Below are 57,154 nucleotides of genomic sequence, written 5' to 3' on the forward strand. Positions count from 1 at the left end.
TGTCACCCAGTACCAGCAACGTATCTGCCGCTGCCGCGCGGAAGGTCAACAGAATCAAAAACAGGAAGGGCAAATGCCAGCGGAAAACATTGTTGAAGTTCATCGTCTTAAGAAGTCCGTCGGTCAGGGTGAACACGAGCTGTCCATCCTCACCGGAGTTGAACTTGTTGTCAAACGCGCCGAAACCCTGGCGCTGATCGGTGAGTCGGGTTCCGGGAAATCGACGCTACTGGCTATTTTAGCTGGGCTGGATGATGGCAGCAGTGGCGAGGTTAACCTGGTTGGCCAGCCGCTGCACGCGCTTGATGAAGAAGCCCGCGCCGCACTGCGTGCCAGACATGTCGGCTTTGTCTTTCAGTCCTTCATGTTAATTCCCACCCTGAATGCGCTGGAAAACGTAGAGCTTCCTGGCCTGTTACGCGGTGAAAATACCCGCGAGAGCCGTGACCATGCCAAAGCACTGCTGGAACAGCTGGGGCTTGGGAAACGCCTTGACCATCTCCCGGCTCAGCTTTCCGGCGGCGAGCAGCAGCGCGTGGCGCTGGCTCGCGCATTTAATGGCCGCCCGGAAGTGCTCTTTGCTGATGAACCAACCGGTAACCTCGACCGCCAGACCGGGGATAAAATTGCCGATCTGCTGTTTTCACTCAACCGCGAACATGGCACAACGCTGATTCTGGTCACGCACGATCCGCAGCTTGCCGCCCGTTGCGATCGCCGGTTGCGGTTGGTCAACGGCGAACTTCAGGAGGAAGCATGATATCCCGCTGGTTCTGGCGAGAATGGCGCTCGCCATCGCTGCTGATTGTCTGGCTGGCCTTAAGCCTGGCGGTGGCCTGCGTACTGGCGCTTGGCAGCGTCAGCGATCGCATGGAAAAAGGCTTAAGCCAGCAAAGCCGCGAATTTATGGCCGGCGATCGGGCATTACAAAGCTCACGAGACGTGCCGCCCGCCTGGATTGAAGAAGCCCGTAAGCTGGGGCTGAAAGTGAGCGAGCAGCTCAGCTTCCAGACCATGACGTTTGCCGGGGACACGCCGCAGCTGGCGAGCGTTAAAGCCGTCGATGATATTTATCCGATGTACGGTGAGCTGCAAACCAATCCGGCGGGGTTAAAACCTGCGCCTGGCACGGTATTGTTAGCCCCGCGACTGATGGCGTTGCTGAACCTGAAAACAGGCGACAGTATTGATGTCGGCGATGCCACCCTGAAAATTGCCGGGGAAGTGGTGCAGGAGCCTGATTCGGGGTTTAACCCGTTCCAGCTTGCCCCACGGTTATTAATGAACACCGCTGATGTGGCAAAAACCAACGCAGTTCAGCCGGGGAGCCGTGTCACCTGGCGCTACAAGTTTGGCGGCACGCCCGCCCAGCTGGACGCATACGAAAAATGGCTCTTGCCGCAGTTAAAACCGGAACACCGCTGGTACGGGCTGGAGCAGGACGAAGGCGCGCTTGGCAAATCGCTTGAGCGTTCACAGCAGTTCCTGTTGCTCTCTGCGCTGCTCACGCTGCTGCTGGCCGTGGCGGCAGTGGCGGTGGCGATGGGGCACTACTGCCGCAGCCGCTATGACCTGGTCGCTATCCTCAAAACTCTTGGGGCGGGAAGGGCGCAATTGCGTAAGCTGATTGTCGGCCAGTGGTTAATGGTACTTGCACTGTCAGCGGTTACCGGCGGCGTAATGGGAGTACTGTTTGAACACGTGCTGATGATGCTGCTTAAACCGGTGCTGCCTGCCGCACTGCCTCCTGCAAGCTTCTGGCCATGGCTCTGGGCCGTGGGTGCGATGGTGGTGATTTCCTTGCTGGTGGGGCTGCGCCCATACCGGCTGCTGCTGGCCACACAGCCACTGCGCGTGCTGCGTCGTGATGTCGTGGCCAACGTCTGGCCGTTGAAATATTACCTTCCTGCGATTGTGGTGGTCGTGGTGGGGCTGCTTGCCTGGCTGATGGGAGGCAGTACCTTGCTCTGGGCCGTGCTGGCGGGAGCAGTAGTGCTGGCGGTACTGTGTGGCGTGCTGGGCTGGATGCTGCTTAACGTACTGAAAGGGTTAACGATAAAATCGCTGTCCGTGCGTCTGGCGGTAAACCGTCTGCTGCGTCAGCCGTGGACAACGCTGAGCCAGCTCTCTGCATTTTCGCTGTCGTTTATGCTGCTGGCGCTCTTACTGGTGCTGCGCGGCGATCTGCTGGACAGATGGCAGCGGCAGCTCCCGCCTGAAAGCCCGAACTATTTCCTGATCAACATCGCACCTGAGCAGGTCACGCCGATGAAGGCGTTCCTCTCTGAGCATCATATTGTGCCTGAATCCTTCTACCCGATTGTTCGCGCGCGCCTGACGCAAATCAATGGCAAGGTGACGGAGGGCAATCAGGATGAGGCGCTTAACCGTGAACTGAACCTGACCTGGCAGGACAAACGCCCGGATCATAACCCGATCACCGCCGGAACCTGGCCGCCAAAAGCCGGGGAAGTGTCGATGGAAGAGGGGCTGGCGAAACGCCTGAACATCGGGCTGGGAGATAAGGTCACCTTTACCGGTGACACGCAGGACTTCAGCGCTACGGTCACCAGCCTGCGCAAGGTTGACTGGGAAAGCCTGCGGCCGAATTTCTTCTTTATCTTCCCCGCGGGCGCACTGGACGGGCAACCGCAGAGCTGGCTGACCAGTTTCCGCTGGGAGAACGGCAACGGTATGCTGACCCAGCTGAACCGTGAGTTCCCGACTGTGAGCCTGCTGGATATTGGCGCGATCCTGAAACAAGTGGGACAAGTGCTGGAGCAAGTGAGCCGCGCCCTTGAAGTGATGGTGGTGCTGGTGACGCTCTGCGGTGTGCTGTTGTTGCTGGCTCAGGTGCAGGTCGGGATGCGCCAGCGCCATCAGGAACTGGTGGTGTATCGTACGCTGGGGGCCGGGAAACGTCTGCTGCGCACTACCCTGTGGTGCGAGTTTGCCCTGCTGGGACTGGTGGCGGGCCTGGTGGCTGCTATTGGCGCTGAAACGGCGCTGGCGGTGCTCCAGACCCGGGTCTTTGACTTCCCGTGGGAGCCAGACTGGCGGTTGTGGATCACGCTGCCTGTTTGCGGTGCGGTGCTGTTGTCGCTGTGCGGCGGCTGGCTCGGTACGCGGCTGTTAAAAGGCAAAGCGCTGTTCCGTCAGTTTGTCAGTTAGTTGAGTTCCGTGATGATTACGTACCGGTTTATATGCTGGTACGTAATCATTTAGTAGCACAAATCGATAATACCCATCATTTTAGTAGCACAAATCATTAAAAACCCGCCCACACAGCCCTATATTTTCCAGTTAATATTCACCTGCTAAATATTTAGCAGCGTGTCTATCAAGGAAAAATAATGACTATAAAAAAAACAGCGCTGGCGGCAACGATCGGCGCGGCAGTGGCATTGACGTCTTTCGCAACTCAGGCGGAAATCACTGTTCTGAAACAAGATCCACAGGCGGGCGATCCGCTGAGCCGTCTTAACTTCACCGTTGGCGGCAGTATCCGTCCTCAGTTCAACATGATGACTGGCGACGGCGATAAAGGTTCCTACAAACGTAATGGCTTCGACGGCGGCACCCGTTTCCGTTTCGCAGCAGATTACTATCTGTTTGATGACATCAGCTGGGTAAGCTACTACGAGCTGGGTGTGAACATTCCTGCGCTGTTCGACTGGGACAACCACTACGCAGAAGGTGCAAACAACACCTCTCGCCGTATGCTGTACACCGGTCTGAAGAGCAACACCTGGGGTACGCTGACCTTCGGTCAACAGAACAGCGTTTACTATGATGTGGTTGGCGCGAAAACCGATATCTGGGACTACGACATGATCGGCCAGGCACCAGGTAACGGTATCAACGGCGACTACGACGGTTCTTATCGTTCACGCAAGATGCTGAAATATAAGAAAACCGTGGGCGATGCTGATATCTATGCATCTTACCTGTTCGAAGACGGTGAATACCTGCCAGGCAACGGCCTGCGTTACAAACGTAAAGGCGGCGGCTCACTGGGTCTGGATTATCACCTGACCAAAGATCTGAGCTGGGGTACGGCGTGGAACTACACTCGCGCGGAAATGCGTAACCCGGAAAACAGCGACAGCAAAACCTACGATCAGAACATCCTGGGTACGGCGCTGAGCTGGACGCCTGACAACTGGACCTTCTCCGCGGGCGGCGGCTGGTACCAGAACTTCATGACCACCAAAAAAGTATCAACCAACAATTACTTTGCCGGTGACGCATGGGGTATCGAGTACTTCGCGGGCTACAAATTCCCAATCGGTCAGTATGCGGTTAAATCCATCCAGCCTTACTTCATGGGCGATCGCATCGAATACGTGAATGGTCGTAACTACCAGCGTATCGACAACGGCGTGGGTATCAGCTTCCAGCTGGATTACGGTTTCCGTGTTGACTACGAACACGTGTTCACCTCCAGCACCGACGATCTGGGCGATATGAACCTGGTGCGTCTGCGTTACGACTTCTAAGTCGTCTGTTTCCCCGGTGGCGCTGCGCTTACCGGGGCTACAAAAGCACGCGTAGGCCGGGTAAGGCGTAGCCGCCACCCGGCTTGTTTTTCAGCACAAAAGCCACTCGGCAACGTCTTCAAACTTCCCGCGATACACAATCTTCTCTGCTTTTTTCTCCAGCTGATAGCTGTACATCGGGTCGTAATAATCGTTAAGCAGGGGCGCAAGCCAGCTAAAGTGCGCTTCGGTACTGCCGGAACGCTGCTGTTCCAGAAGTGCGCTGTCTAATAACGTGGTAAATTCAGCATAGCGCTGTAACCCAAGACGGCGGCGAATGGCAAACAGCCCGTGGTGCAGATACTCGCTGTACTCCTTCCAGCCTGCCTCTTCCCCATACGCGGCAGAGAAGTCCGCCCACATATGGTCGAAATACTCTTCGCGCAGGCGCTCAAGGCGAATGTCGAACGGGTCATCGACCACCACAATTGACGACTGAACCATGCGATCGCGCAGGCACTCCGGCAAGTGGTTGGAGCCAATCATGCGGCCTTCGTCTTCCAGTACCCAGCGTGCGGCATCTTTTTTTAACAGCTCAACCGCCAGCTGGTTTTCGAAACTCGCCTGTGAAAGCTGCGGCTGGAGCGTGCGGCCAAACGACGAGCCTCGATGATGCGCCAGTCCTTCCAGATCAACCCCCTGCGCGTGTTGCTTCACCAGCAGAGTTTTACCGCTGCCGGTACAGCCGCCAATCAACACCATCGGTTTTTGCACCTGCTCAACGGTGGCCTGAATGGCTGCCTGACGCAGCATCTTATAGCCGCCCTTAACCAGCGGATAATTTACGCCAGCCTCTTTCAGCCAGGCCTGGGCGATATGCGAGCGCTGTCCGCCACGCGCGCAGCAAAAATAGCCGTTGGGGTTTGCCATACTTGCTTCACGCCAGGCCTGGATTCGCGCCTCGCGTGTGTCGCCTTTCACCAGGCTATGACCGAGCGCCAGCGCGGCCTCTGGCCCCTGGCGTTTATAGCAGGTGCCGACGGCTGCGCGTTCGTCGTCGTTCATTAATGGCAGGTTGATCGCAGCGGGCATCGTGCCCTGTGCGAATTCGATCGGCGCGCGAACGTCGATTAAAGGGGTATCAGACGCGAGGATCGCGCGATAGTCCGTTCCATCGTTCATGGTGATTCCAGAAGAAAACTAAGCAGTAATGATGGGCGGGATTTTACGCCGGGGACGTTGAAGATCAACTCCCCGGCGGAGGAGACTTACGCGAGCTTCGACTGTGCCCAGACAATCCCGCTGGCGTACTCTGGCGGCAGCAGCGGAATAATGGCTTCAAGCGTCGCGCTCAGACGGCCTTCATCAGTGTCGTTCAGGTTAAGGTGTCCCACCTTACGCCCCGGACGCACCTCTTTGTCGTACCAGTGTAGATGCACCAGCGGTAGCTTCAGCCAGTCGTAGTTCAGATCGGTGCCGATCAGGTTGATCATTACCGACGGACTGTTCACAACCGGCTGCGGCAGCGGCAGGTCAGTAATGGCACGCAGGTGCAGCTCAAACTGGCTGATGGATGCGCCGTTTTGCGTCCAGTGCCCGCTGTTGTGCACGCGCGGTGCCAGTTCGTTGATCAGCAGCCCGGCAGGGGTGACAAAGCACTCCATCGCCATCACGCCCACATAACCCAGCTCATGCATGATGGCCGAGAGCATATCTTCTGCCTGTTCCTGCTGCGCGGCATTCGCCTGCGGGAAGGCAACGCTGGTGCGCAGAATGCCATCCTGATGCAGGTTGTGGGTCAGCGGATAAAACACGGTGCTGCCATCGTGCGCACGCGCGCCAACCAGCGAGACTTCGCCGCTAAAGTTGATGCCCTGCTCAACAATGCACTCGCCGTAGCAATCGTCCGGCAGTTCGGCGGTTTCGCTGGCACGTAAGCGCCACTGCCCGCGACCGTCGTAGCCGCCCACGCGACGCTTCACAATCGCCAGTTCGCCAAGCATGGCAAACACATCGTTCCATTCGCTTTTATCGGACAGCAGCTGCCACGGTGCGGTCGCCAGACCAAGCTTGTCGAACAGCTGTTTTTGGGTCAGTCGGTCTGCAATGACTGGAAACACGTCGCGGTTAACAAAAGCGTTATGACGTGCCAGCTCACGGGTCAGGGCCGTTTCCGGCCAGCGTTCGATCTCGGCGGTGATCACGCTCTGATGAAAAGGCACCGCTTCCGGTTCGGCATCCAGCCCGACGGGCCAGACGGAAATCCCCAGCGGTTCACCGGCCTGGCGCAGCATCCGGCCTAGCTGACCGTTACCGAGAACGCAAACCTGTTTCATGCCGCACCCCGCGGATCCGGGTTATCCAGCACTTCGTCGGTCTGGGCTTTACGCCACTCAGCCAGGCGCTGATGCAGGGCTTTATCGTGAGTCGCCAGAATCTGTGCAGCCAGCAGCGCAGCGTTTGCCGCACCAGCTTTGCCAATCGCCAGCGTACCCACCGGAATACCGCGTGGCATCTGAACAATAGAGTAAAGGCTGTCAACACCGCTTAATGCTGCGCTTTGTACCGGAACACCTAATACTGGCACCAGCGTTTTTGCGGCAATCATGCCTGGCAGATGTGCTGCGCCGCCCGCACCGGCAATGATCACCTCGTAACCGTTCTCTTCAGCGCTTTCGGCAAAGCTGAACAGTTTATCGGGGGTACGGTGTGCGGAAACCACTTCAACGTGGTGCGGAACATTCAGGATTTCGAAGATTTCGGCGGTGAACTGCATGGTAGCCCAGTCGCTTTTGGACCCCATCACGATGGCGACACGCGCCGGATTATTGCGGGAAGACATGCGTCTTAAAACTCCTGTGGTGCGAAACACACTGCTTTCGAGGGCACAGAGAATAGCATGTAATATGGGCAAGGAAAACGGTTGCGCGGCTAAAACTTGAGCCGTTGTGGCCACTCGCGCATAACAAAACAGACCGCATCTGGCGGTCTGTTTAGCGAAAATTTCTGGCGATTTTTACAGGAGATTTCCTGCTGTCAGGTTTTCTTTATCGAATGCATGGCCGACATCAATATGATTTTCCATGCTGGTGTCGACATTCGAACCTGCTTCTGGGGTGGAGAAGCGATTCTCCGCCGCCATCGCGCCAGTGGACAGGACAGCGGCCAGCAGCAGGGTGCTCATGATGCTGATTGTTTTCATTCTTCGTTCCTTGCTCATCGTATTGTCGCTGTCGCTTGTCTGTTTACTGGCGGCACGGCAATCAGGGGTCTTATTTAGTCAGTTCCGCAGTCATGTGAACACGGTTGTTGAACTGTGCGCTGGTGATTTTGTATGACGCACCCTGTTCAGCAGCCTGTGCGGCAATTTTGGCTTCTGCACGGTCAATGGTAGAGGCGGTAGCACTGACGCTCTGAGCGAAAGAACCGAAAGAGATCAGAGAAAGAGCAGCAACTGCAACGAAAGTTTTGATGGATTTCATGGTCGTATTCCTTAAGTGTTTTGTCTGTAGTAGGGCGTGTTGCCCTGATGTGATAAATAATAGACCGACCATGGATTGATTAAAATCGAAACAATTTGCCGATATCATTCAAAAAAACTGAATGCATTTGATCATTTAGTGCGGTGGGGTATCAGAAAGGAAATGCGATCAGTTCCACGCTCTCGGGCGTGACTTTAACCATTGAGCCTTCGCTGTGCCAGGCACCCAGCACGACGCGATGCGCGGGTTCGCCGTTGGTAGTAAGCGAATGGACGTCCGGGCGATGGGTATGACCGTGGATCAGCCATTGCACTCGGTGTTTTTCCATCACATCGATAACTGCATGTGGGTTAACGTCCATGATGGTCATTGATTTGCTGCTGTTGGCGGCTTTACTGCCTGCGCGCATTTTCGCGGCAATGCGATTGCGGATAAACAGCGGCAGTGCCAGGAACAGCGTCTGGATCCACGGGGTGTGGACTTTGGCGCGAAACGCCTGGTAGCCGGTATCGTCGGTGCAGAGCGTATCGCCGTGCATGATCAACACTTTGCGGCCATACAGGTCGAGTACCTGTTCTTCCGGCAGTAATGTCATACCGCTTTCACGGGCATAACGTTTGCCGAGCAGGAAATCCCGATTGCCGTGGATGAAGTAGCAGGGGACCCCGGAATCAACCAGCGCCTTAATGGCGGCGGCAATGTCGTGGTGCAGCGGGTTGGGATCGTCGTCGCCAATCCAGGCTTCAAACAGGTCGCCCAGAATGTAAAGCGCATCGGCGCTTTTGGCTTCACCGCGTAAAAAACGCAGAAAACCGGCGGTGATCGCCGGTTCTTCTGTTTGCAGGTGTAAATCTGCAATAAAGAGTGTCGCCACGAATTACTCGCTGACGGTCACGCTTGTAATCACAACGTCTTCTTTAGGAACGTCCTGGTGCATACCGCTGCGGCCAGTAGAAACGCCTTTGATCTTGTCAACAACGTCCATACCTTCAACCACTTCTGCGAATACGCAGTAGCCCCAGCCTTGCAGGCTTTCGCCAGAGAAGTTCAGGAAGTCGTTGTCAGCTACGTTGATGAAGAACTGCGCGGTTGCTGAGTGTGGAGCCTGAGTACGGGCCATTGCCAGCGTACCACGGGTGTTTTTCAGACCGTTGTTTGCTTCGTTTTTGATCGCTTCTTTAGTTTCTTTCTGGTTCATACCAGGTTCGAAACCGCCGCCCTGGATCATAAAGCCGTTGATCACACGGTGGAAGATGGTGTTGTTGTAGAAACCTTCGCGGCAGTAGTCCAGGAAGTTTTTAACTGTTTCAGGCGCTTTGTCATCAAAAGTCTTGATTACGATATCGCCATGATTAGTGTGGAAAGTAACCATTTTTGCATCCTGTTCCGTTATTGTGGTGCGTCAACCCGTGTTCGGGTCACATATAGGGGCTTGTTATAGCATAACCACAGGATGCGATCACCTTGCATTGTGTGCTGCTTCGGGTTTGAATTACGGGTAGAATACCCGGTTTTCGTCCACACACGTGTTTACATGGAATCTTCGATGTTAAAAATCTTTAATACAATGACGCGCCAAAAAGAGGAATTTAAACCTATCCATGCCGGGGAAGTCGGCATGTACGTGTGTGGTATTACGGTTTACGATCTCTGTCACATCGGCCATGGCCGCACCTTTGTTGCTTTTGACGTGGTTTCTCGTTACCTGCGCTTCCTGGGCTATAACCTGAAGTATGTGCGTAACATCACCGACATCGACGACAAAATCATTAAACGCGCTAATGAAAATGGCGAGAGCTTTGTCGCGCTGGTGGATCGTATGATCGTTGAAATGCACAAAGACTTTGATGCATTAAATATTCAGCGCCCGGACAGCGAGCCGCGTGCGACCCACCATATTCATGAAATTATCGATATCACTGAGAAGCTGATCGAACGGGGTCACGCCTATGTGGCGGATAACGGCGACGTGATGTTCTCTGTGCCAACCGATCCGGCTTACGGCAAATTGTCCCGTCAGGATCTGGATCAGTTGCAGGCCGGTGCGCGCGTTGACGTCGTCGACGTGAAGCGTAACCCGATGGACTTTGTCCTGTGGAAGATGTCCAAAGAGGGTGAACCAAGCTGGCCATCCCCGTGGGGTGAAGGTCGTCCGGGCTGGCACATTGAGTGTTCAGCGATGAACTGCAAACAGCTGGGCAACCATTTCGATATCCACGGCGGCGGCTCTGACCTGATGTTCCCGCACCACGAAAACGAAATTGCGCAGTCTACCTGTGCGCACGGCGGTGAGTACGTTAACTACTGGATGCACTCCGGGATGGTGATGGTTGACCGCGAGAAGATGTCGAAATCGCTCGGCAACTTCTTCACCGTGCGTGACGTACTGAAATATTACGATGCAGAAACCGTGCGTTACTTCCTGATGTCCGGCCACTATCGCAGCCAGCTGAACTACAGCGAAGAGAACCTGAAACAGGCCCGCTCTGCGCTGGAGCGCCTGTATACTGCACTGCGCGGTACCGACAAATCGGTAGCTGCCGCCGGTGGCGATGCCTTTGAAGCGCGTTTTGTTGAAGTGATGAACGACGACTTCAACACCCCGGAAGCCTACTCCGTGCTGTTCGATATGGCGCGTGAAGTGAACCGCCTGAAATCAGAAGATATGGCAGCGGCCAATGCGCTGGCGTCCCATCTGCGTAAGCTCTCTTCGGTACTCGGTCTGCTGGAGCAGGAGCCTGACGTATTCCTGCAAAGCGGTGCACAGGCAGACGATGGCGAAGTGGCTGAGATTGAAGCGTTGATCAAAGCACGTCTGGAAGCGCGTCAGGCGAAAGACTGGGCGGCGGCAGATGCGGCGCGTAACCGTCTGACCGAGATGGGTATCATTCTTGAAGATGGCGCGCAGGGTACCACGTGGCGTCGTAAGTAAGTCTGTACGCCCGGTGGCGCTGACGCTTACCGGGCCTACAACATCATGACCATAGGCCGGGTAAGGCGTAGCCGCCACCCGGCTTTTTTACGCCGATTCCCTCGCAATAAGCTGCCCGGAGAGGGTGATCCGCTGGGTTTGCAGTTCCGGCTCTTTCAGCTTGCGAATAATCAGCCCGGCGGTCTGACGCCCGGTTTCCTCGCTGGCTGACGACACGTAGGTGAAGGACGGCGAGGTGAGATTGACGTGCAGCATATCCTCAAAACCCACCAGCGCGACCTGCTGGGTTAAAAACACATCTTTCCCGACGGTGCGGCCAACATGATGAATGCCAGAAATCGAGCCGATCATGGCATCGGGAGAGTGGCAGAGCAGGGCGGTAATGGTGTTGTTCTTCTCAAGAAGCTGGCGGGTGACAAAACTGGCTGCCTGGGTGTCGTCGCTACAGGCAGGGGCTGACTCCTCACGATTCACCAGGCCGTACTGGGCCATTGCGCTGCGAAATCCCAGCAAACGCTGCTCCCGGATAAGGCAACCTTCACGCCCGCCAATATAGGCAATATTGCGATGCCCACGCTCGATAAGATAGCGTGTGGCGAGGTTAGCCGCCTGGCGGTTATCACGCATCACCAGATTGCAGGGCTCATTTAACAGCGACTGGGACACCACAACCAGCGGTAACGGGCAGTCGCGGATCTGAGGGGGTAAGGTCGACGTGCGGGTATCCGACGCCAGATAAATAACACCGGCAACGCCCTGTTGTTTAAACGAAAGCAGGCTGCGTTCCAGATGTTCATGATCGTTGAGCGGCTGGCCAAGAAAAACCATGTATCCCTGTTTTTCCAGCTCCTGAACAATGCTCGCCATCACTTTGATGGAAAAACTGTCGCTGAAATCACGCAGGATCAGGCCAATAAGGTTGGAGGTGTTGGCGCGAAGATTGGCTGCGGCCGTGTTGTGCACATAGCCAAGCGTATTGATGGCAGCATGGACTTTCTCAATGGTGGCTTCTGAGATTTTCCCTTTCTGGCGCAATACCAGAGAGACGGTTGAAACCGAGACACCCGCCTGTTTTGCGACATCAATGATGCTGACTTTCTTCAAAACCGCTCCCTGAAATTTACCGATTATCAGCCAGATACAACAATGCGTCTCCCAGACTACAGGAGACGCGTCGTGCAGGCATCTTATTATTTGCCGATCATCGTGGACATGGTCTGGGCGATAAACTGTGCTCTGGCACCGAAAATCACCTGAATACCGTTGTCGCCCACGAAGACGACGCCGCGAGCCCCCAGTCCGTTAAGACCGTCTTTATCCACGTCATCACTTTTTGACACTTCCAGACGCAGGCGGGTAATGCAGGAACCGACAGAATCGATGTTCTGTGCGCCGCCCAGCAGGCTGATGATTTCTGTTGCCAGTTCGGTGTCGGTTTTATCATTCGCGTTGGCGGTTACTTCAGTACGACCCGGTGTTTTCACGTCGAAACGACGGATAACAAAGCGGAACGTGAAGTAGTAAATCAGCGCCATCGGAATGCCAATGATGATGGCGTTCAGGAAGTTGGTCTGATAGCCGTTAAACGATGGCAGGATCCCAAAGGACAGGTAATCGATAAAGCCTGCAGAGAAGGACTTGGCGATATGCGCATGTAACAGGTACATCGTCATATAGGCCAGGCCCGCCATGATGGCGTTAAAGACATACAGAATCGGTGCCACAAAGATAAAGGTGAATTCAACCGGCTCGGTGATCCCTGTCAGGAAGCAGGTCAGAGCCGCAGAGAACAAAATACCGGCAGCAATTTTTTTATTTTTGGTGTGAGCTTCGTGATACATCGCCAGACATGCCGCAGGCAGTGCGAACAGCATCAGCGGGAACTCACCCTGCATGAATTTACCGGCGTTCTGGTAGGTATCGCTGCTGAAGGATTTCACCCCTTCTTCCAGCATCTTGAACCAGATGGTCTGGTCGCCGTGGATAACCTGGCCCGCCTGGGTGGTGTAATCCCCGAACGAGTACCAGAAAGACGGATACCAGATGTGGTGCAGGCCAAGCGGGATCAGTGCGCGTTCCACCAGACCAAAGATAAAGGTCGAGGCCGCCTGATTATCGCCGTTCACAACAACAGAGAGCGCATCAATACCGGACTGAATATGCTGCCAGACATACGGCAGCAGCAGGCCGAGTACAAACGACAGGAATGCCGTCGCAATTGCCACGAAACGTTTACCGGAGAAGAAGCCGAGGAATTCCGGCAGCTGCATGGTATGGAAACGGTTGTAACACCACGCGGCGAGAATACCGCAGATAAGCCCGCCGAATACGCCCATTTGCAGCGTCGGAATACCCACAACCATGGCGTATTTCCCGCCCTGGGAGGCCATTTCCGGCGTGATACTCAGCACCGTGCTGATGGTGATGTTGGTGACAAACACCGACACCGCCGCCGACAGCGCCGCAATACCGGATTCCGATGCCAGACCCACGGCGGAGCCAATGGCGAACAGCATCGGCAGGTTATCAAAAATAACGCCGCCTGCGTTCATCATCAACGGCAGGTGGAATTTATCCCCGAAGGCCAGTAACAGACCTGCGGCAGGAAGCAGTGAAATTGGCAGCATTAATGCGCGACCAATCATCGATAACTTTGACAGCGATTTAACAAACCCTGATATCAGACTCATGCTGATCTTCCCCCGAGTAGCGCCTTTTTTGGCGCTGTTATTGTAAGTAGAACGTTTTAGTAGAACGTTCTACTTATCGTGATGAAAGCATGAATTTCGTGCAACTTAAATTTCACATTCCGACAGAGGAAATAGTGATTTTTTGAAGTTGATCGATAATTAACCGCGATAGATGTGGGGGGATTTTTATCCCCTCTCCCTGTGGGAGAGGATTCCCCAGTAATGTTTGTCTTTATTCAGCGATGACATTACGCCATTGAAATGCAAGACTTACCGCGGCGCCATCGTCCGGCCGAAAATCGCCGAAGCGTTTCCTGTAGGCCGGGGCGAGGCGCATGGATGCGCCGAGAGGGCGCGACTTGCATGGACGCTGCATCGCGCCCGGCCCGAAAGCCGGAAGGAATAAGCTGAGGGTACCGCGAAGCGGCGATTTTCTTGCCGGGAGCCCGGGTCGCCAGGGTAGCGGCGGTGAGCTACCCTGGCACGTTCACGGGTATTGTGGTGACAGAGTAGCAAGGAACATAAAGTGAACGGAATGACCACCACAGCCGTATGTTCCCCCTCACCCCAACCCTCTCCCCAAAAAGGAGAGGGAGCCGTCCGTGCTCGTATTTTTTGTGGGGATCCCTCAACCCTGTGGGTGAGGGCATCAAGCAGCTCAGGCCGTAACGGTAACGCTCTGACCTTCAAAACTCACGGTCTGACCCGCGACAATCTTGCAGCGCTTGCGGGTTTCCACCGCGCCGTCGACTTTTACCAGCCCGTCGGCAATGGCGATTTTGGCCTGTGCGCCGCTTTCGCTCCAGCCTTCCAGCTTCAGCAGATCGCACAGCTCAACGTGCGGGTGTTTACCTAATGAAAATGTGGCCATCTTACGCTTCCTTTACGTCGTGATACTCAACGCACGCCTGCAATGTATTCTGAATCAGTGTGGCAACGGTCATCGGGCCGACGCCGCCCGGCACCGGAGTAATGTAAGACGCGCGTGCAGCGGCATCTTCATAAACCACATCGCCCACCACTTTGCCGCTTTCCAGACGGTTAATGCCCACGTCCACGACAATCGCACCTTCTTTGATCCACTCGCCAGGAATAAAGCCCGGCTTACCGACTGCCACGATCAGCAGGTCAGCGTTCTCTACGTGGTGACGCAGGTTTTTGGTGAAGCGGTGAGTGACCGTGGTGGTGCAACCCGCCAGCAGCAGTTCCATGCTCATCGGACGCCCAACGATGTTGGATGCGCCAATCACCACGGCATTCAGGCCGTAGGTGTCGATATTGTAACGCTCAAGCAGCGTAACGATACCGCGAGGCGTACACGGACGCAGACGCGGCGCACGCTGGCACAGGCGGCCGACGTTATACGGATGGAAACCGTCGACGTCTTTGTCTGGCGCGATACGCTCAAGTACTTTCACGTTGTCGATGCCCGCAGGCAGCGGCAGCTGGACCAGAATGCCGTCAATTTCTTTATCGGCGTTCAGGGTGTCAATCAGCTCAAGCAGTTCTGCTTCGCTGGTGGTTTCTGGCAGATCGTAAGAGCGGGAAACAAAGCCCACTTCTTCACACGCTTTGCGTTTGCTGCCGACATAAATCTGCGATGCCGGGTTGCTGCCAACCAGCACAACAGCCAGCCCAGGGGCGCGAAGTCCGGCCGCTTTACGCGCCTTCACTTTTTCCGCAACCTCAGAGCGCACCTGCTGCGCAATCGTTTTACCGTCAATAATCTTTGCTGCCATCAGAGAGAAGATTCCGTCTGTAACGTTTGAAAGGGGGATTGCCTATATTTTGTCAGAAGCGAGCGCCGCTGTCAGTCACCCTTTGCGAGATTTCCTTCACTGGCCTCAAAACCCATGATAAGCGCATGGTCAATTTCTTAGGGTGGATTAGGATGTGGCCTGGTTAAATCGCAGCGTTTTGACATATTTTAAAATACTTTCCTGAGCTACTTTGTCTCCTCCGAAATAAGCTTTCAATTTATCAATTGAACGTATTTCTTATTCCCGATTATCCGCGGGAAGGGTTATTTACATTTTAAAGGAATAGACATGAAACTCAGCAACATTGCTTCGACCGTTATTGCAACTCTGGCCCTGGTCGCGGGTGCCGCTCACGCTGAAGATCCAACGCCGGTTTCCGTTAATGGCGGTACCGTGCATTTTAAAGGTGAATTAGTGAATGCTGCGTGCTCAGTTAATACGGATTCTTCAGAACAGACCGTTAATCTTGGTCAGTACCGTACCGCGAAATTCACCAAAGTCGGTGATACCACCTCTAATATTCCATTCACTATTGAACTGAACGATTGCGATCCGCTGGTTGCAAGCACGGCTGCAGTCGCCTTTACCGGTCAGATCGATGCGACCGATAAAACCCTGCTGGCCGTAACCTCCGGTAACAACGACAACACTGCGCAAGGTGTAGGTATCGAGATCCTCGACAGCAAATCCAGCACGCTAACCCCAGACGGAGCCACTTTCTCTGCTGCACAGACGCTGATCGAAGGGACCAACACCCTGAACTTCACCGCGCGTTATAAAGCGACCGCTGCGACCACCACGCCTGGTCAGGCGAATGCGGACGCAACCTTCGTCATGAAATACGAGTAATGCCTGAATACAGGGATGTGGTCGACCTCAGGGAGGAGGTCTCTTAATCGCTAACGCCGGGAACGAAGGATGACAAGGACTGGGATACTGCTTTTTGCCCTTGCGATTACCTCAACGGTAAATGCTCATACCGTGGTGATCGACGGCGGTAAAGTTCACCTGAGAGGGGAACTGGTCAACGGCGGCTGCGCCGTGGCGCCTGACAGCCAGAATATGCGCGTGGATATGGGGCAGTACCGCACCAACGCCTTTTCGGGCGTTGGCAGTTTTTCCACGGTAAACGTGCCTTTCACCGTACGGCTGCTTGACTGCAGCGTGGATGTCTCCCGTACCGTGGGGATCCAGTTTCAGGGCGCCACGCCTGAAGAGGATCCGCAGGTCTTCCTGGCGACATCGCGGCCAGGGGAAACCCCTGTCAGCAGCGGGGTTGGACTGGCACTTTTCGACGAACAACAGCGTCAGATAATCCCAAATGCCGCGGCGGTCAGTTGGTTGCCCATTAATACCAGTGAGCTGGCGTTTCATTTCAGTGCCCGCTACCGGGCAATTTCCGAACACCTCGTGCCAGGCAATATTCAGTCAGACGTCTGGTTTACGTTGATTTATCCCTAACGCCTGCGAACACATTATTAAAGGTACGGTTGTGATGAACACCCTAATTAAACCTGGACTGATTTTATCTTTTATTTTGATGATGGTTTCTTCCTGCGCAAATGCGTCCGGTGGTATTGCGCTGGGCGCGACGCGCGTTATTTATCCGGCGAATGCGAAACAGACCTCGCTGGCGATCACCAACAGCAACAAACAAGAACGCTATTTAATTAACGCGTGGATCGAAAATGCGAACGGGCAAAAGGAAAAAACCTTTGCCGTTACACCGCCCCTGTTCGTGAGCGAGCCGGACAGTGAAAATACGCTGCGTATTATTTATGCAGGACCGGCATTACCCACCGATCGCGAATCGCTGTTTTACATGAATGTGAAAGCGATCCCGTCGGTCAGCAAGGCGAAAACAGAGAACAATAACGTGCTGCAACTGGCCATTCTGTCGCGAATCAAGCTGTTTGTGCGCCCGGTTAACCTGTCGATGCCGCCGGAAGAGGCGCTCTCCCAATTGCGCTTTGAGCGCGTCGGAAACCACCTGAAGGTGAGCAATGCCTCGCCCTATTACGTCACGCTGGTCAATCTTAAGCTTGGCGGTCAGACGCTGGATAACCTGATGGTCGCGCCTAAAAACTCAGCGCAGCAGGTGTTACCAACCGCCGCGAGCGGCACGCTCTCCTGGCAGAGCGTCAATGATTACGGTGCCATTACACCGGCACGTAGCGTCAATCTGTGAGCAGAGTCAGGGCGATGAACACTCAATGGCGTTACTGCCCGGTTGCACTGGCATTGATGGCAACGCTCTGGCCGCAAACCGGCTGGAGCGAAAGCTACTTCAACCCGGCCTTTTTATCCGACGACACCGCAAGCGTGGCGGATTTGTCGCGTTTTGAGCAAGGGCATCAGCAGGCTCCGGGCGTCTATCGCGTGGATATCTGGCGTAACGATGAATTTATCGGCACGCAGGACGTGCGCTTTGAACAAGCCGAAAACACCCCACCTGTCGCGGGCGGGCTCTCACCATGCATTACGCGCGCGATGCTTGATCGATTTGGCGTTAATATCGCGGCGTTTCCGGAACTGGCAAACGTGCAGGGCGAGACCTGTGTTCCGCTGACCACGGCCATTCCTGGCAGCGAAACGGCATTCAACTTTGCGTCGCTGCGCCTGAACGTCAGCCTGCCGCAGGTGGCGATGCAAAATAGCGCTCGGGGCTACATTCCCCCTGAACAGTGGGATGACGGGATCCCCGCCGCGTTGCTCAACTACAGTTTTACCGGCAACCGGGGCAGCGACGACGACAGCTATTATCTGAACCTGCAAAGCGGGCTGAACTACGGCGCCTGGCGTCTGCGTAACAACGGCGCGTGGCGTTATTCGCAAAACAACGGCGAGCGGCACAGCAACTGGGAAAATATTGGCACCTGGGCCCAGCGCAGCATTATTCCCCTTAAAAGCGAGCTGGTGCTGGGTGACAGCAATACCGGTAACGACGTGTTTGATAGCATCGGTTTTCGCGGCGGGCGGCTCTACTCTTCTGACAGCATGTATCCGGACAGCCTCCAGGGCTACGCGCCCACCGTGCGCGGTATCGCCCGGACGCCTGCCAAAGTGGTCATTCGCCAGAACGGGTACGTGATTTACCAGAGCTATGTCCAGCCCGGCGCTTTTGCAATAAACGATCTGAACCCCACTTCATCCAGCGGTGACCTTGAGGTCACGGTAGAAGAAAAAGACGGTAGCCAGCAGCGCTACACCGTACCGTATTCCACCGTGCCGCAGCTTCAGCGTGAAGGGCGCTGGAAGTATGACCTGGTGGCGGGTGACTACCGTAGCGGGAACAGCGAACAGGATACGCCGTTCTTCACTCAGGGAACGTTAATTGCCGGTCTTGCCGATGGCTACACGCTTTACGGCGGTACGCAGCTGGCATCACGTTACACGGCGCTGGCCATCGGTGCGGGGAAAAACCTCGGTGACTGGGGGGCAATATCGCTCGATCTGACTCATGCCCGCAGCCAGCTTGCCGATGACAGCCGCCACGAAGGACAGTCGCTGCGCTTCCTCTATGCCAAATCCCTGAACGGATTTGGCACTAACTTTCAGTTGCTCGGTTACCGCTACTCCACGAAAGGGTTTTACACCCTGGATGATGTGTCCTGGCGCTCGATGGAAGGCTATCAATACGGCGACAGCCAGGACAACGACGGTGTGCCGGACGTGCAGAGCTATCACAATCTGACGTGGAATAAAAAAGGGCGCTTCCAGCTCAATATCTCCCAGTCGCTGGGGGATTACGGATCGCTGTATGTCTCTGGCAGCCAGCAAAGCTACTGGGGAACCAGCGAATCAAACGTCTGGTATCAGCTTGGCTACGCGGGCGGCATTCAGGGCATCAGCTATTCCGTCTCCTGGTCGTGGAATAAAGCCGTGGGGATCGACGGCACAGACCGGATCGCCTCGTTTAACGTCTCCATTCCTTTCAGCCTGTTCACGCGCCACGGTTATCGACGTGATAACGCCATTGACCGGGCTTATGCCACGGCCTCAGCCAGCCGGAATAACGACGGTGACAGCAGCTGGCAAACCGGGATCAGCGGCACATTACTTGAAGACCGTAACCTGAACTACAGCGTGACCCAGGGGCATACCAGCAATAACGGCGCCAGCGGAAGTGCCAGCGCCAACTGGCAGGCGACCTACGGCACGCTGGGAGTGGGCTACAACTACGCGCGCGATCAACATGATCTCAACTGGCAGCTTTCTGGCGGCATCGTGGGCCACGAAAATGGCGTGACCTTCAGCCAGCCGCTGGGGGATACCAACGTTCTGATCAAAGCCCCAGGAGCATCCGGAGTGAGCGTGGAAAACCAGACCGGAGTGAAAACCGACTGGCGCGGCTACGCGGTGATGCCGTATGCCACGGTCTACCGTTACAACCGTGTGGCGCTGGATACCAACACCATGAGCAACAACACCGATATCGAAAATAACGTGAGCAGCGTGGTGCCGACACGAGGCGCGCTGGTGCGTGCCAGCTTTGATGCCCGGATCGGCGTGCGCGCGTTACTGACCGTCAGACGCGGCGATCAACCCGTGCCGTTCGGCGCCATAGTGCGTGAAACCCAAAGCGGCGTCACCAGCATGGTGGGCGATGACGGACAGATTTACCTCAGCGGATTACCGCTGGAAGGGGAGCTGTTGATCCAGTGGGGCGACGGGATGCAGTCCCGGTGTCGCGCGCACTACCGCTTACCCGCAGATAGCCAGAACCAGGCCATTACCATGGCGGGGGCGAGCTGTGATCGATAACAGGAACTCAATGATGAAATTTCCCCACACGCTATTGGGTGCGGTACTGCTGTGCGGCGCGCTGCCTGCGTGGGCAACCGTGTGTCAGAATGCCGACGGCGTCGCGAAGGATATCTCTTACGATCTCTCAAACGTCTTTGACAGCTCTAACAACAAGCCCGGGCAGATTGTCACCCTGGCACAAAAATCCGGGCTGGTCGGGGTGAACGCTATCTGCCCGAAGGGCACTTCCGGCAAATCGACCATGCGAAGCTACGTCACGGACCTGCCCATCACCACCGAGATAGACAGCTACAAGTATGTGAAGCTGAACGACTATCTGGATGGCGCGATGCAGATCCACGATGATTATGCCGGGACGTTTTATCCGCCAGCGAACTATATCCAGATGGGCCAGCACCCCAACGTGCCGAACAACAAAGCCTTTCCGGTGACGGATTCGAAGCTGGTGTTTCGCCTTCGGGTGACGCGCCGGTTTATCAATATGGTGGTGATCCCGCAGCAGACCATGTTCAGGGTCTACGTCACCACCACGTCGTCCGACCCGCTCAGCACGCCGGTTTACACCATCAGCTACAGCGGGACGATCCAGGTGCCGCAAAGCTGTGAAATTAATGCCGGAAAAGTCGTGGAATTTGATTTTGGCGAAATCGGCGCATCGCTGTTTAGCCAGGCCGGAGCCGGAAATCGCCCGGACAAGGTTTCGCCACAGACAAAAACGATTGCCATCAAATGCACCAATGTGGAAGCCAATGCTTACCTGTCCATGCGTATTGAAGCTGAGCAAACCTCTGGCAATGCGCTGGTTTCCGATAACCCCGATTTGGGGTTTGTGATCGCAACAGAAAGCGGCACCCCGCTGACGCCCAACAACCTGACCAGCAAAATTCCGTTCCGTCTGGATGACAGCGCGCAGGCGCAGGTGGGGATCCGGGCCTGGCCGGTCAGTATAACGGGCAATAAACCCGCCGAAGGGCGTTTTACCTCTCGCGGGTATCTGCGTGTGGATTATGAATAAAGGAGGAGCAATGCGACGCTTAAGTAAAGCACTGCTGCTGGTAGCGCTGGTTCACGCGCACGCCCATGCCACCACGGCACTGGGGGAAATCAACATTGAGCTGTACGGTAATATTGTGGATTTCACCTGTGTCGCGGAAGGCAGCGATAGCGACAAAATCGTGACGCTGGGTACCTGGCCGACAAAACAACTCAGCACCACCGGCAGCAGGACGCAGCCGGTGCCGTTTACGCTGAAGCTGACCGGATGCCCGCCCGGCGCGGCATCAATAACCTTTTCAGGAAAAGAGGACGGGAGCGATAGCGGTTTACTGGCTCTGAATGATTCAAGCCAGGCCAGCAATGTTGCGGTGGAAATTCGCGATCGGGATAAAACACGTCTGGCGTTGCAGCAGGCCAGTCAGACGGTGGCTGTAGACGCCCAGGGAAACGCAGAGCTGTCGTTTTATGCCAATTATATTGCCACGGCTGATAACCCGCAGCCGGGCAGGGCAGATGCCGATGCAACCTTTATGATTAATTATAATTGAAACTGACCGCACTCCCTGCAACTCGTATAAGTTGCGGGGAGTGAATTCAGGTTAAAGTAATTCGTGGGCTTTCGCGTAATCAATTAATTCAACAATGCTTTGCACACCCAGCTTAGAATAAATATTGGATTTGTGAGCGCTTATTGTTTTGTTGCTAAGCAACAACTGCTCGGCGATTTCTTTATTCGATAACCCATTGGCCAGATACCGCAGTACCGTCACTTCCCGGTTTGATAACGGCATGTCTATAACCATTCCTTTGTGTGTTCCCAGGTGATTTATAAAATTTAGTGTTTCGGATGGAAAAAATGAATATCCCGTCAGTAACATTTCAACCGCATTATAGATCTCACCTAAGTCTTTTCGCTTACTGACAAAGCCGTTTGCTCCGGCACGAATGGCGCGTCCGGCGTAAAACGCCTCTGATTTTGAAGACAGGAAAAGAACTTTGATGTCCTTATTTAAGTTTTTGATTCTTTTGAGTAATGCAAATCCGTCAGTCCCGGGGAGTTCGATGTCCAGGATCACCAGATCAATCGCATGGTTGCGTATACAATCAAGAACTTCATGGCTGTCACCAGACTTGAGCTTAACCACGATATTTTTATTTTTCTGTAGCAGGACTTCTATCGACATTCTGACAATAGGGTGTTCGTCCATAATGATAACGGATGCCGGTTTCATTTTTTATGCCTCAGATTGTTAAAAGCGTTGTGCCGAGTTTTGCTAAAACTCTCGGAAAGCCGGAAGGATAATTATGCAGATCCTTATACGGTGGTAATTCCCTGGAAGAGCGAAAGCATCCTTGTTAACGTAGCGATAAAATCATTGCCTCAGCGCGGATTGTTAAATTGGCTGGTGGTGGCAAAAGTGATTTCTTATTCATGTTTGAAACACGTCTTATTATACCGCTTAAGCTTTCTCCGAAAAGCCTGTAAATTATATTTTCCGTGTTTCGCTATATTATCTTCTGGAAGCTAATAGCTATTAATTTAAATTTAGCTGAAATCACCTGTTATTTCTTATACGGCAATTCATCATCTTCATGTAATAACAAAAAATGACATATCTCTCTATATGTTGATCGGTTGTTAAAAATATAAACCCGAAACCCTGAGTCATTTTTCCTGGTGTTAGCGAAGCGATCGCTGACACAGGCCGTGGTGCCGCCAACGGCAAGCGCTAACGCTCTTAAAGAAAATCTTGTGACTGAACAGCAGGATATGCTGGACATTCGCGTGTCGTGTTGATGCCGTTATGACTAATCTGCTTGTTTTTACATCATTATCATCTCATTAACGGAATCATTATTATTTTAACGCATGGTGGAATGAACTGCCTGTTCAGGTTTTTGTGGTGTTTCGCGTTGTTAAAGTGGATAAATTAGGAATAGTTGTAATTTCGCAAATTATGTTAATAAATCACATTTAATTGACAATTATCTTAAGTAATTTCCTAAAGTCCTTTGGGAATTAATGGGTTAGTGAGTAAGTTAAAACGTGAAGTCGGACAGGTTATTGAGCAGGTGCAGGAGTTCCTGGCGCTGATTTAATCCGAGTTTTTTCAGGATGCAGTTCAGGCGATAAATGATCCGGCTGTAAGGACGGTTTTGTCGGTTGGCTATTTCCCGCAATGACAGACCCTGGGACAAATACTGAAGCACGGGCCATTCGTTGCGGGAGAACCACTCTTTTTTCATACTCACCAGCGCAGTGGTGTGCAGCAGGGATTGTTGCATGGCCTTCGCGGTGAGCTGGCGCTCCAGAACGTGAAACGGCCCGGAGGCACGGCAAAAAAGCCGGGTGTCGTAATCATCCGCCCTGATCAGTAAATGAGGTATCAGAAAAGGGGAGTAAAGGCTCTGCCTTCTTAGCCTGTCCAGCATGTCGATAAGCGTAATGGCACGGCTTTCGATATCCACAAGCAGCCTGGCCGACGGCCAGTGGCCGAGCGTGCTGAACGCCTCTTCCAGCGTTTCGCAATCACAGCAGTTACTGAGCGGGGAGAGCCCGTTCATAATACCTGTACGAAGGAAGTTATCCTGGGTGACCAGAATAATAAAAGGCGCGTGCGTCTTGCGAGTCTGATTAATCGACTGGCTCAAAAACTCTAGACGGTCAAAAAAGGGGGGAGGATAGGGCGAGTGTGTAAATCCCGGTGAATCACTTCCTGTCCGACGCCGTCTGTAGCGGCGTACTGTCATTCGCATAGCTTCCCTCCTGGCGATGACTGGCTAGTCCTCCGACCAATACCAGCATGGCCAGTGATAGCCCTGGCCTAATCCTGCTCCTGCCTGTAACGCATATGCACGATCCTGGTCGTTCTCGATACCTTCGATCAGCACATGCCCGGCAAGTTGCGAACAGAGAGTGACCAGCCTGGAAAGCGCAGGTGTGGCGCGTAATCGCCAGAACGCGACCTTATCAATTTTGATGCCGTATAAAGGTAACCGACAGGATAAAAACGGTTTAATAACGGTTTCATCAACGTCATCCAGCCAGATGCGGTGGCCTTGCATACTTAATTGCTGCAAGCGTTGGGTTACACATTCACGTAGCCCGGCCGAAAGACTGAAAAAAGACGCTGGCTCGACAATCTCAATATTGAGTTGCGAGCTTTTAAGCTGCATTAACTGATGAAATGTTTTGCCCATAGTTAATACGGTTATCGGCAGATTGATAAAAAGGTTTTTGCACATCAGGGCGTTTTTTAACGTGCAGAGTTGGGCTTCAAGTAACATAAATGACTGAACCGCTGACTGGTTGTGGAAAAAACGCTCGTTATGCAGGTTGGGTGACAACACGCTGAGCACTTCAGCACCCACGGTACGTGAAGTTGAGAGGGCAACGATCGGTTCAAGTTTGATACCGGTGATATCGCGAGAGATGTGTTGAAAGCGGGAGGATTGCACTGCTACTCCGTCGTCCTGTTGTCTGCCAGTCATCGTCATAGAGTGACGGAGACCGATACAGGAAAACAGCAGGCGTTACTTAAATGCAGCTAAGCCTTTTCGCAGCGAGAAGAACGAGGACGGAAGGGGGACAAATGTTGAAAAAACAGACGTATTTACAATCGTGTAGCGCATATTGGCAGAGAAGACCGACAATCATGCCAAAAGGCATTGACTCACCTGCCATTGACCGTATAATTCCACGCGTTTCACCACCGCGAAGTTTACGCTTCTCCGTGCGCCCTTAGCTCAGTTGGATAGAGCAACGGCCTTCTAAGCCGTAGGTCGTAGGTTCGAATCCTACAGGGCGTGCCATTCAGGTGACCTGTTTATCAAAACCTCCGTTTCGCCAGCATAAAACCTTCTTTCGCTCCTTCGCGTCATTTTTGAATAATGCTGTATATTTCACCTCGGAAAGGTGTAAATTCATTTGCCAGAAATAAATAGAACGCTAATCATATAATATATTTTTGCATCTTAAGGTTTTCCTAATATTTAATACGGTCGTATTTTTTTATTGGATTTTTATCATTTCAAATTCGGTCAAATTAATATTTTAGACTTTTACGAAAAAACATGACTGATAGTAATTATCATTAGCGTTTTTATATGCTTTAATCCGTATCCGCAAAGCCATTCGTTGTTATTTACTTTGGTCTATTAAGGATATGTTCATGAATTCTCGCGTATTGTCATGCTTCTCGCTTGCATTATTGTCTTCATCGATTTTCCTTTCAACTCAGTCGGTTGCGGCAGAAAATAACGAAGGTATCGTTGTTTATAACGCCCAGCATGAAAATCTGGTGAAGTCGTGGGTTGATGGTTTTACTAAAGAAACAGGGATTAAAGTCACACTGCGTAATGGCGATGACAGCGAGCTGGGCAACCAGCTGGTTCAGGAAGGAAGTGCGTCACCAGCGGATGTCTTCCTGACCGAAAACTCCCCATCAATGGTACTGGTTGATAATGCAAAACTGTTTGCGCCATTAGATGCGGCCACATTAAAACAGGTCCCTGCGGAATTTCGTCCTGCGCACGGTCGCTGGATTGGTATTGCTGCACGTAGCACCGTCTTCGTCTATAACCCAGCTAAACTGAGCGAACAGCAGCTGCCTAAATCGCTGATGGATCTGGCAAAACCTGAGTGGAAAGGCCGCTGGGCTGCTTCCCCGTCTGGTGCTGATTTCCAGGCGATTGTCAGTGCGATGCTGGCACTGAAAGGCGAGCAGGCTACCCTGGACTGGCTGAAAGCGATGAAAGCCAACTTTGTTGCCTACAAAGGCAACAGCACCGTGATGAAAGCGGTCAATGCCGGCCAGATTGATGGCGGCGTGATTTATCATTACTACCGTTTTGTTGATCAGTCCAAAACCGGTGAAAACAGCAAAAATACTCAACTCTACTACTTCAAACACCAGGATCCGGGCGCGTTCGTGAGCCTCTCTGGTGGTGGTGTTCTGGCGTCCAGCAAGCATAAAGAGCAGGCTCAGGCGTTCATTAAGTGGATCACTGGTAAAGAAGGTCAGGAGCAGCTGCGCACCAACAATGCGTTCGAATATGCCGTGGGCGTTAACGCCGCGTCTAACCCGAAACTGGTTCCGCTGAAAGATCTTGATGCACCTAAAGTTGAGCCTTCTACACTCAACAGTAAGAAAGTCATTGAGCTGATGACACAAGCGGGCCTGCTGTGATCCTAAGAGTTAAGTGAAAGCCTTATGTCTGGTTTGAGTCTCGACCTCGGTAAAAGGCCATCTCATCAGCCGGCCCGAAAGCGGCCGGCGTTGCCGATGGTTGCGTTAGCGGTACTGTTTTCATTAATGGCGCTTCTGCCTTTAGGTTTTATTATTGCCATTGGCGTTGAGACCGGCTGGGAAACCATTAAGGCTCTCGTGTTTCGCCCGCGTGTTGCTGAGCTGCTCAGCAACACGCTGTGGCTGACTGCGTTAGCGGTGCCGCTGTGCATTGTTCTGGGTGTTTCCATCGCCTGGCTGACCGAGCGCACTACGCTTGCGGGCCGTCGTGTTTGGTCAGCGCTTGCCGTTGCGCCGTTGGCGATCCCGGCATTTGTCCAAAGCTATGCCTGGGTGAGTGTCGTGCCTTCTATGCACGGGCTCTCTGCGGGCGTGTTTCTCTCCGTCCTGGCCTACTATCCGTTTATCTACATGCCTGTTGCTGCTGTCCTGCGCCGCCTTGACCCAACGCTTGAGGATGTTGCCTCTTCGCTCGGCACTCCGCCGTGGCGGGTGTTTTTCCGCGTGGTGTTGCCGCAGCTAAAACTGGCGATTTGTGGCGGGGCGCTGCTGGTTGCGCTGCATTTACTGGCGGAATATGGCCTGTACGTCATGATCCGCTTCGACACCTTTACGACCGCGATTTACGACCAGTTCCAGTCGACGTTTAGCGGCCCGGCGGCCAATATGCTGGCGGGCGTACTGGCTTTGTGCTGCCTGGCGATTCTGCTGCTTGAAGGCGCAACGCGCGGTAAAGCCCGCTACGCCCGTATCGGCTCCGGCGCGGCGCGCGAGCAAAAACGCTGGCTGTTAAAACCGGCAACGGCTCTGATGGGGCAAGCGCTGTTTATCGTGCTGGTTATTCTGGCCCTGGGTGTCCCGCTGGTGGTGCTCTGTCGCTGGATCTGGCTCGGTGGCGTGCAAAACTGGATGAGCGCCGATCTCTGGCTCTCGCTTCGCCAGACGCTGATACTCGGTGTGGGTGGCGCGCTGCTGACCACCGTCTGCGTTATTCCCATTGCCTGGCTCGGTATTCGCTATCCGCATCGCGTGTTCAGGATGCTGGAAGGGTGCATTTACATCACCAGTTCATTGCCGGGGATCGTAACGGCGCTGGCGCTGGTGACGGTGACTATCCATTACGCGCGGCCGATTTATCAAACAGAAGTCACGCTGTTCCTCGCCTATCTGCTGATGTTCATGCCCCGTGCGCTGATCAACCTGCGGGCCGGGATCGCGCAGGCTCCGGTGGAGCTGGAAAACGTTGCCCGCAGCCTGGGCTCCTCTCCGGTGAAAGCACTCTGGAGCGTCACCATGCGGCTTGCCGCACCGGGTGCTGCGGCAGGTGCGGCACTGGTTTTCCTCGGCGTCAGTAACGAACTCACCGCGACGCTGCTGCTCTCGCCGCTGGGGACGCGCACGCTTTCAACCGGCTTCTGGGCGTTGACCAGTGAGATTGACTACGTTGCCGCGGCACCTTACGCCATGCTGATGATCCTTATCTCACTGCCGCTGACCGGTATCCTTTACATGCAGTCTAAAAAAATCGCAGGGCTTTGACATGCTTGAACTTACGTCGATTTCTAAATCATTTGCCGATGCGCTGGTGCTCGATAACCTGAACCTGACCGTTGCGCCAGGAAGCAGAACGGCGATTGTCGGGCCGTCAGGTTCAGGAAAGACAACGCTGCTGCGTATTCTTGCCGGTTTTGAAACGCCGGATACCGGGCGCATTGTGATGCAGGGGAAAACGCTGTTTGATAAGGCGAATTTTGTTCCGGCTCATCAGCGTGGGATCGGCTTTGTTCCGCAGGAAGGGGCGCTGTTCCCGCACCTCAATGTGGCGGATAATATTGCCTGGGGGCTGGAAGGCACCCGTCAGGAAAAACGCCAGCGTGTTGAGGCGCTGATGGAGATGGTGTCGCTGGACAGGCAGTTGGCAACGCACTGGCCCCATGAGATTTCCGGCGGCCAGCAGCAACGCGTTGCACTTGCGCGTGCTCTGGCGCAGCGTCCGTCGCTGATGCTGCTGGATGAGCCTTTCTCTGCGCTTGATACCGGGCTTCGTGCCATGACCCGTAAAGCAACAGCGGATCTGCTCGCTGACGCGGGCGTGGCATCTATTCTTGTGACCCACGACCAGAATGAAGCCTTGTCATTTGCGACCCAGGTGGCCGTGATGCGTGCAGGGCGTTTCACTCAGGTGGGGACGCCTTTTGAGGTTTACACCCAGCCGGTGGACGAAGAAACCGCGCTGTTCCTGGGCGATGCGCTGGTACTCCCTGCGCAGCTCAAGGATGGACGTGCGCTATGTGCTCTGGGTGAAGTGCTGACTGATGATGATAAGGCAACGGGGCAGGGACGTATGATGTTGCGCCCGGAACAACTTCGCGTCACAGCGTGCGCGCCACATGAAAGCCAAATCTCCATTCTTGACGTCGATTTCACCGGACATTTATCAACGCTCACTCTGTCACTTGCCGGGCAGCAAGCACCGCTAATTCTGAAAACGGTGAGCCAGCCGGGGTGGAATCCTGGCACCGCTGTGCGTATCGATATTACCGGTAAGGCCCGTGTTTTTTGAGTTTGCAGCCCTGAAATATATTCTTAATACTCGTTAGTATTTTCCGGCAACGGATTGTTATAAAAGATTTTTTCCAGGCGTGTGGCATTTCCTGAGTTTCTCTACCATGCTGATAAAACCTCACACAAGACGTGAGGTTTTACGTGGTTGTTTATTAATCTCAAGGAAAAAGGTTATGAAAAAAACAATTGCTATTTTGATGGGAACGGCGTTTCTGTTTACGACGAATGTCTTTGCTGCTGAACTGATGACTCGCGCTGAGTTTAAAAAAGTCGAGTCTCATTATAAAAAAATCGGTACTGTCTCCACTTCGAATGAAGTATCCGTTGATGATGCGAAAAAAGAGCTGATTGAGAAAGCAGATAAGAAAGGTGCTGATGTTCTGGTGCTGACGTCAGGCAATACGAATAACAAAATTCATGGCACGGCCAATATTTACAAGAAAAAGTAATACAGTGAACGCCACCCCGGAATGACGGGGTGGCGTTCCGTTCTTCGTTATTGCGTGGTACGTCCCTTTTGCAGCATAGCCATCCTGACCAACTCCTCAATATGAACGGCCCGGGAAAAATAATATCCCTGCATAAAGTCGATTTTCTTCCCCCGCAGGTAGTCAGCCTGACACTGCGTTTCCACTCCTTCTGCGATGATCCTTAACTGCATTTTATTCGCCAGCTCGATAAGGCTATCGACGAGGCGCGTGTCGCCGTTTTCATCTATCTGGCTGACAAACAGTTTGTCTATCTTGATGAATTCCGGTGCCAGCGCGTGAATATAAGAAAGATTTGAATACCCCGTCCCGAAATCATCCAGCGCCACGGCGATATTGGATTTTCGAAGCGTGGCAAACCACTCGCTTAACTGGGGAGTGAAATGCAGGGGATGCCGTTCCGTGATTTCGATAACCACCTGAACCTGGCCTGCATCGAGCTTGTGCAGCAGCTCAACGGTATCGGATTCAAAGCGGGGATCGAGGCAATTATGTGCGCTGAGGTTAAGGCAAATGTACAGACCATCAGGGAAAAACTTGACCCGATGCTGGAGGTCGGCGATGACCTGCTGAATCAGTTGATGCGTTAATAACGCTATCAGGTTGTACTTCTCCGCCAGGGGGATAAAGGTATCAGGAGAGATATGGCCATAAAGTGGATGCTTCCAACGGGCAAGTACCTCTATTCCGGCTATCTTCCCCGTCTGGCTGTCGAAGAATGGCTGATAGAACGGCACTATCTGGTTCTGCTTGATGGCGTCAAGCAGTGTGCCTGCCGGAGTAATGGCAAACACGCGAGACAAGAGCGCGCCGATGCCGGAGAACAGTGGCGGAGTGCGCCTGGTTGAAGTAGTCATAGCTCGCCTGTTGGTGAAAAGTCGCCAGGACATAGCCTGCGACGAAGAAAAATGGTCAGAATTTGACCCAGTCATCCTGGTCGTTTGTCGCGGCTCTTGTGCTGACCGGCAAACCAGCCTGGTTTCTTGCGCTCACCCGACGTGGTTCAGTGCGGGAAGGGGTGTCTTTCGATACCCGGAAAATTGACACCACTTTCTCAAGCTGCACGGCCTGATCTTCCAGTGAACTGGCGGCAGCAGAGGACTCTTCCACCAGGGCCGCGTTTTGCTGCGTGGTGGTGTCCATTTCAGCCATGGCCTGCGCAATTTGCGAAATCCCCCGACTTTGCTCATCGGTTGCCGCCGCAATTTCGCTCATGATGTCGCGCACCTGGGCGACGGAGGTTTCGATTTTGGTCATCGCGTTACCTGCGCTTTCAACCAGGTTAAAACCGGTATCAACGTGAACCACGGATTCGTTAATCAGGTTTTCAATCTCTTTGGCTGATTGCGCACTGCGCTGGGCGAGGGTGCGCACTTCGGCGGCGACGACGGCAAAACCTTTCCCCTGGTCTCCGGCTCGTGCGGCTTCAACAGCGGCATTCAGCGCCAGAATGTTGGTCTGGAAGGCGATGCTGTTAATCACTGTGGTGATTTCAGAAATACGGTGCGAACTGCTGCGCACGTTTTTCATGGTGTCGATCACTTTCTGCGAGATCTGACTCCCCTGACTGGCATTCTGCGAGGCCTCTTCCGCGAGCAGCCTTGCATGGTTGGCGTGCTCTGCGTTGAGTGCCACGGTTGAAGTCAGCTCTTCCATACTGGCGGCGGTTTCAACTACAGCGGCAGACTGTTGCTCGGTGCGCGAGGACAAATCCATATTCCCGGCGGCGATTTCCGAGGACGAGCGGGCCACGCTGTCCACCCCATCACGCACATCGTTGATGATGTTTTTCAGGTTGCTGTTCATTGTGGAGACGGCCTGCATCAGCAACCCCGGCTCGTCACGGCGAGTGCTGGACAGCGAACTGGTGAGATCGCCTTTGGCAATCTGTTCTGCCACGCACAGAGTTTCATTAAGCGGTCGGGTGATGGAGAAGGTGATACCCAGCGCCAGCAGAATGCCTGCAATAATCCCGATAGTGGCGACGGTTCCCATCTGGATTTTCACATTGCCCACGGTTTCCGTGACTTTTTCCTGCTGCAAGAGGAACAAGGTCTGGATTGAGTGCGTCACTTCCAGCGCCTGAGTGGCCATTTTCGATGAAAGCGCATTCTCTTCACCCCAAACGCGTTGGTAATTATCAATTTCAGCCGTAATCGCGTTAATGTCCTGGATCCCTTTCTGGATCCACGGCTTTTGCTCTTCCGGCACATCCTGCATCAGGCGTTCAGAATCCGCTAAGCCTGCGGCTAAGCGGCTACGCAGGTACTGTTCGATTTTGTCATTGGGCTGCGTTTTAAAAATGCTCATCTGCGAGTCGATATCGCTCATCAGAAACGCCACCTGCGCAGCAACCAGGGACTGCTGCGGTGACAGCGTTCCGCTCCGGCTGAGTTTGTCTGCCACCACAGAGTTATCGCACAGTTCATCGGTATTCAGTTTCGCCTCGACAGCGTGCTTTTGTTCAAGCGCATTCAGATAAGGGCTCTGGATGGCGACATAGTCACCGATCGCCGCTGCCGTGCGCTCGAGCGCCGCTTTGTTTTTCTCAAACCAGGTAAATTGCTCAAGCGTCGCAATGGCGGCCTGCATATGGGATGTGGCGCTCTGAACCTGATCGAGATACTTTTTGTCAAACGTAAACTGATAGTTCAGCCGACCGGTTCGCATTTCGGCAAGCGAATTAGAGAGATCCTCGACCAGGCCATTTTTATCCACTTTATCCTGGATATCGACGAGTCCGAGCAAGCCTGATGAAAGGATCGCAATGGCAAAAAGTAATACGGTTGCAAAACCCAAAAAGAGTTTTTTCTTGATTTTGAGATTTGAAAATAAATGGATAATATTCATTTTTTATTCCGTTCCCGTAATATGCATAGCGATCAACGGGTTTATGCTTATTTATCATCATTAAGGCGTCAGGTGAAAAAAAGCCCTTCGCACTCTCGTGGTCAGGGCAAACACCTGGGTTGACATCACTCACTCAGGGTATCTGTCTTCTCCTCTTTTTTAACGGAATGAGCCGGGAGTTCGCTCATTCTGTAATAAACGGGGATTACATCGGGATAATTGATGATGTAACCACGCCCTTTAATATTGCGAATAAAATCGTCGGGGAGGCCAAGCAGACTGAGCTTGTTATTAAGATTGTGCAGGACCTGCCATAATCGTTGTGTCGAGGGGCTAAGGTTGTGCGCCTCCCATATTTTTTCGAATAACTCTTCTTTGGTGACTGGTTTCGTTCTGCCGTTCTCCAGCAGAAAAAGAAAGAGCCGTAGCATCGTTTCATTAAAATAAATAGACGCAAATGCGATGCTTTTATCGGTATGGCTACCTGCGAGTCGGTATAGCCTGCGATTAGAAATATCGAAATGAATTTCATCACCGATCATAAATCCATATAGACGATAGCCCATATTTTCTACCCACATTAAATTAAAACTGACATGCACCTCTACATATAAGCATTGAAATAATCCACACCGTTTATGTGGTGGATTATATGGCTGCTATCAATGCTTTCCAATACACAACCCTGTGCGCTATAAGAAACCGGTTGTGCATCACCCACTCATGGAGTATTTGTCGATGTAAGTTGTATTTTTAGTGCTAAAAACTAATTTTTTGTGATTCGCTTATTGTTTACTCTGATTTTTTATACCTGGGTGATGACTCAACATTAAAATGCGAATTTTTCAAAAGCGTTAGCACATCTCTCTGTCTCGTCGGCAAGTCATACGCTGTGTCGACAGAGCTGTTGTGTTGCCGCTGACAGTAGGTTTTCCCGCTAAAAAAGAGGAGTGAAGTTAAATGATTTATACTGATTAAGCAGGGTTCATAAAGGGTCCAAACAGGCAGGATGTGGCATTTTATGTGTGATAACCTGCTGATAATGAAAAACATAATTCTGAATCAGAAATCGTAAACGGACGCGACAACATAACAATGATTAATGCATTCCACCCGTGTTCCCTTCCGGCAGGCGCGCCATGAAGCCTGTCTTCCTGTTAAATGGCTCCGTGCTTTTTGAGCCGGACAAGCGTCGGCTATGCCCGCTTACCGGTTACCCTGCGCGTGCCGTGGTTCTGCATGGCCCGGTGAGTGAGTGCCTGCTTCAGCTGCTGGAGCACAATGGCGAAGTTCTGACCCAGCGCTATCTGTTCGCCGCGGTCTGGGAAAAGCAGGGGGCGATCGTCACCACCAATGCGCTGTATCAGACCATCGCCTCCATCCGTAAAGCGCTGAAAACGGCGGGGCTGGCAGATAATATTGTTCAGACGGTGCCAAAGGAGGGTTTTAAATCGATAGCGCAGATCCAGACGGGAACGCTCGATGCCTTTATCGCGCCGATCATGGTGGAGCCTGTCGATAACGGTGCTTCTTTACCGACTGCGGATATAAAAAAACGTCGTCGTTTTCTCCCGGAGAATATCGCGTATGGCATAGCCGGGCTGGTATTTATCGTCTCCTGCATCGTGCTGTATCTTCAGCTAAATGAACCGCGCGGCGGATTTGAAAGTTATCAGCCGATCGGTAAAACGCAAGGGTGTGACGTTTACTCGTCGTGGCATGACAAAATACAAAGCCAGCGGATCTTCACCACCTTGATTAAGCGTTACCCCATTCAATGTAACGAGGGCGGGGTGGCCTATATGACACTTAACCGTTATCAGAATGGGACGTCGGTGATTGTTTGCGATAAACAGCCAGACATTGCTGGCGCGCAATGTGATTCCATCATGTACAGGGAGGAATACCATGAGAATGAATAACCGGGTAACGCGCTGGCTGGCCATTATTCTGGCGATTATTACGCCGTTAATGTCTGCCTGGTATGTTCATTATCAGCGGAATAATTTTACCTGTGAGAGTCATTTAACCCTTGTCGATGGTGATTCACAGGTTGATTCCATCATGACGTTTGCTTTTCATAACGGATCAGGCTCCTTTGATTCAACCGGGGAATATCGTCAGGTGGGCCAGCTACCGATAACTATCAGTAATAAAATCGCGTTTAGCTATTGGTATGAAGAGGGCAAGGTCATTATGGTTTCCAGTGATACTAATGAACTGCCGAAAAAAGACGAACCCTTCCGTCGTTATATTCCTGACTTTTTCCATCACCGCGACCGCGGTATCAGCGTGGAGATTGTCCCGGTAAATGCCTCCAGCTACCTCTTTAGTTTCGGAAATTCCCCCGCGTTTTACTGCACCAAAGGGTGAATACCCCTCATCATCCTGCTCGTTTTAATTTAGGCCGTTACGCATATTTACACTTGATCATACAAAGATAATGAGTATAGTTCTCATTCTCTTTAGTGTTTGCGGCAACGACGGACGCCCCCGCATCAGCAGTGAGTGCCTGACTCACAAGGAACACTGAGTAATTACGGTGGACTTTGCACTGGCCTTACAGCCTGTCAACACAATCAGATCGCTTAGCGACATTCGACGCAATTTCCCGCCTGACTTTCTCTTGAACGGTAAAGGATGTTCCTGATGACCCAAAAAATGTCTGCGCTGGCATTGCTTGTTGCTGTCTCTCTTTCTGGTTGCGCTGCCCAACAGGCGGCCACGCCAGCACCAGCTGTCCAGAAGACCGTAACGGCCCCTGAGAAAACCGGCGTGCTCAAACGTGAACTGGCCGATGGTCTGTACGAAATGGTGCTCAATCAGAAAGGCGATGCGCTGTTTGTTGCCAGTTCTGAAGGCTTTAAGGATGTGCAGGGCGGTGTGGTCTATAAGCTTGATCCCACCACGCTGAAAACCATTGGCCGCAGCCATACGGATCTGAAAAACTTCGCGATGGCTATCGCGCCCGACGGGCAAACGGTCTACGTCACGAACTCGCTGGACGGCGGTATCAGCGCGATCAGCACCGCAGACGGAAAAGTCAAAAAACGCCTGATGTTCACCGAGCGCAACAAAGAGGGTTTCCCGTTTGGCGCGCGTGAAATTCTGCTGCACAACGGCTCGCTTTACGTGGGTGGAGTGGGCGATCCGGGTGTGATTTGGGTGATAGATGCCGAAACCCTGAAGCTGAAAAGAACCATCAAAAATGCCGGCCAGTGGGTTACCGGGTTGCTGTGGTCTGAACAGACCGACCGCCTGTATGCAGCCAATGGCGGCGGCGAGATCCTCGTCATCAATCCGCACACCAACAAAATCGAAACACGCTGGAAGCCGCTGGGTAGCAAGCCAGCGCTGCTGCTGAATCTGGCCGAAGACAAGGCCACCGGGCGCCTGTTTGTTACAGACAACTCCAAAGCCAAAACCACGTTGGTGCTCAATATCCACACCGGTGAGGTTATCAAACAGCTGGATGTTGGCGACTCGCTGGCGGTGAAGTTCAACGCCAGCCGCAATGAGCTTTACATCACCCAGCGCGAAAGCGGAAAACTGCTGAGCCTGGACGCCACCACCTATGCCGTGAAGCAATCATGGGATCTGCCGCCAAATCCGAACAGCCTGCTGCTGTCCGCAGATGGCCAGACCCTGTACGTCACCGTTAAACAGGCTTTCAACAAAGACCACTCAACTAACGGGCCGGACAGCGTCGTTCGTATTTCGCTTAACTAAATTCTAAGGCCCGTTCACGGGCCAATTTTGCGCGTACTTTTAATGAGTTAATTATGACCAACACCACAATGCACAAAACGCTGCTGGCACTCGCCATCGGCGCGGTTACGCACTCCGCCTTTGCGGCGGACAACAAAAATGAAGACACCATTGTCGTTCAGTCTGCTACGGCGGACGCCTTCAAACCGGGCGGCGATCAGCTGGTGCCTGCCTTCCTTGACGGGCAGGTGGCAAACGGCGGACGCATGGGAATGCTCGGCCAGCAGAACGCCATGGATGTGCCGTTTAATCTGGTCAGCTACACCGCGAAGCTGGTTGAAGATCAACAGGCGAAAACCATTGCCGATGTGGTCGCCAACGACGCGGGCGTGCAGTACGTGCAGGGCTACGGTAACAGTGCGGAAAGCTTCCGTATTCGTGGCCTGAAATTTGATGGCGATGACATGACCTTTGGTGGCCTGTCCGGCGTATTGCCACGGCAGGTGGTTGATGCGCAGATGGTGGATCGTATCGAGATCTTCAAAGGGGCAAACTCCCTGATGAACGGCGCGGCAAGTTCTGGCGTGGGCGGGATGATCAACCTTGAGCCAAAACATGCAGGCGAAACCCCACAGGCGAAAGTGGGCGTGGATTACACCTCTGATTCGCAGTTTGGTACCACTCTGGATGCCGGCCGCCGCTTCGGTGACAGCGATCAGTTTGGCGCACGGGTGAACCTGGTCCATCGTGAAGGGGAAACCGGCGTGGCGAACGATCGTCGTCGCACCACCTTGCTTTCTACTGGCCTGGATTATAAGGGCGATAATTTCCGCACCTCGCTGGATGTGGGGTATCAGAAGAAGACCTTCCACGGTAGCCCAACCAGCGTCAACATTTCGGCAGTAGACTTCATTCCTGAGCCACCGAAAAATGACCGTAACATTTCGCAAAAATGGGCTTACAGCAATATCGAAAACGAATTCGGGATGTGGCGTAGCGAATACGACATCACTGATAACTGGACGGCATACACAGGCCTTGGCGCGCAACATGCGCACGAAGAAGGTTTATACAGCGCACCGAAGATCCTCGACAAAAGTGGCCGGGCGATTGTGAGCCGTCTGGACACCAACCGCATCAGCGATTCGGTCAGTGGCATGGCGGGCATTCGCGGCAACTTCAATACCGGTTTCGTCTCGCATAAGGTAAACGTCGGCTATTCCGCGCTGACCAAAAACGAAAAAATCGCGTGGAAGATGTCGAAGGCAGCGGATAACCCGTACACCAATATCTACCACAACACCGGCGTGAATGCGCCAGACAGCACCAACTTCAACGGCTCTGGCGGCGATTACAGTGACCCGCTCACCAGCGGTCGCACCCGCTCTCAGGGCTGGCTGTTGAGCGACACGTTCGGCGTGCTGGACGACAAACTGCTGTTCACCGCGGGCGCACGCCATCAGAAGGTGGTGATCCGCGGTTATAACAAAATCACCGGGGCAGAAAACGACGCCGATGGCTTCGACGGCAGCCGCTGGATGCCAACTTACGGTGTGGTGTATAAGCCATGGAATGAGATCTCGCTTTACGCTAACCACACCGAGGCATTGCAGCCGGGTAAAACCGCGCCAGATTCGGCGACCAACTACGGGCAAAGCACCGGGATCGTCCATTCAAAACAGAACGAAGTGGGGGTTAAAGCAGACTTTGGTCGTGTGGGCGGCTCGCTGGCACTGTTTGAAATCAAAATGCCATCGGCCATTCTCGACAGCGTGACCAAACACTATGGTCTGGATGCCGAGCAGCGTAACCGTGGGGTTGAGCTGAATGTCTTTGGCGAGCCAATGCTGGGGATGCGTCTCAACGCCAGTGCCACCTGGTTACAGGCGGAGCTGACCAAAACCAACAACGGCCTGAATCAGGGCAATGACGCCATCGGCGTACCGAATTTCTATGCGGTGCTGGGCGCTGAATACGACATCAAACCGATTGACGGGCTAACGGCAACCGCGCGCGTAAACCACTCTGGCACGCAGTACGCTGATCTGGCCAACACCAAAAAGCTGGACAGCTACACCACCCTGGATCTGGGGATGCGCTACCGCTTTGCTGTTAACCAGAATCAAAACCAGATGACCCTTCGTGCGGGCATCGACAACGTCACCAACGAAAACTACTGGGCGTCTGTTGATGATTCCGGTACGTACATCACTCAAGGCGAACCCCGGACCTTTAAGGTCTCGGTTGGCTACGAGTTCTGAGTTCCACCCTCGTTATCAGGGGCAAGGATGCCCCAATCCCTTGCTACCACCAGCATGAAGTGTTAAAACGTGCCCCTTCTAGAAAAGAGACAGGGGTAGGACGTGAAAGACGCGTCATCCGCTTCGGGCAGTGAGAGCGCCGAAGCCTCGTCGGAACAGACTCCGACGCTGCAACGTGGTTTGCAAAATCGACATATCCAGTTAATTGCCCTCGGCGGCGCTATTGGTACCGGGTTGTTTCTCGGCATCGGCCCTGCGATCCAGATGGCGGGCCCGGCAGTGCTACTGGGTTACGGTATCGCCGGGGTTATCGCCTTTTTGATCATGCGCCAGCTTGGCGAGATGGTCGTCGAAGAGCCGGTATCAGGTTCCTTTGCGCACTTTGCCTATAAATACTGGGGCCCGTTTGCAGGCTTCCTGTCTGGCTGGAACTACTGGGTGATGTTCGTGCTGGTGGGCATGGCTGAGCTGACCGCCGCAGGCATCTATATGCAGTACTGGCTGCCGGATGTGCCGACCTGGATCTGGGCTGCGGCCTTCTTCATCATTATTAATGCCGTTAACCTCGTGAACGTGCGCCTGTACGGCGAAACCGAGTTCTGGTTTGCACTGATCAAGGTGCTGGCGATTATCGGTATGATTGGTTTTGGCCTGTGGCTGCTGTTCTCGGGTCACGGTGGCGAACGCGCAACCATCGATAACCTGTGGCAGCACGGCGGGTTCCTGGCAACGGGCTGGAAGGGGCTCATTCTCTCACTGGCGGTGATTATGTTCTCCTTCGGCGGGCTGGAGCTGATTGGGATTACCGCCGCTGAAGCGCGCGACCCGCACAAAAGCATTCCTAAAGCTGTGAACCAGGTGGTGTACCGTATCCTGCTGTTTTACATTGGCTCTCTGGTGGTGCTGCTGGCGCTCTACCCGTGGGTAGAAGTCAAATCCGACAGTAGTCCGTTCGTGATGATTTTCCACGATCTGAACAGCAACGTGGTGGCTTCAGCGCTGAACTTCGTCATTCTGGTGGCGTCCCTTTCGGTCTATAACAGCGGCGTGTACTCCAACAGCCGAATGCTGTTTGGCCTGTCTGTTCAGGGCAATGCGCCGAAATTCTTAACCCGCGTCAGCCATCGCGGTGTGCCGGTGAATTCGCTGCTGCTTTCTGGCGCTATCACGTCTCTGGTGGTGTTGATCAACTATCTGCTGCCAAAAGAGGCCTTTGGCCTGCTGATGGCACTGGTGGTCGCCACGCTGCTGCTGAACTGGATAATGATCTGCCTGGCGCACCTGCGTTTTCGTGCGGCAATGCGTCGCAAGGGGCGCGATACCCAGTTCAAGGCGCTGCTTTACCCGGCGGGGAACTACATCTGTATCGCCTTCCTGGGGCTGATCCTCGTGCTGATGTGCACTATCGACGACATGCGTCTTTCCGCGATGCTGCTGCCAGTGTGGGTGTTGTTCCTGTTCGTGGCGTTTAAGCTGTCCCGGAGATAAAAGCAAAACGGCAACCTGGTTGCCGTTTTTTGTGTTTGCACCCTCTCCCCGTGGGAGAGGGCCGGGGTGAGGGCACCAGACCGCACGAATGCTTACCGGGCCTACAACTCACCACTCTGCGTTCAACCCAACCTTTATCGTGACCCCCCTCCCATTTCTGTTTCGATCCGCAGGATCTTTATTTTGTAATCGATTACTTTTCATTTGAACTGTTTTGTAATCGATTACTTTTTCTGGGTGAGGCTCATCATGGTGTCAACAACTGAAAGTAGTGAAAAGGCGATAGCGCAGCACCGGCTTCTTGTGCCACGTCTGTCGTTGATGATGTTTATGCAGTTTTTTATCTGGGGTAGCTGGTCGGTTACGCTCGGCCTGGTGATGACCCAGCACAACATGTCATTGCTGATTGGCGATGCGTTCTCCGCGGGGCCAATAGCCTCCATTCTCTCGCCGTTTGTGCTCGGGATGCTGGTAGATCGCTTCTTTGCCTCGCAGAAGGTGATGGCGGTCATGCATCTGGCAGGGGCGGCGATCCTGTGGTTCGTGCCAGGTGCCCTGATTGCGGAAAATGGCGCATTGCTGATTGGCCTGCTGTTTGGTTACACGCTCTGCTATATGCCCACACTTGCGCTTACCAACAACATCGCCTTTCACAGCCTGGCGAATGTCGATAAAACCTTCCCGGTGGTACGCGTGTTCGGCACGATTGGCTGGATTGTTGCCGGGATCTTTATCGGTGTAACCGGCGTGGCGTCCAGCGTTACCATTTTCCATATCGCGGCCACCTGTTCGGTGCTGCTGGCGCTCTATAGCCTGACGCTGCCGCACACCCCGGCACCAGCGAAAGGGTTGCCGGTACAGCTGCGCGATCTTTTCTGTGCTGACGCCTTTGCGCTGCTCAAAACGCGCCATTTCTTTATCTTTTCGCTCTGCGCAATGCTGATTTCTGTGCCGCTCGGGACGTACTACGCCTATACCGCGTCTTATCTGGCCGATGCAGGCATTGCGGATGTCAGTACCGCCATGTCCTTCGGGCAGATGTCGGAAATTGTCTTCATGCTGGTCATCCCTCTGCTGTTCCGCCGTCTGGGCGTGAAATACATGTTGTTGGTCGGCATGTTGGCGTGGTTTGTGCGTTACGCCTTCTTCGCCCTGGGCGTGAGTGAGGAAGGGCGCTTCCTGCTTTATCTGGGCATTTTGCTGCACGGCGTGTGCTACGACTTCTTCTTCGTGGTCGGTTTTATCTATACCGACCGTGTGGCGGGGGAGAAAGTGAAAGGTCAGGCGCAGAGCATGATTGTGATGTTCACTTACGGTATCGGGATGCTGCTGGGCTCGCAAATTTCAGGCGCACTCTACAGCCGACTGGTGGCCGGGCAAACCCTGCCACAGGCGTGGGTGGCGTTCTGGTGGATCCCGGCGGTCGCGGCCGCAGCGATTGCACTCATTTTCCTTCTCACGTTCAGGTATGACGATGACAAGGCTTAACATTCAGGAGGGGGTATGAGAACCATTAAGGGACCGGGCATTTTTCTGTCGCAGTTTATCGGCGGGCATCCGCCGTTTAACTCGCTGGACGGGCTGGCGGGCTGGGCTGCTGGCAAGGGTTATAAAGCACTGCAAATACCCTGCAATCATCCACATATCTTTGATGTGGAAAAGGCGGCTGAAAGCCAGACCTATTGCGATGAGATAACCGGAAAGTTGGCCGAGCATGGGCTGGTTATCAGCGAACTCTCGACCCATCTGGAAGGGCAACTGGTGGCGGTAAACGCGGTGTATCGCGAGGCGTTTGATCATTTTGCGCCAGAAACGGTGCGCGGCAACGATACGGCCCGCCAGGCCTGGGCAACACAGAAGCTGAAACAGGCGGCAGTGGCATCGTCCCGGTTAGGGTTGAATGCACACGCAACGTTTTCCGGCTCGCTGGCCTGGCCTTATTTCTACCCGTGGCCACCTCACAATGAACAGCGTTTTCAGGAGGCGTTCCGCGAGCTGGCACATCGCTGGCGGCCGATTCTGGATACCTTTGATCAACACGGAGTGAATGTCTGTTATGAGCTGCACCCGGGGGAAGATCTGCACGATGGCGTGACCTTTGAGCGTTTTCTGGCGCTGGTGGACAACCATCCGCGCTGCAATATTCTCTACGATCCAAGCCATATGCTGCTGCAACAAATGGATTATCTGACCTTTGTTGATCTCTACCATTCGCGGATCAAAGCATTCCACGTTAAGGATGCCGAGTTCAGGGCGAACGGGCGCAGCGGCGTGTACGGCGGCTATCAGCCGTGGATCAATCGGGCCGGGCGTTTCCGTTCGCTGGGGGACGGGCAGATTGATTTCAAAGGGATTTTCAGCAAGCTGACGCAGTACGATTACGACGGCTGGGCGGTACTGGAGTGGGAATGTTGCCTGAAGGATGGCGACACCGGGGCCAGCGAGGGCAGTGAGTTTATCCGCCGCCACATTATTCCGGTGTCGGGGCGCGCATTTGATGATTTTGCCGCAGGAGGCAGCAATGATTAATGTCGGCATTATCGGCAGCGGGTTTATCGGCCCGGCCCATATTGAAGCGCTTCGCCGTCTGGGGTTTGTACAGGTGGTGGCGCTGTGCGATGGCTCGCTTGCCCAGGCGCAGGAAAAAGCGCGTGCGCTTAATGTGCCCCACGCCTACGGCAGCATTGATGCGCTGCTGGCGCATCCGGATTTACACGTGGTACACAACTGCACACCCAATCATCTGCACGCCGAGGTGAATCGTCAGATTATACGCGCGGGCAAGCATGTCTTTTCCGAGAAACCCCTGTGCATGACCCCGCAAGAGGCGCGCGAGCTGGTGGCGCTGGCAGAACAGGCGGGTGTGGTTCATGGCGTCAGCTTTGTCTATCGCCAGTTTGCGATGGTGCGCCAGGCGGCAAGCATGATGCGCGAAGGCCGTATCGGGCGGTTGTTCGCTTCCCACGGCAGCTATTTGCAGGACTGGATGCTGCTGGAAACAGACTACAACTGGCGGGTGGATGCCACGCTCGGTGGGGCATCGCGCGCGGTTGCCGATATCGGCTCCCACTGGTGCGATACCGTGCAGTTTGTTACCGGACGGCGGATAACCGAAGTGATGGCCGATCTCTCGATAGTCTGGCCAACGCGTAAAGCCAGCGTGGCGGGAAATCAAACCTTCACGCACGACGAACGGGCAGCGTATGAGGATAAACCGGTCACGACCGAAGACTTCGGCTCGGTGCTGTTTCGCTTTGATGACGGCAGCAAGGGCAGTTTTAACGTTTCGCAGGTCAGTGCAGGGCGTAAAAACCGCCTGACCTTTGAGATCAACGGCAGTGAGCATTCCGTGGCGTGGGATCAGGAGGTTCCGCAATGCTTGTGGATTGGCCATCGCGCGCAGGCTAATCAGTTGCTGAGCGACGATCCGGGGTTAATGAACCCGGATGTGGCGGAAAGCGCCCATTTCCCGGGGGGGCATATTGAAGGCTGGCCAGACGCATTCAAAAATATGATGGCGCAGTTCTACCGCGCGGTTCAGACGGGCAGGATGCCGGAACAACCGCTGTTCGCCACTTTCCATGAGGGGGCGAACGTGATGTATATCATTGATGCGATAGTAAAAAGTCATCAGCAACAGCGATGGGTGCGTATTGAGCGATGACGTGTTGCCCGGTTCGCCGGGCAACAAATTTATGATAGCCTGCATAAAACGCTAACCGCAGGATGTGTCGTCGTTATGTCAATTCAGAAAATCGCTCAGCTTGCCGGCGTGTCCGTGGCCACCGTGTCGCGCGTGCTCAACAACAGCGACACCGTAAAGGCAAAAAACCGCGAGCGCGTTCTGTCAGCCATCAAAGAGAGCAACTACCAGCCTAATCTGCTGGCACGCCAGCTGCGCACCGCCCGCAGCTACATGATCCTGGTGATGGTGTCCAACATCGCCAACCCGTTTTGCGCGGAAGTGGTGAAAGGTATCGAAGAAGAGGCCGAAAAAAACGGCTACCGCATTCTGCTGTGCAACTCCGGCTCTGATATCGAACGTTCCCGCTCAGGCCTAAGCCTGCTGTCAGGTAAAATTGTCGACGGCATTATCACCATGGATGCGTTCACCAAACTTCCTGAACTTTCAGCGCTGATTGGGGCGGCACCCTGGGTTCAGTGTGCCGAATACGCAGATGCCGGGGCCGTGTCCTGCGTGGGGATCAATGATGTCGATGCCTCGCAACATGTGGTGAGTCAGCTTGCCGACAGTGGTCGTAAACGCATTGCCCTGATTAACCACGATTTAAGCTACAAATATGCCCGCCTGCGCGAGCGCGGCTATAAAAGCGTGCTGCATCTGCGCGAACTGGATTATCAGGTTGTGGAATACGCACGCGATCTCAGCTCTGCCGCCGGGATGACCGCGATGCAAAAGCTGCTGGCGGATAACCCACCGGATGCGGTGTTTGCCGTATCGGACACGCTGGCGGCAGGCGCGCTGCGGGCGATTGAGCAGGCGGGGCTGCGCGTGCCGCAGGATATCGCCGTGGTAGGGTTTGACGGCACTGAGCTGGCAGACATGATCTCCCTGACCACTATCGAACAACCTTCGCGGGATATCGGGCGCAAGGCGGTCGATCTGCTGCTGAATAAAATCGACAACCCGGATGCGCCTACAGAAAGGGTGATGATGGACTGGCGCTTTATATCCCGCGCCAGCTCCTGAGTTATTTCGCCAGTGCACCCGCCAGCGAGCGAATATCGTTCCCGGTTGGTGACTGGTGAATGCGCAGTCCAAACTCGTCCACTACCGCGAAAATATGATCGAAAATATCAGCCTGAATAGTTTCATATTCTGCCCAGATAACCGTATTGGTAAAGGCATATATTTCGACCGGCAGACCGTTGGCATCAGGGGCTAACTGGCGCACCATTAAGGTCATATCTTTGCGAATGCGCGGGTGGTTACGCAGATATTCATTCAGATAAGCGCGGAATGTCCCGATATTGGTCATTTTACGCAGGTTCAATACTGACTCGCCTTCGCCGTTTTCCTCATTCCATAAACTGATTTCTTCATGGCGTGCGGCCATATAAGGTTTGAGCAGTTTTGCCTGAATCAGATGCTGTTGTTCCTGCTCACTGAGGAAATGGATGCTGGTGGTGTCGATATTCAGGCTGCGTTTAATCCGCCGCCCGCCGGAAGCCGACATCCCACTCCAGTTGATAAAGGCATCAGACACCAGCGCCCAGGTTGGGATGGTGGTTATCGTGTTATCGAAGTTGCGAACTTTCACCGTGGTCAGGCCGATATCCGTTACCGTGCCGTTAGCCCCGTATTTTGGCATCTCCAGCCAGTCGCCAAGCCGGAGCATGTCGTTGGCGGACAGCTGAATACCGGCCACCAGGCCCAGGATCGGGTCTTTAAAGACCAGCATTAATACCGCCGCCATCGCCCCCAGGCCGCTGATCAAAATGGCGGGCGACTGACCAATTAGCAGGGAGATAATCAAAATCCCCACCAGGATTGCGCTGACCAGTTTTATCCCCTGGAATATCCCTTTCAGCGGGAGCTGTGAGGCGGTCGCCATTTTTTGCGACAGCCTGAGCATCACGTCCAGCAGCGAGAAGAAAGAGAGCAGGGCGTATACCATCACCCACAGTTTTGCGCAGGTGGTCAGGATCTCAGCGGCTTCGCTGCCTTTTTGTAACCATAATACCGCCTGGACGTTGACGATAATCCCTTGTAAGGTAAACGCCAGACGGTGAAATAACTTATTTTGCGTGATTATCTGCAACCACAAATGGCTACTGGCCTGGGCGCGTTTTTCAAATGCCCGCAGCACCCCTTTGTGCAGAATAAAATGTACTACGATGGCGGTAAGAAAAATAATACCAAAGATTATCACCAGGGAAGTGGTGTGATTAATTTCAATGCCTAACTCTTCAACCTGAGCAATTAATTCCTGCATAACGTCTCCTGTATTGATGCAGCCCCATAATGGCGGCTGCGGATCTATTATGCAAATTCGGAGGGTTTATTTCACCGCGTGGCAGGCCTTCACTACGGGCATACACAGGCGATGACGCATTCGCAGTGTGACCAGCGCCAGCACCACCATCATTCCCGTTTCGACCACCAGGAACAGGTTAATCGCCTGAGTGTAATCACCGTGATGGCTTTGCAGCGCGTGCAGCAAAATCGCCCCGAAAATGGCCGGGCCAAGGCCTAATGCTGCCTGTTGCAGGGTGCTCAGAATGGCGCTGGCAGCACCGGCATCGTCAGGCTGGATATCGCGCATCCCGATACGGTAGAAACTGTTGACGATCAGCGCCTGGCCGTAACCCACCAGCCCGGTTGCCGGAGCCAGGGTAAGGGCGGTATTGCTCATCCCCCAGACGCGGAAAGTGGCAATCAGCGCCAGCAGGCCGGTTATCTGGATAGCCAGACCCATCAGCAGAATATGGCTGGTACTGTGGCGGGCAATCAGGCGCGGGGCAAACCAGGCCGAGATGAAATAGGTCACGCCCAGCGCTATAAAGCTGTTCCCGGACTGCCACGGCGCCATACCCAGACCCGTTTGCATGGTCAGCGCCATGCAGAACATAAACCCGGACCAGACACTGAAAAAGAGCATCGCAATCAACACGCCAAAACGAATGCTGCCGAGCTGCAAAAGACGCGGCGGGATCAGCGGATGGTCGTTCTCACGCTCTTTTCTGCGCGCATTCATCGCCATTAGCCAGGCCAGCGGAATAATGGCTATCAGCGCAGCCTTAAGCGGCCAGGACCAGTGCCACTGCGGGCCAAGCGCCATCGGGAACAGCAGGCAGCAGAGGATCGCCGCCAGTAGTATTGTCCCTTGCCAGTCGATGCGCGACGGGGTTTCTCGCCGGGTTTCCGGGACATAGCGGCAGCTTAATGCCAGCACAATCAGGCAGAATGGCACGTTGATGAAAAAGGCATTTCGCCAGCCCAGCCCGGCGATATCCGCGGATACCAGCCAGCCGCCGCCCATCTGCCCGACGATAAAGGCGATGCCGCCGATACCGCCAAACAGGCTGATCGCTTTGGCGTGCGCCGTTCCTTTTAGGGTGACATGCAGCGTGGCGAGGATTTGCGGCATGATAAGCGCGGCTCCGGCACCCTGAACGATACGCGCGGCCAGCAGTTGTTCAACACTGCCTGCAATGCCACACAACAACGACGCCAGACCAAAAATTGCTATCCCCGCCATAAACAGACGACGGCGACCCAGGTTATCGCCAAGCTTACTGCCCAGCGCCAGACAGACGGCAAACGCCACGCCGTAGAGCGCGACAATCAGCTCCAGCTCAGTCGCAGTGGCGTGTAACGAGTGGGTAATGGAGTCCAGCGCGACGTTGGTGATTGAGGTATCAATCAGCGGCAGCATCTGGCCGGTTAACAGCAAAATCAGGCCTGCACGACCCGGTGAAACAACAGACGTATTCATGGTAACTCCATTGCGTCATTCAACAGATGGTCGTAGCATCAACGATCTGATAAACGGGTACCAGTTCTTGCTTATACTGGTACTGGCACTACCACGCAGAGGGAAATATGGCGCTGATGTCTGAACCTGTCACCTCGCTTCAGGATGACACCCGAAAACAGCTGGGGGCATTTTTGCGCGCGCGTCGCGAAAGCCTCGATCCGCAGCGACTGGGTTTACCGCGCAGCGGACGCCGCCGCACGCCGGGCCTGCGCCGTGAGGAAGTCGCATTGCTGGCGGATGTGGGCGTCACCTGGTACACCTGGCTTGAGCAGGGCAGGGATGTGAACCCGTCCAGTGCAGTGATGGCGGCGGTGGCGAAAGCGCTACAGTGCACCCCGACCGAGGCCCGGCATGTCTTTGTTCTGGCCGGATTGCCGCCGGGTGAAGCCCCGCAGGCGGTGTGCTGCGAGGGCATCAGCGAAGGCACACGTCGCCTGCTCGATACCCTGATGCCGAAGCCTGCCAGCATTCAAAAACCCAATTTTGACATCGTGGCGTGGAATGACAGCTTTGGTCACCTGATGGGCGTTGATTTCAATGAAATTCCGCCGGAAGACCGCAACTGCATTTATCTGTTTCTTACCCATCCGGCGTGGCGCGCCCGGCTGGGCAAGCGCGACGATGTGCTGCCGATTTTTGTCTCATACTTCCGTGCGGCAATGGCGGAGCACCGGGGCGATCCCCTGTGGGAAGCGAAACTGGCGCGGTTCTTTGCGGTGTCCGAGGAGTTTAAAACCCTCTGGCACCAGCGTAACGAGGTGCGCGGTGTCGAAAATCAGCTCAAACTGTTCACCCATCCGGAGCTGGGCGATTTTACTCTCCAGCAGATGTACTGGTATTCCGCGCCGCGTAACGGATCGCGATTGCTGGTCTATCTGCCGGTGGATGAGACCGGGGAACGGGCGCTGACATGGCTGGCGGAACAGGCTGTTATACTCAGTTAAATCCAACTCTTTCAGGGATCGAATATGAACGTTACGCGTAAGCAAGAAAAAGTTCTGCGCCGCGCTCTCACCGAGTGGGAACAGGAGGGCGCATTAACGGCTGAGGAGCATCAGCGTCTGGCGGGTAGCCTGAAACGCGTTGCGATGGACTGGCAGCGTCTGAGCCGCTACGCCTTCTGGACCGCGCTGGCCTGCGTCATTATCGCCATTGGCAGCCTGTTTGCCGACAGCGAGTTGATGGCGCGTATCATCGAATTTTTCTCTTTCTCGTCCATCGCCCGTATCGGGTTGCCTGCGCTGGTGGCGGTGCTGTTTTACCTGTGGGGATTTGCCAGACAGCGGCGGGAAACCCAGTGGCACTACAGCACAGAGGCGCTCCTGTTCCTTGGCGTATTCTTTACCGCCATCGCGCTTTGGCAGCTTGGCGAAAGGCTTGATAACGGCAGCGGTCACATCGCACCGCTGTTCCTGGCGGGCTGCGCGGTTTACGGGCTGGTAGGGTTCTTCGGGCGCTCAGGGTTGGTGTGGCTGTTCTTCCTGCTATCGCTTGGCAACTGGTTTGGTGCGGAGACGGGCTATATGTCCGGCTGGGGCGCGTACTGGCTGGGGATGAATTATCCGGTGCGATTTATCTTCTTTGGCGGCGCGCTACTGGCGCTGTGCTGGGTATTGCGCGCGATGTTGCAGGCGCGTCATCTGTACACCACCAGTAAAGCGATGGGGCTGACGTACCTGTTTGTCGCGCTGTGGATCATGTCGATTTTTGGCAACTACGATGTGAATAACTGGTACAGCGTCACTCAGGCTTCACTGCTGCCTTGGGCTCTGCTGTTTGCCGTCGCGGCGGTGCTCTGCATTTACATCAGCCTGAAAACCGACGACGGGATGCTGCGCGGCTTCGGCCTGACGTTTCTTGCCATCAACCTCTACACCCGCTATTTCGAATACTTCTGGGACGGGATGAACAAAGTGGTCTTTTTCCTGATCCTCGCGGCATCGCTGGCGGTGATAGGGCGTTATGCCGAGAAAATCTGGCACGCCGGGAGTTCGGTTAAGTAGGTTTTGCGAGGCGCTTTCAGGGAATGAATACGGTTTCTCCTGGGCCTTGATAAAGCGTGTAAGGTATCTCACGGAAGGCAAAATTAGCCTTTAATGCAAATTGCCTTATATGCTAATATCATCAGGGATGACATATTGTGTTCAGACTCATTGTCCATGAGGCAGTCAGAGAAGAAATCCTCTCATTGCCAGCAGGGGTACAGGCGAAGTTGATTCGCCAGCTTGATAAACTGCGCAGTAATCCGACGGCGCTACGAGAGCCCGACAGCAAACCCTTACCCTATGGTTTGTTTGAAATCAGAACTATTGGGCTGCTTCATAGCCGCGGGATTTATGTGTATCAGCAGGGGAAGACGATTTTTCTGCTGCGAGTGTTTATTAAGAAGACCCAGAAAACGCCCTCTGCGGAGATCCGTCTGGCATTAAAACGACAACAGGAGATGTTGGATGAGCAAGAAGATGATTGACTGGGATGCGTTAAGATCTGAACTGCTAAGTCACTCAGACGTGCAGGCGGCATTTGATGCAGAGGAACGCAAAGAACGCCTGCGTGAAATGCTGGCGCAGTGGCGTAATCATGCTGGTCTTACGCGTGCGCAGGTTGCGGAACGAATGGGAGTCAGCGCGCCAACGGTTTCCCGCATGGAAGCCAATATTACCCGGGCAAGCCTGGATACCTTAACGCGTTATGCGCTGGTATGCGGTGTTAAGCATCCGCAGATTACGCTGTACTGAAATCTGGCACGCCGGAACGCGTGCCAGTAGCCATTAGCACTCGGTGACAACGGTGCTCAGCGGCAGGCGAGATTTTGGCAGAGTGGCGTTGAAATCTTCCACGCTGTGATGCCCGACCGGCACCACCACCAGGCTGGTGAAGCCTTTCTCTTTCAGGCCAAACTCTTCGTCGAGGATCGCAGCGTCGAAGCCTTCAATTGGCACCGCGTCCAGGCCCATCGCGCCCACGCCCAGCAGGAAGTTGCCCACGTTCAGGTAAACCTGTTTCGCCATCCACTGATGGTCATCTTTCAGATCGACGCGGTGCATGTCGGCAAAGTAGTGGCGGCCTTTGTTATTGGCAGCTTTTGCTTCTGGCGTGGCAAAACGACCATCGGCATCTTCCTGGTCTACTACACGTTCCAGCCAGGCGTCGTCCATTGCGGTTTTTGCGCAGAAGACCACAACGTGAGAAGCATCCAGCATTTTGCGTTCGTTGAACACATACGTGCCTGCGGCAGATTTTGCCACGCGCGCTTTACCTTCTTCAGTGCTGGCAACAATGAAGTGCCATGGCTGTGAGTTGGTGCTGGACGGGCTGTATTGCAGCAGGGTTTTAATTTTCTCGCCTTCTTCAGCGGTCAGTTTTTTGCTTGCGTCGAACGCCTTTGTTGAGTGGCGTTTCAGGGCGACAGAAATGATATCCATAACAACTCCTGGTGATGAAATTCGCCCGTCTGCGGGCGCGAAAGGAAAGCAGATTACAAGGCAATGCGGGAAAAGATAAGTGCAATACGAGCGCTTATACTGTTCGTCTCAGCCGAACAATCAGACCGGGCGTATCCACTTCTGATCTTTTTTGGGCAGCTTATCGACAATCAGATTCCATGAGTCGGTGATCAGGTCGGCGACCAGTTCCGGGGTCATATCCTCGGTACCATAAAGTGAGATCCAGTGTTTTTTATTCAGATGGTAACCCGGCTCAATACCGCGGTAGATCTGCTGATTTAACAAGGATTTTTCAGGATCAGATTTCAGGCTCACGTGTGGCCGCCCGTGGGCGACTGCGATAATCATAAAGATCTTACCGCCCACCTTAAACACGTCGAATTCCGGGCCAAAAGGCCAGCAGTGTTCCGTGAACGGCTGCTCGAGCGCCACGCGTTTTGCGTGTTCCTGCAACGATTTACTGTCCATCGGCTTCCTCATAAGCCAGCCCGCGCCACATGGCTTCAAAACCGAGTGCTTTAAACTCGACGGCGCGTGACGGATCGCGGGTGGCAAATTCCATTGTGGTTTCAGCCAGCGATAAGAACATCGCATCACCGAAGGTTTTGAATTCATCAGACATAAAGACCGGGCGCACCGAGCGGCGGCACAGCTCATGCAGTTCCGGGAACATCTCTTTTACGGCCTGTTCAGTCTCAATACTGATCTTTTCGCTGACACCAAGCTGACGAATGGCAGCGTGCGCGACAGGATTACGAATGCCCCAGTCTACGTAGCTGTTCCAGATGTTGCGGGTATGCTCTTTGGGCAGGGTAATGCTGCGATCCAGATTCGCCAGCATCGTCTGGCAGAGATCCTGCTTCAGATGCAGATAGAGGGCATTCAGCAGATCGTCTTTGGTAGCAAAGTAGCGGAACAGCGTGCCTTCGGCGACGCCCGCGTTACGGGCGATTAAGGCCGTTGAGGCGGCGATACCTGACTGTGCAAATGCAGCGGTTGCTGCTTCCAGTAAGGCCTGTTTTTTATCTTCACTCTTAGGACGTGCCACTAAATTTCCCCTCCTGTCAATTGTAAAAACCATGATTGAAACACGTGCTTTGCCACGCTGCAACGCGGAATGTCAAAGATCGAAAACGTCTTGACGACTTTCTCGTCATATCTATAATGAGTGCTTACTCACTCATAATCAAATTTACCCGCGCAATCCATCGGATGGGGCGCGTAGCCGGGTCAGGATATGAAAAAGCCTCTATTCATCTGCGTGGTGTTTGTCATGATTATTGCTTCAGCTGCAAGTTTACCTTTTGTCCTGAATGCCGGATTTGGCCAGCCACCGCAGGGTGAGCAGCTAACGGAAGTTGAAGCGTCTGTGCAGTATCGCGACGGGCGTTTCCACAATACGCTGCCTACGCCGGGCTATAACGGCGACAAAAATATGCTGGTGGCGATGTGGGAATTCCTGACCAAAAAAACTGAAAACGCGCGTCCTGCCGGGCCGCTGCCGCTGGTCAATACCGATCTGGCGAGCCTGCCGCTGGAACAGGACACGCTGGTGTGGCTCGGCCACTCGTCCTGGTTTATGCAGCTGACGGGCAAACGTATCCTGATCGATCCGGTACTTGGCAACTACGCCGCACCGTTCTCGTTCCTGAATAAAGCCTTTGCGGGCGAATACCCGTGGCGCGCGGAGTCCATGCCGGACATCGACCTGCTGATTATCTCTCACGATCACTACGATCATCTGGATTACGCCACCATCAAGGCGCTGTTGCCGAAGGTGAAGCGCGTGGTCACGCCGCTGGGCGTGGGTTCGCATCTGCGCTACTGGGGCATGAACCCGGCGATCATTGACGAGCGCGACTGGAATCAGTCGGTGCGTATCAGCGATGAACTGATGGTGCATGTGCTCCCGGCACGTCACTTCTCCGGGCGCGGCATCAAACGCGACCAGACCTTGTGGGGCAGTTTTATGTTTGTCACTCCTGAGCAGAAGGTTTACTACAGCGGTGATTCCGGTTACGGGCCGCACTTCAAAGCTATTGGTGAGCAGTTTGGCGAGGTGGATTTAGCCATCATGGAAAACGGCCAGTACGACCAGGACTGGAAGTACATCCACATGCTGCCGGATGAAACCGCGCAGGCGTCGGCAGATCTTAACGCCAGAGCAGTTGTGCCGGGGCATAACGGACGTTTTGTGCTGGCGAAGCACACCTGGAACGATCCGCTGATCCAACTGGCAAGAGCCAGCAAGGATAAAAACTATCGGCTGCTGACGCCGGAACTGGGCGAACCCGTCCGAGTGGGTGATACCACCCAACAATTTAGCCAGTGGTGGGAATAATGTTTAATCGGGAAACAGAGGGGGAGAGCAGCATGACTATTTCCGCTCAGGTCATCGACACCATCGTCGAGTGGATCGACGACAATTTACATCAACCGTTGCGCATTGAAGAAATTGCCCGCCATTCGGGGTATTCAAAGTGGCACTTACAGCGGTTGTTTATGCAGTATAAAGGTGAAAGCCTGGGGCGCTACATCCGTGAACGTAAGCTGCTGCTGGCGGCGCGCGATCTGCGCGAGTCGGATGAACGGGTGTACGAGATCTGCCTGCGCTACGGGTTTGACTCACAACAAACGTTTACCCGTATCTTCACCCGCACGTTCCACCAGCCGCCTGGCGCGTACCGCAAAGAGAACCACAGCAGGGCGCATTGAGATACATTCCCCTCACCCCGGCCCTCTCCCACAGGGAGAGGGAGAACACCGGGCAATCCCCTCTCCCTGTGGGAGAGGGTTAGGGTGAGGGAGCAGAGCGCACAATCCCTACCAGCTGTAATTCACCGTCGCCGTGACCGTGCGGCCAATCCCGTAGAAGCACGCCGTGTCGCTTGCGCATGATGCCACATACTTGGTATCCGCCAGGTTATTCACGTTGAATTGCATGCTCGCCCCTTTCAGGCTGCTGCTCATCTCGCCCAGATCGTAGCTCACCATCGCGTCATACAAGTCCACCGACGGCACCTTAAAGGTGTTCTTCGCGTCGCCGTAGCTGGTGCCGATGTAGCGCATCCCGACGCCTGCGGTCAGGCTCTTGAGCGCGCCGCCCGGAACAGTATAGCTGGCGAAAGCCGAAGCCATATGCGCTGGAATACGTGCAGGCGTTTTACCTTCAGTTCCCGCCACCGTGGTGCTCCTGGTTTTTGCATCCGTGTAAGTGTACGAACCAATCAGGTTGATGTTCTCCATCAGCGTGGAGTGGATCTCCGCCTCAACGCCTTTCGAACGCACCTTGCCCGCGTTCTCGAACCAGCCTTCGGTGCTGTTGTAAGTTGCCACGTTGTCCTGGGTTAAATCGTACAGCGCCAGGGTCATCAGCGTGGTATCGACAGGCTGATACTTCAGGCCGATTTCGGTCTGCTCGCCGGTGGTCGGTTTAAACGGCCCCACGCCCGGCGCGCGGTTGGTTTGCAGGTTCGGTTCAAACGAGGTGCTATAACTGACATACGGCGACAGGCCAAAATCGAACGCGTACAGCAAGCCTGTGCGCCAGGTAAACTTGCTGTCGTTTTGCTGGGTGAAGCTGCTGTCGGTGAAGTCGTTGGTGCGCACTTCGCTCCAGTCGTAACGTCCGGAAACCAGCCACTCCCAGCGGTTCCAGCTCATCTGATCCTGCAAATACAGACCCATCTGGTCGAGATTTTGCTGTTCGTCGGTGGCGGTCATGAAGGTGCTTTCATCCACGTTCACCCCGTAAACCGGATTTCGCCAGTCTAGGTCATACTGCGAGCCGCTCCCACGCTCCAGAAGCTGTTTATCTTTGCTGGTTTTGTAATCAAACCCGCCGAGCAGGGTATGGCCAACTTCACCGGTATTCACCAGGTATTCCAGCTGGTTGTCGAGGCCAAACTCGTTGGTGGTGCGTTCCTCATGCTGGGCGCGACGGGTTAATACCGAGCTGTTGGCGGCGCTGGTGGCGTAAACCAGATAGCGGTATTTCTGCTTAATGGTGGCGTAACGCGCGTTCTGGCGGAAGGTGAGGTTATCGGCAAACTGGTGTTCCAGCTCGTAGCCAATCATCGTTTGTTCGCGCCAGGATTGATCGTAATCCGGATCGCTGACGTTAAAGTCGCGCGGGATGTATTTCCCATCGACGCTTTTCACCGTGCCGTAGGCGGGCAAGAAGTTGCGGTAGCCTGCGTCCGGATCTTTTTGGTAGCTGGTGAGCAGCGTAAAGCGGGTTTGATCGTTCGGATACCAGGTGATCGCCGGGGCAATCGCCATGCGCGTCTCTTTGTAATCATCCACCTGATTATGCTGGGTGCGGGCGATACCGTTCACGCGATACAGCACGCGGCCATCGTCGCTGAGCTTACCGCCGAAGTCAAACGCGCCTTCTGCCAGGTCGTTATTGCCGGTGCGAAACTGCACGTTATGGATGGATTCCGTGGTCGGGCGCTTGCTGGTCATGCTGATGAGCCCGCCCGGATTCACCTGACCAAACAATACGGACGCCGGGCCGCGCACCAGCTCCACGCGCTCCAGCAGCCACGGGTCTACTGTGCCCGTCTGCGACGAGGCCGTTGCGCCAAAGCTCAGGCCGTCGAGGAATTTCGGCACGTAGCTAAAGCCGCGCACAAACACTTCATCGTTACGGTTCGACGATCCGCGGTACTCGGTAAACACCCCCGCCGAATAGCGCAGCGCCTGTGACACGGAGGTGACGTCCTGCATCTTCATCTGATCGCGGGTGATCACCGACACCGACTGCGGCGTCTTCACGATCTCGGCGCTGGTTTTGGTCGCCGAGAGGGTTTTGGTGGCCACAATCCCCTTCACGGGGGCGGTGGGTTCTTCGCTGACCCCCTGCGTTACCGTAATGGTTTCTTCTTTCGTTTCTGCCTGGGCCGTGACGCTGACCGTCGCCATACTCAGCAGCCAGAGCTGCATTATCTTATTATTTCTAAACATTTTTATTTAACGTCCTTGGTTGCTATCGCCATAAAAACACCGGTAAATTGGCCTAGATGATATTGCAAATTATTACCATTTGCATTAGCGTTGGTAACAAATTTCGTCAGGGAACAAGCGGTAATGAAGAGGGTATGGAGTGGGTTGTTAATCGGGATCGGTACGTTGCCAGCGATGGCGGCGGCCTGTGAGCACTCTTCCTTGCAGGGAGACGTTCAGGGGAAGTTTGATGCCAGTGGCGAAGTCTGTTTTTTACTTCCGCCGCTGGACGAGAATTACGTTTCCGCCACGCTGAACGGCGTAACGGATGCTCGCCTGCTGGACGGGCAAAACCGCGGCATCCGCACGCTGGTTGAAAATGGCCCCGCCGATGGCGAACACACGCTCCTGTTTGCGCTGCCGGTGAAGCAACACACCTCGCTGGTGCTGCACGGTGAAGCGGGTAAACCCTGGCGTTTTCAGTGGCGGATGAAAGAGACTTCCGCCTTACCGCGTGTACAAATGCTGGCACCTGAAAGCCCGACGCTTCAGGCGCTGGCAAAAGAGATTGCTGCCGGTGGGAGTACCGACGCGTTCTGGCAGGCGCGGAGTCGGCAGGGAACGCCGATGGTGGAGCCGGTTGATGCGAGCCACAAGCGCGTGACCTTCCTGTGGCGCGGCGCGCGGGATAACGTCTATATTCTCGGCTCGCCGGCGGGCGATCACGATCCGCTGTTTCGGCTCGGCAAAAGCGACGTCTGGTTCCGCAGCTACGTGGTGCCCGCCGACACGGTGATGCAGTACAAGATTGCGCCGGACGTGCCGGTGATTGACGGCTCACCGCGCGACCAGCGGCGCGCCATTCTGGTGAGCGCTCAGGCCGATCCGCTCAACCCAAATACCTTTGGAGAGCAGAAGACCGATCGCTGGAACCGCTACTCGCTGCTCGATCTTAGCCCCGCACGCTACTGCACCGTTCAGGCCACGGCGCAGCCGCTGGTTCACGGGACGCTAAGCCGTCAGAACATGGCGAGCAAGATCCTCGGCAATTCCCGCGAAGTGATGATCTACAGGCCGCGTGGCGCACAGCCTGCACGCTGGACGCTGATCCTCTTCGACGGACAGGTTTATCAGGATGAGTACCACTTCGCCAACGTACTGGACGGCCTGATTGCCCGCCACCACCTGCCTCCGGTCAATGTCGTCTTTATCGATAGTCTCGATCACGCACGTCGTGGCAAAGAGCTGCCACCGAACCCTGATTTCGCAGATTTTATGGCTCACGAACTGCTGCCGTGGCTGCGCGGGCAGGGGATTGCCCTGCAACGGAAAAAAACGGTGCTGGCAGGTTCTAGCTATGGCGGGCTCGCCTCATCCTGGGTGGCGCTGCGATATCCACGCTTGTTCGGCAATGTGCTTAGCCTGTCGGGATCGTACTGGTGGGCACCGAAAGGGGAAGCGCCCGGCTGGCTTACGCGGCAGTACCAGCAGGCGCCGCCGTATCCGGTACGCTTCTGGCTACAGGCCGGGAAGTTTGAAACCACG

Annotated in this window: 54 protein-coding genes and 1 tRNA gene (2 of these 55 running past the window's edge); 31 read left to right on the plus strand and 24 right to left on the minus strand. The window is 54.3% G+C overall.

Annotation, left to right across the window (positions count from 1 at the left end):
* Nucleotides 1–103, minus strand: partial view of a multifunctional acyl-CoA thioesterase I/protease I/lysophospholipase L1 gene (tesA, locus tag F3J30_RS11185; RefSeq protein WP_166717286.1) — the 5' end (the start) only. Its footprint begins 530 nt before the window's first position; only the first 103 of its 633 coding nucleotides appear in the window; the start codon lies at nt 101–103; its stop codon lies off the left edge, out of view.
* On the opposite strand from tesA, the gene ybbA reads away from it, so the two are divergent.
* From ybbA to F3J30_RS11200, 3 genes are all read left to right on the plus strand, one after another.
* The gene (ybbA, locus tag F3J30_RS11190) at nt 74–760 is read left to right on the plus strand and encodes a putative ABC transporter ATP-binding protein YbbA (RefSeq protein ID WP_014069187.1); all 687 of its coding nucleotides are present in this window, start codon (nt 74–76) and stop codon (nt 758–760) included. The genes tesA and ybbA overlap by 30 nt on opposite strands.
* Nucleotides 757–3,171: a putative ABC transporter permease subunit YbbP gene (ybbP, locus tag F3J30_RS11195; protein ID WP_166717287.1), complete on the plus strand. Its 2,415-nt coding sequence runs from the start codon at nt 757–759 to the stop codon at nt 3,169–3,171. The genes ybbA and ybbP overlap by 4 nt, the downstream gene beginning before the upstream one ends.
* A gap of 182 nt (nt 3,172–3,353) precedes the next feature.
* Nucleotides 3,354–4,499: a porin gene (locus tag F3J30_RS11200; protein ID WP_014069189.1), complete on the plus strand. Its 1,146-nt coding sequence runs from the start codon at nt 3,354–3,356 to the stop codon at nt 4,497–4,499.
* Nucleotides 4,500–4,589: 90 nt separating this feature from the next.
* Here the strand turns inward: F3J30_RS11200 and mnmH are convergent, their stop codons facing one another.
* From mnmH to ppiB, 7 genes are all read right to left on the minus strand, one after another.
* Nucleotides 4,590–5,660 (minus strand): tRNA 2-selenouridine(34) synthase MnmH, encoded by a 1,071-nt coding sequence (gene mnmH / locus F3J30_RS11205; protein WP_166717288.1) that lies wholly within the window; start codon nt 5,658–5,660, stop codon nt 4,590–4,592.
* An 86-nt stretch (nt 5,661–5,746) separates the two neighbouring features.
* Nucleotides 5,747–6,814 carry a 5-(carboxyamino)imidazole ribonucleotide synthase gene (gene purK / locus F3J30_RS11210; RefSeq protein ID WP_166717289.1) on the minus strand — a complete coding sequence of 356 codons (1,068 nt, stop codon included), beginning with the start codon at nt 6,812–6,814 and terminating at the stop codon, nt 5,747–5,749.
* Nucleotides 6,811–7,320: a 5-(carboxyamino)imidazole ribonucleotide mutase gene (purE, locus tag F3J30_RS11215; RefSeq protein WP_014069192.1), complete on the minus strand. Its 510-nt coding sequence runs from the start codon at nt 7,318–7,320 to the stop codon at nt 6,811–6,813. Before purE ends, purK begins: the two co-directional genes overlap by 4 nt.
* Before the next feature lie 174 nt (nt 7,321–7,494).
* Nucleotides 7,495–7,680, minus strand: coding sequence for a hypothetical protein (locus tag F3J30_RS11220; protein WP_166717290.1), 186 nt, complete (start codon nt 7,678–7,680; stop codon nt 7,495–7,497).
* Nucleotides 7,681–7,750: 70 nt separating this feature from the next.
* Nucleotides 7,751–7,960 carry a YdgH/BhsA/McbA-like domain containing protein gene (locus F3J30_RS11225; protein ID WP_014069194.1) on the minus strand — a complete coding sequence of 70 codons (210 nt, stop codon included), beginning with the start codon at nt 7,958–7,960 and terminating at the stop codon, nt 7,751–7,753.
* A gap of 151 nt (nt 7,961–8,111) precedes the next feature.
* On the minus strand, nt 8,112–8,834 hold the full coding sequence (gene lpxH, locus F3J30_RS11230; protein WP_166717291.1) for a UDP-2,3-diacylglucosamine diphosphatase: 723 nt from the start codon (nt 8,832–8,834) through the stop codon (nt 8,112–8,114).
* 3 nt (nt 8,835–8,837) lie between these two features.
* Nucleotides 8,838–9,332: a peptidylprolyl isomerase B gene (gene ppiB, locus F3J30_RS11235; RefSeq protein WP_014069196.1), complete on the minus strand. Its 495-nt coding sequence runs from the start codon at nt 9,330–9,332 to the stop codon at nt 8,838–8,840.
* A gap of 174 nt (nt 9,333–9,506) precedes the next feature.
* On the opposite strand from ppiB, the gene cysS reads away from it, so the two are divergent.
* Nucleotides 9,507–10,892: a cysteine--tRNA ligase gene (gene cysS, locus F3J30_RS11240; protein WP_166717292.1), complete on the plus strand. Its 1,386-nt coding sequence runs from the start codon at nt 9,507–9,509 to the stop codon at nt 10,890–10,892.
* Nucleotides 10,893–10,979: 87 nt separating this feature from the next.
* Here the strand turns inward: cysS and malI are convergent, their stop codons facing one another.
* The 4 genes from malI to folD all read right to left on the minus strand — a co-directional run bounded on the left by malI (nt 10,980) and on the right by folD (nt 15,321).
* Nucleotides 10,980–11,996, minus strand: a complete 1,017-nt coding sequence (malI, locus tag F3J30_RS11245; protein WP_166717293.1) for a Mal regulon transcriptional regulator MalI — start codon at nt 11,994–11,996, stop codon at nt 10,980–10,982.
* A gap of 86 nt (nt 11,997–12,082) precedes the next feature.
* The gene (locus F3J30_RS11250) at nt 12,083–13,582 is read right to left on the minus strand and encodes a PTS transporter subunit EIIC (protein ID WP_166717294.1); all 1,500 of its coding nucleotides are present in this window, start codon (nt 13,580–13,582) and stop codon (nt 12,083–12,085) included.
* A 658-nt stretch (nt 13,583–14,240) separates the two neighbouring features.
* The gene (gene ybcJ, locus F3J30_RS11255; protein ID WP_004143016.1) at nt 14,241–14,453 is read right to left on the minus strand and encodes a ribosome-associated protein YbcJ; all 213 of its coding nucleotides are present in this window, start codon (nt 14,451–14,453) and stop codon (nt 14,241–14,243) included.
* Between the two features lies 1 nt (nt 14,454).
* Complete coding sequence (gene folD, locus F3J30_RS11260) at nt 14,455–15,321, minus strand: bifunctional methylenetetrahydrofolate dehydrogenase/methenyltetrahydrofolate cyclohydrolase FolD (RefSeq protein ID WP_014069199.1); 867 nt, start codon at nt 15,319–15,321, stop codon at nt 14,455–14,457.
* Between the two features lie 309 nt (nt 15,322–15,630).
* On the opposite strand from folD, the gene fimA reads away from it, so the two are divergent.
* The 6 genes from fimA (at nt 15,631) to sfmF (ending at nt 21,653) form a co-directional block, all read left to right on the plus strand.
* The gene (gene fimA / locus F3J30_RS11265) at nt 15,631–16,191 is read left to right on the plus strand and encodes a type 1 fimbrial major subunit FimA (RefSeq protein WP_166717295.1); all 561 of its coding nucleotides are present in this window, start codon (nt 15,631–15,633) and stop codon (nt 16,189–16,191) included.
* Nucleotides 16,192–16,260: 69 nt separating this feature from the next.
* The gene (gene fimI, locus F3J30_RS11270; RefSeq protein ID WP_166717296.1) at nt 16,261–16,803 is read left to right on the plus strand and encodes a type 1 fimbrial protein subunit FimI; all 543 of its coding nucleotides are present in this window, start codon (nt 16,261–16,263) and stop codon (nt 16,801–16,803) included.
* Nucleotides 16,804–16,837: 34 nt separating this feature from the next.
* The gene (gene fimC, locus F3J30_RS11275; RefSeq protein ID WP_166717297.1) at nt 16,838–17,530 is read left to right on the plus strand and encodes a type 1 fimbria chaperone FimC; all 693 of its coding nucleotides are present in this window, start codon (nt 16,838–16,840) and stop codon (nt 17,528–17,530) included.
* Between the two features lie 14 nt (nt 17,531–17,544).
* Nucleotides 17,545–20,106: a fimbrial biogenesis usher protein gene (locus tag F3J30_RS11280; protein WP_166717298.1), complete on the plus strand. Its 2,562-nt coding sequence runs from the start codon at nt 17,545–17,547 to the stop codon at nt 20,104–20,106.
* Between the two features lie 13 nt (nt 20,107–20,119).
* A complete protein-coding gene (gene fimH / locus F3J30_RS11285; protein WP_041162006.1) occupies nt 20,120–21,124 on the plus strand; it encodes a type 1 fimbria D-mannose specific adhesin FimH in 1,005 nt (334 codons plus the stop codon).
* The gene (sfmF, locus tag F3J30_RS11290; RefSeq protein WP_166717299.1) at nt 21,117–21,653 is read left to right on the plus strand and encodes a fimbria assembly protein; all 537 of its coding nucleotides are present in this window, start codon (nt 21,117–21,119) and stop codon (nt 21,651–21,653) included. Before fimH ends, sfmF begins: the two co-directional genes overlap by 8 nt.
* A 51-nt stretch (nt 21,654–21,704) precedes the next feature.
* On the opposite strand, the gene fimZ is transcribed toward sfmF, so the two are convergent.
* The 3 genes from fimZ to F3J30_RS11305 all read right to left on the minus strand — a co-directional run bounded on the left by fimZ (nt 21,705) and on the right by F3J30_RS11305 (nt 24,597).
* A complete protein-coding gene (gene fimZ, locus F3J30_RS11295) occupies nt 21,705–22,337 on the minus strand; it encodes a fimbria biosynthesis transcriptional regulator FimZ (RefSeq protein WP_014069206.1) in 633 nt (210 codons plus the stop codon).
* 808 nt (nt 22,338–23,145) lie between these two features.
* Nucleotides 23,146–23,862 (minus strand): LuxR C-terminal-related transcriptional regulator, encoded by a 717-nt coding sequence (locus F3J30_RS11300; protein ID WP_014069207.1) that lies wholly within the window; start codon nt 23,860–23,862, stop codon nt 23,146–23,148.
* A 24-nt stretch (nt 23,863–23,886) separates the two neighbouring features.
* Nucleotides 23,887–24,597: an EAL domain-containing protein gene (locus F3J30_RS11305; RefSeq protein WP_166717300.1), complete on the minus strand. Its 711-nt coding sequence runs from the start codon at nt 24,595–24,597 to the stop codon at nt 23,887–23,889.
* Between the two features lie 244 nt (nt 24,598–24,841).
* Here F3J30_RS11305 and F3J30_RS11310 point away from each other — a divergent pair.
* From F3J30_RS11310 to yahO, 5 genes are all read left to right on the plus strand, one after another.
* Nucleotides 24,842–24,918, plus strand: a tRNA-Arg gene (locus tag F3J30_RS11310).
* Between the two features lie 359 nt (nt 24,919–25,277).
* Complete coding sequence (locus F3J30_RS11315; RefSeq protein WP_014069209.1) at nt 25,278–26,294, plus strand: iron ABC transporter substrate-binding protein; 1,017 nt, start codon at nt 25,278–25,280, stop codon at nt 26,292–26,294.
* Nucleotides 26,295–26,318: 24 nt separating this feature from the next.
* Complete coding sequence (locus F3J30_RS11320) at nt 26,319–27,893, plus strand: iron ABC transporter permease (protein WP_166717301.1); 1,575 nt, start codon at nt 26,319–26,321, stop codon at nt 27,891–27,893.
* A gap of 1 nt (nt 27,894) precedes the next feature.
* Entirely contained in the window at nt 27,895–28,917 is a 1,023-nt protein-coding gene (locus F3J30_RS11325; protein WP_166717302.1) for an ABC transporter ATP-binding protein, read from the plus strand.
* Between the two features lie 175 nt (nt 28,918–29,092).
* On the plus strand, nt 29,093–29,368 hold the full coding sequence (gene yahO / locus F3J30_RS11330; protein WP_014069212.1) for a DUF1471 family periplasmic protein YahO: 276 nt from the start codon (nt 29,093–29,095) through the stop codon (nt 29,366–29,368).
* Nucleotides 29,369–29,415: 47 nt separating this feature from the next.
* On the opposite strand, the gene F3J30_RS11335 is transcribed toward yahO, so the two are convergent.
* The 3 genes from F3J30_RS11335 to F3J30_RS11345 form a co-directional block, all read right to left on the minus strand.
* On the minus strand, nt 29,416–30,264 hold the full coding sequence (locus F3J30_RS11335) for an EAL domain-containing protein (protein ID WP_166717303.1): 849 nt from the start codon (nt 30,262–30,264) through the stop codon (nt 29,416–29,418).
* Between the two features lie 55 nt (nt 30,265–30,319).
* Nucleotides 30,320–32,257: a methyl-accepting chemotaxis protein gene (locus F3J30_RS11340; RefSeq protein ID WP_166717304.1), complete on the minus strand. Its 1,938-nt coding sequence runs from the start codon at nt 32,255–32,257 to the stop codon at nt 30,320–30,322.
* Between the two features lie 125 nt (nt 32,258–32,382).
* Nucleotides 32,383–32,823, minus strand: coding sequence for a winged helix-turn-helix domain-containing protein (locus tag F3J30_RS11345; protein WP_166717305.1), 441 nt, complete (start codon nt 32,821–32,823; stop codon nt 32,383–32,385).
* Nucleotides 32,824–33,396: 573 nt separating this feature from the next.
* Between F3J30_RS11345 and F3J30_RS11350 the strand changes: the two genes are divergently transcribed.
* The 9 genes from F3J30_RS11350 to F3J30_RS11390 all read left to right on the plus strand — a co-directional run bounded on the left by F3J30_RS11350 (nt 33,397) and on the right by F3J30_RS11390 (nt 44,425).
* A complete protein-coding gene (locus F3J30_RS11350) occupies nt 33,397–34,179 on the plus strand; it encodes a winged helix-turn-helix domain-containing protein (RefSeq protein WP_166717306.1) in 783 nt (260 codons plus the stop codon).
* Entirely contained in the window at nt 34,166–34,630 is a 465-nt protein-coding gene (locus F3J30_RS11355; protein WP_166717307.1) for a hypothetical protein, read from the plus strand. The genes F3J30_RS11350 and F3J30_RS11355 overlap by 14 nt, the downstream gene beginning before the upstream one ends.
* Before the next feature lie 276 nt (nt 34,631–34,906).
* Nucleotides 34,907–35,986 carry a PQQ-binding-like beta-propeller repeat protein gene (locus F3J30_RS11360; protein WP_166717308.1) on the plus strand — a complete coding sequence of 360 codons (1,080 nt, stop codon included), beginning with the start codon at nt 34,907–34,909 and terminating at the stop codon, nt 35,984–35,986.
* A gap of 53 nt (nt 35,987–36,039) precedes the next feature.
* Entirely contained in the window at nt 36,040–38,226 is a 2,187-nt protein-coding gene (locus F3J30_RS11365) for a TonB-dependent siderophore receptor (RefSeq protein ID WP_166717309.1), read from the plus strand.
* Between the two features lie 102 nt (nt 38,227–38,328).
* The gene (gene pheP, locus F3J30_RS11370) at nt 38,329–39,714 is read left to right on the plus strand and encodes a phenylalanine transporter (protein WP_014069215.1); all 1,386 of its coding nucleotides are present in this window, start codon (nt 38,329–38,331) and stop codon (nt 39,712–39,714) included.
* A gap of 249 nt (nt 39,715–39,963) precedes the next feature.
* Entirely contained in the window at nt 39,964–41,202 is a 1,239-nt protein-coding gene (locus F3J30_RS11375; RefSeq protein ID WP_014069216.1) for an MFS transporter, read from the plus strand.
* Nucleotides 41,203–41,217: 15 nt separating this feature from the next.
* The gene (locus F3J30_RS11380) at nt 41,218–42,243 is read left to right on the plus strand and encodes a sugar phosphate isomerase/epimerase (RefSeq protein ID WP_166717310.1); all 1,026 of its coding nucleotides are present in this window, start codon (nt 41,218–41,220) and stop codon (nt 42,241–42,243) included.
* Nucleotides 42,236–43,378 carry a Gfo/Idh/MocA family oxidoreductase gene (locus tag F3J30_RS11385; protein ID WP_166717311.1) on the plus strand — a complete coding sequence of 381 codons (1,143 nt, stop codon included), beginning with the start codon at nt 42,236–42,238 and terminating at the stop codon, nt 43,376–43,378. The genes F3J30_RS11380 and F3J30_RS11385 overlap by 8 nt, the downstream gene beginning before the upstream one ends.
* A gap of 75 nt (nt 43,379–43,453) precedes the next feature.
* Nucleotides 43,454–44,425 (plus strand): LacI family DNA-binding transcriptional regulator, encoded by a 972-nt coding sequence (locus tag F3J30_RS11390; RefSeq protein ID WP_014069219.1) that lies wholly within the window; start codon nt 43,454–43,456, stop codon nt 44,423–44,425.
* Between the two features lies 1 nt (nt 44,426).
* Here F3J30_RS11390 and F3J30_RS11395 read toward each other — a convergent pair whose 3' ends face one another.
* Nucleotides 44,427–45,671, minus strand: a complete 1,245-nt coding sequence (locus F3J30_RS11395; RefSeq protein ID WP_014069220.1) for a mechanosensitive ion channel family protein — start codon at nt 45,669–45,671, stop codon at nt 44,427–44,429.
* Between the two features lie 66 nt (nt 45,672–45,737).
* Nucleotides 45,738–47,174 (minus strand): MFS transporter, encoded by a 1,437-nt coding sequence (locus F3J30_RS11400; protein ID WP_166717312.1) that lies wholly within the window; start codon nt 47,172–47,174, stop codon nt 45,738–45,740.
* Nucleotides 47,175–47,281: 107 nt separating this feature from the next.
* On the opposite strand from F3J30_RS11400, the gene F3J30_RS11405 reads away from it, so the two are divergent.
* The 4 genes from F3J30_RS11405 (at nt 47,282) to F3J30_RS11420 (ending at nt 49,954) form a co-directional block, all read left to right on the plus strand.
* Nucleotides 47,282–48,160, plus strand: coding sequence for a helix-turn-helix transcriptional regulator (locus F3J30_RS11405; RefSeq protein ID WP_014069222.1), 879 nt, complete (start codon nt 47,282–47,284; stop codon nt 48,158–48,160).
* 24 nt (nt 48,161–48,184) lie between these two features.
* Entirely contained in the window at nt 48,185–49,219 is a 1,035-nt protein-coding gene (locus F3J30_RS11410) for a DUF2157 domain-containing protein (protein WP_166717313.1), read from the plus strand.
* A gap of 137 nt (nt 49,220–49,356) precedes the next feature.
* Nucleotides 49,357–49,686, plus strand: coding sequence for a type II toxin-antitoxin system RelE/ParE family toxin (locus F3J30_RS11415; RefSeq protein WP_014069224.1), 330 nt, complete (start codon nt 49,357–49,359; stop codon nt 49,684–49,686).
* Nucleotides 49,667–49,954 carry a helix-turn-helix transcriptional regulator gene (locus tag F3J30_RS11420; RefSeq protein WP_014069225.1) on the plus strand — a complete coding sequence of 96 codons (288 nt, stop codon included), beginning with the start codon at nt 49,667–49,669 and terminating at the stop codon, nt 49,952–49,954. The genes F3J30_RS11415 and F3J30_RS11420 overlap by 20 nt, the downstream gene beginning before the upstream one ends.
* A 33-nt stretch (nt 49,955–49,987) precedes the next feature.
* On the opposite strand, the gene nfsB is transcribed toward F3J30_RS11420, so the two are convergent.
* From nfsB to F3J30_RS11435, 3 genes are all read right to left on the minus strand, one after another.
* Complete coding sequence (gene nfsB, locus F3J30_RS11425) at nt 49,988–50,641, minus strand: oxygen-insensitive NAD(P)H nitroreductase (RefSeq protein ID WP_166717314.1); 654 nt, start codon at nt 50,639–50,641, stop codon at nt 49,988–49,990.
* 120 nt (nt 50,642–50,761) lie between these two features.
* Nucleotides 50,762–51,130 (minus strand): MmcQ/YjbR family DNA-binding protein, encoded by a 369-nt coding sequence (locus F3J30_RS11430; RefSeq protein WP_166717315.1) that lies wholly within the window; start codon nt 51,128–51,130, stop codon nt 50,762–50,764.
* On the minus strand, nt 51,120–51,710 hold the full coding sequence (locus F3J30_RS11435) for a TetR/AcrR family transcriptional regulator (RefSeq protein WP_166717316.1): 591 nt from the start codon (nt 51,708–51,710) through the stop codon (nt 51,120–51,122). The genes F3J30_RS11430 and F3J30_RS11435 overlap by 11 nt, the downstream gene beginning before the upstream one ends.
* Nucleotides 51,711–51,899: 189 nt before the next feature.
* Between F3J30_RS11435 and F3J30_RS11440 the strand changes: the two genes are divergently transcribed.
* Together F3J30_RS11440 and F3J30_RS11445 are read left to right on the plus strand one after the other, a co-directional pair.
* Complete coding sequence (locus F3J30_RS11440) at nt 51,900–53,003, plus strand: MBL fold metallo-hydrolase (protein WP_166717317.1); 1,104 nt, start codon at nt 51,900–51,902, stop codon at nt 53,001–53,003.
* Between the two features lie 32 nt (nt 53,004–53,035).
* Entirely contained in the window at nt 53,036–53,377 is a 342-nt protein-coding gene (locus tag F3J30_RS11445) for a RamA family antibiotic efflux transcriptional regulator (RefSeq protein WP_014069230.1), read from the plus strand.
* Between the two features lie 108 nt (nt 53,378–53,485).
* Here the strand turns inward: F3J30_RS11445 and F3J30_RS11450 are convergent, their stop codons facing one another.
* The gene (locus F3J30_RS11450; RefSeq protein WP_166717318.1) at nt 53,486–55,630 is read right to left on the minus strand and encodes a TonB-dependent siderophore receptor; all 2,145 of its coding nucleotides are present in this window, start codon (nt 55,628–55,630) and stop codon (nt 53,486–53,488) included.
* 123 nt (nt 55,631–55,753) lie between these two features.
* Between F3J30_RS11450 and F3J30_RS11455 the strand changes: the two genes are divergently transcribed.
* Nucleotides 55,754–57,154, plus strand: the 5' portion of a protein-coding gene (locus tag F3J30_RS11455; protein WP_166717319.1) for an alpha/beta hydrolase-fold protein. 168 nt of this gene lie beyond the right edge of the window; the window shows 1,401 of its 1,569 coding nt (coding positions 1–1,401); it begins with the start codon at nt 55,754–55,756; the stop codon falls past the right edge of the window.

Origin of the sequence: Enterobacter sp. Tr-810 (genome assembly GCF_011752765.1) — a bacterium.
GTDB lineage: Bacteria > Pseudomonadota > Gammaproteobacteria > Enterobacterales > Enterobacteriaceae > Enterobacter > Enterobacter soli.

Bases quoted from the DNA above. Each gene is read 5' to 3' on its own strand.
- F3J30_RS11345 (WP_166717305.1), bottom strand. From the start codon at position 32,823: ATGGGCTATCGTCTATATGGATTTATGATCGGTGATGAAATTCATTTC.
- F3J30_RS11390 (WP_014069219.1), top strand. From the start codon at position 43,454: ATGTCAATTCAGAAAATCGCTCAGCTTGCCGGCGTGTCCGTGGCCACC.
- fimH (WP_041162006.1), top strand. From the start codon at position 20,120: ATGAAATTTCCCCACACGCTATTGGGTGCGGTACTGCTGTGCGGCGCG.
- purK (WP_166717289.1), bottom strand. From the start codon at position 6,814: ATGAAACAGGTTTGCGTTCTCGGTAACGGTCAGCTAGGCCGGATGCTG.
- F3J30_RS11325 (WP_166717302.1), top strand. From the start codon at position 27,895: ATGCTTGAACTTACGTCGATTTCTAAATCATTTGCCGATGCGCTGGTG.
- F3J30_RS11405 (WP_014069222.1), top strand. From the start codon at position 47,282: ATGGCGCTGATGTCTGAACCTGTCACCTCGCTTCAGGATGACACCCGA.
- F3J30_RS11430 (WP_166717315.1), bottom strand. From the start codon at position 51,130: ATGGACAGTAAATCGTTGCAGGAACACGCAAAACGCGTGGCGCTCGAG.
- folD (WP_014069199.1), bottom strand. From the start codon at position 15,321: ATGGCAGCAAAGATTATTGACGGTAAAACGATTGCGCAGCAGGTGCGC.
- cysS (WP_166717292.1), top strand. From the start codon at position 9,507: ATGTTAAAAATCTTTAATACAATGACGCGCCAAAAAGAGGAATTTAAA.
- ybbA (WP_014069187.1), top strand. From the start codon at position 74: ATGCCAGCGGAAAACATTGTTGAAGTTCATCGTCTTAAGAAGTCCGTC.
- yahO (WP_014069212.1), top strand. From the start codon at position 29,093: ATGAAAAAAACAATTGCTATTTTGATGGGAACGGCGTTTCTGTTTACG.
- fimI (WP_166717296.1), top strand. From the start codon at position 16,261: ATGACAAGGACTGGGATACTGCTTTTTGCCCTTGCGATTACCTCAACG.
- F3J30_RS11380 (WP_166717310.1), top strand. From the start codon at position 41,218: ATGAGAACCATTAAGGGACCGGGCATTTTTCTGTCGCAGTTTATCGGC.
- F3J30_RS11420 (WP_014069225.1), top strand. From the start codon at position 49,667: ATGAGCAAGAAGATGATTGACTGGGATGCGTTAAGATCTGAACTGCTA.
- F3J30_RS11365 (WP_166717309.1), top strand. From the start codon at position 36,040: ATGACCAACACCACAATGCACAAAACGCTGCTGGCACTCGCCATCGGC.
- F3J30_RS11350 (WP_166717306.1), top strand. From the start codon at position 33,397: ATGAAGCCTGTCTTCCTGTTAAATGGCTCCGTGCTTTTTGAGCCGGAC.
- ybbP (WP_166717287.1), top strand. From the start codon at position 757: ATGATATCCCGCTGGTTCTGGCGAGAATGGCGCTCGCCATCGCTGCTG.
- F3J30_RS11440 (WP_166717317.1), top strand. From the start codon at position 51,900: ATGAAAAAGCCTCTATTCATCTGCGTGGTGTTTGTCATGATTATTGCT.
- nfsB (WP_166717314.1), bottom strand. From the start codon at position 50,641: ATGGATATCATTTCTGTCGCCCTGAAACGCCACTCAACAAAGGCGTTC.
- F3J30_RS11200 (WP_014069189.1), top strand. From the start codon at position 3,354: ATGACTATAAAAAAAACAGCGCTGGCGGCAACGATCGGCGCGGCAGTG.
- F3J30_RS11305 (WP_166717300.1), bottom strand. From the start codon at position 24,597: ATGACTGGCAGACAACAGGACGACGGAGTAGCAGTGCAATCCTCCCGC.
- F3J30_RS11395 (WP_014069220.1), bottom strand. From the start codon at position 45,671: ATGCAGGAATTAATTGCTCAGGTTGAAGAGTTAGGCATTGAAATTAAT.
- F3J30_RS11385 (WP_166717311.1), top strand. From the start codon at position 42,236: ATGATTAATGTCGGCATTATCGGCAGCGGGTTTATCGGCCCGGCCCAT.
- fimA (WP_166717295.1), top strand. From the start codon at position 15,631: ATGAAACTCAGCAACATTGCTTCGACCGTTATTGCAACTCTGGCCCTG.
- F3J30_RS11250 (WP_166717294.1), bottom strand. From the start codon at position 13,582: ATGAGTCTGATATCAGGGTTTGTTAAATCGCTGTCAAAGTTATCGATG.
- F3J30_RS11280 (WP_166717298.1), top strand. From the start codon at position 17,545: ATGAACACTCAATGGCGTTACTGCCCGGTTGCACTGGCATTGATGGCA.
- F3J30_RS11225 (WP_014069194.1), bottom strand. From the start codon at position 7,960: ATGAAATCCATCAAAACTTTCGTTGCAGTTGCTGCTCTTTCTCTGATC.
- F3J30_RS11375 (WP_014069216.1), top strand. From the start codon at position 39,964: ATGGTGTCAACAACTGAAAGTAGTGAAAAGGCGATAGCGCAGCACCGG.
- F3J30_RS11335 (WP_166717303.1), bottom strand. From the start codon at position 30,264: ATGACTACTTCAACCAGGCGCACTCCGCCACTGTTCTCCGGCATCGGC.
- F3J30_RS11315 (WP_014069209.1), top strand. From the start codon at position 25,278: ATGAATTCTCGCGTATTGTCATGCTTCTCGCTTGCATTATTGTCTTCA.
- ybcJ (WP_004143016.1), bottom strand. From the start codon at position 14,453: ATGGCCACATTTTCATTAGGTAAACACCCGCACGTTGAGCTGTGCGAT.
- F3J30_RS11320 (WP_166717301.1), top strand. From the start codon at position 26,319: ATGTCTGGTTTGAGTCTCGACCTCGGTAAAAGGCCATCTCATCAGCCG.
- fimZ (WP_014069206.1), bottom strand. From the start codon at position 22,337: ATGAAACCGGCATCCGTTATCATTATGGACGAACACCCTATTGTCAGA.
- F3J30_RS11400 (WP_166717312.1), bottom strand. From the start codon at position 47,174: ATGAATACGTCTGTTGTTTCACCGGGTCGTGCAGGCCTGATTTTGCTG.
- purE (WP_014069192.1), bottom strand. From the start codon at position 7,320: ATGTCTTCCCGCAATAATCCGGCGCGTGTCGCCATCGTGATGGGGTCC.
- F3J30_RS11355 (WP_166717307.1), top strand. From the start codon at position 34,166: ATGAGAATGAATAACCGGGTAACGCGCTGGCTGGCCATTATTCTGGCG.
- F3J30_RS11410 (WP_166717313.1), top strand. From the start codon at position 48,185: ATGAACGTTACGCGTAAGCAAGAAAAAGTTCTGCGCCGCGCTCTCACC.
- F3J30_RS11360 (WP_166717308.1), top strand. From the start codon at position 34,907: ATGACCCAAAAAATGTCTGCGCTGGCATTGCTTGTTGCTGTCTCTCTT.
- F3J30_RS11220 (WP_166717290.1), bottom strand. From the start codon at position 7,680: ATGAAAACAATCAGCATCATGAGCACCCTGCTGCTGGCCGCTGTCCTG.
- fimC (WP_166717297.1), top strand. From the start codon at position 16,838: ATGAACACCCTAATTAAACCTGGACTGATTTTATCTTTTATTTTGATG.
- F3J30_RS11300 (WP_014069207.1), bottom strand. From the start codon at position 23,862: ATGCGAATGACAGTACGCCGCTACAGACGGCGTCGGACAGGAAGTGAT.
- F3J30_RS11450 (WP_166717318.1), bottom strand. From the start codon at position 55,630: ATGTTTAGAAATAATAAGATAATGCAGCTCTGGCTGCTGAGTATGGCG.
- sfmF (WP_166717299.1), top strand. From the start codon at position 21,117: ATGAATAAAGGAGGAGCAATGCGACGCTTAAGTAAAGCACTGCTGCTG.
- ppiB (WP_014069196.1), bottom strand. From the start codon at position 9,332: ATGGTTACTTTCCACACTAATCATGGCGATATCGTAATCAAGACTTTT.
- F3J30_RS11340 (WP_166717304.1), bottom strand. From the start codon at position 32,257: ATGAATATTATCCATTTATTTTCAAATCTCAAAATCAAGAAAAAACTC.
- F3J30_RS11445 (WP_014069230.1), top strand. From the start codon at position 53,036: ATGACTATTTCCGCTCAGGTCATCGACACCATCGTCGAGTGGATCGAC.
- mnmH (WP_166717288.1), bottom strand. From the start codon at position 5,660: ATGAACGATGGAACGGACTATCGCGCGATCCTCGCGTCTGATACCCCT.